The sequence below is a fragment of the Pseudomonas sp. W2-17 genome (assembly GCF_041060445.1).
Classification (GTDB): Bacteria; Pseudomonadota; Gammaproteobacteria; order Pseudomonadales; family Pseudomonadaceae; genus Aquipseudomonas.
This window is the reverse complement of the sequence record NZ_JAUFNS010000020.1, coordinates 57,111-100,916: the sequence shown is the minus strand read 5'-3', so window position 1 is coordinate 100,916 and position 43,806 is coordinate 57,111. Positions and strand designations below refer to the sequence as shown.

The 43,806-nt window shown below is 60.1% G+C and carries 40 protein-coding genes and 1 pseudogene (1 of these 41 cut by a window edge); 11 read left to right on the top strand and 30 right to left on the bottom strand.

Annotation, left to right across the window (positions count from 1 at the left end):
* Window positions 1-245: 245 nt before the first annotated feature.
* The 9 genes from QWI20_RS21975 to glpK form a co-directional block, all read right to left on the bottom strand.
* Window positions 246-1,571 carry a sigma-54-dependent transcriptional regulator gene (locus QWI20_RS21975; RefSeq protein WP_369307205.1) on the bottom strand — a complete coding sequence of 442 codons (1,326 nt, stop codon included), beginning with the start codon at window positions 1,569-1,571 and terminating at the stop codon, window positions 246-248.
* Between the two features lie 115 nt (window positions 1,572-1,686).
* Window positions 1,687-3,585: an ATP-binding protein gene (locus tag QWI20_RS21970; RefSeq protein WP_369307204.1), complete on the bottom strand. Its 1,899-nt coding sequence runs from the start codon at window positions 3,583-3,585 to the stop codon at window positions 1,687-1,689.
* A gap of 88 nt (window positions 3,586-3,673) precedes the next feature.
* Window positions 3,674-4,408, bottom strand: a complete 735-nt coding sequence (locus tag QWI20_RS21965) for an amino acid ABC transporter ATP-binding protein (protein ID WP_037012313.1) — start codon at window positions 4,406-4,408, stop codon at window positions 3,674-3,676.
* A complete protein-coding gene (locus tag QWI20_RS21960) occupies window positions 4,405-5,073 on the bottom strand; it encodes an ABC transporter permease subunit (RefSeq protein WP_237250559.1) in 669 nt (222 codons plus the stop codon). The genes QWI20_RS21965 and QWI20_RS21960 overlap by 4 nt, the downstream gene beginning before the upstream one ends.
* Window positions 5,070-5,816, bottom strand: a complete 747-nt coding sequence (locus QWI20_RS21955) for an amino acid ABC transporter permease (protein WP_065992535.1) — start codon at window positions 5,814-5,816, stop codon at window positions 5,070-5,072. The genes QWI20_RS21960 and QWI20_RS21955 overlap by 4 nt, the downstream gene beginning before the upstream one ends.
* Before the next feature lie 117 nt (window positions 5,817-5,933).
* A complete protein-coding gene (locus QWI20_RS21950; RefSeq protein ID WP_369307203.1) occupies window positions 5,934-6,848 on the bottom strand; it encodes a glutamate/aspartate ABC transporter substrate-binding protein in 915 nt (304 codons plus the stop codon).
* Between the two features lie 397 nt (window positions 6,849-7,245).
* Window positions 7,246-8,817: a glycerol-3-phosphate dehydrogenase gene (gene glpD, locus QWI20_RS21945; RefSeq protein ID WP_369307202.1), complete on the bottom strand. Its 1,572-nt coding sequence runs from the start codon at window positions 8,815-8,817 to the stop codon at window positions 7,246-7,248.
* A gap of 215 nt (window positions 8,818-9,032) precedes the next feature.
* Window positions 9,033-9,788, bottom strand: coding sequence for a DeoR/GlpR family transcriptional regulator (locus QWI20_RS21940; protein WP_074888955.1), 756 nt, complete (start codon window positions 9,786-9,788; stop codon window positions 9,033-9,035).
* A gap of 95 nt (window positions 9,789-9,883) precedes the next feature.
* Window positions 9,884-11,389, bottom strand: a complete 1,506-nt coding sequence (gene glpK, locus QWI20_RS21935) for a glycerol kinase GlpK (RefSeq protein ID WP_192171593.1) — start codon at window positions 11,387-11,389, stop codon at window positions 9,884-9,886.
* Between the two features lie 297 nt (window positions 11,390-11,686).
* On the opposite strand from glpK, the gene ybaK reads away from it, so the two are divergent.
* Together ybaK and QWI20_RS21925 are read left to right on the top strand one after the other, a co-directional pair.
* Complete coding sequence (gene ybaK / locus QWI20_RS21930) at window positions 11,687-12,157, top strand: Cys-tRNA(Pro) deacylase (protein ID WP_369307201.1); 471 nt, start codon at window positions 11,687-11,689, stop codon at window positions 12,155-12,157.
* A 108-nt stretch (window positions 12,158-12,265) separates the two neighbouring features.
* Window positions 12,266-13,054, top strand: coding sequence for a PhzF family phenazine biosynthesis protein (locus tag QWI20_RS21925; RefSeq protein ID WP_369307200.1), 789 nt, complete (start codon window positions 12,266-12,268; stop codon window positions 13,052-13,054).
* A 40-nt stretch (window positions 13,055-13,094) separates the two neighbouring features.
* Here the strand turns inward: QWI20_RS21925 and QWI20_RS21920 are convergent, their stop codons facing one another.
* Window positions 13,095-14,174, bottom strand: coding sequence for an ABC transporter ATP-binding protein (locus QWI20_RS21920; protein WP_369307199.1), 1,080 nt, complete (start codon window positions 14,172-14,174; stop codon window positions 13,095-13,097).
* Window positions 14,171-15,091, bottom strand: a complete 921-nt coding sequence (gene argF / locus QWI20_RS21915) for an ornithine carbamoyltransferase (RefSeq protein ID WP_369307198.1) — start codon at window positions 15,089-15,091, stop codon at window positions 14,171-14,173. Before argF ends, QWI20_RS21920 begins: the two co-directional genes overlap by 4 nt.
* A 450-nt stretch (window positions 15,092-15,541) precedes the next feature.
* On the opposite strand from argF, the gene QWI20_RS21910 reads away from it, so the two are divergent.
* The 3 genes from QWI20_RS21910 to grxD all read left to right on the top strand — a co-directional run bounded on the left by QWI20_RS21910 (window position 15,542) and on the right by grxD (window position 18,537).
* The gene (locus QWI20_RS21910; protein WP_192171588.1) at window positions 15,542-15,844 is read left to right on the top strand and encodes a hypothetical protein; all 303 of its coding nucleotides are present in this window, start codon (window positions 15,542-15,544) and stop codon (window positions 15,842-15,844) included.
* A gap of 147 nt (window positions 15,845-15,991) precedes the next feature.
* Window positions 15,992-18,100, top strand: coding sequence for a molybdopterin oxidoreductase family protein (locus tag QWI20_RS21905; RefSeq protein WP_369307197.1), 2,109 nt, complete (start codon window positions 15,992-15,994; stop codon window positions 18,098-18,100).
* 107 nt (window positions 18,101-18,207) lie between these two features.
* Window positions 18,208-18,537: a Grx4 family monothiol glutaredoxin gene (grxD, locus tag QWI20_RS21900; RefSeq protein ID WP_369307196.1), complete on the top strand. Its 330-nt coding sequence runs from the start codon at window positions 18,208-18,210 to the stop codon at window positions 18,535-18,537.
* A gap of 88 nt (window positions 18,538-18,625) precedes the next feature.
* Here grxD and bfr read toward each other — a convergent pair whose 3' ends face one another.
* The 4 genes from bfr to pyrC form a co-directional block, all read right to left on the bottom strand.
* Window positions 18,626-19,102 (bottom strand): bacterioferritin, encoded by a 477-nt coding sequence (bfr, locus tag QWI20_RS21895; protein ID WP_065992554.1) that lies wholly within the window; start codon window positions 19,100-19,102, stop codon window positions 18,626-18,628.
* Between the two features lie 200 nt (window positions 19,103-19,302).
* Window positions 19,303-19,521, bottom strand: a complete 219-nt coding sequence (locus QWI20_RS21890; protein ID WP_065992556.1) for a bacterioferritin-associated ferredoxin — start codon at window positions 19,519-19,521, stop codon at window positions 19,303-19,305.
* Window positions 19,522-20,235: 714 nt separating this feature from the next.
* Complete coding sequence (gene rnt / locus QWI20_RS21885; RefSeq protein ID WP_122536107.1) at window positions 20,236-20,913, bottom strand: ribonuclease T; 678 nt, start codon at window positions 20,911-20,913, stop codon at window positions 20,236-20,238.
* Window positions 20,910-21,956: a dihydroorotase gene (gene pyrC, locus QWI20_RS21880; RefSeq protein WP_369307195.1), complete on the bottom strand. Its 1,047-nt coding sequence runs from the start codon at window positions 21,954-21,956 to the stop codon at window positions 20,910-20,912. Before pyrC ends, rnt begins: the two co-directional genes overlap by 4 nt.
* Window positions 21,957-22,100: 144 nt before the next feature.
* Here pyrC and QWI20_RS21875 point away from each other — a divergent pair, with 144 nt between their 5' ends.
* Both QWI20_RS21875 and QWI20_RS21870 read left to right on the top strand, forming a co-directional pair.
* The gene (locus QWI20_RS21875) at window positions 22,101-23,087 is read left to right on the top strand and encodes an OmpA family protein (RefSeq protein WP_369307194.1); all 987 of its coding nucleotides are present in this window, start codon (window positions 22,101-22,103) and stop codon (window positions 23,085-23,087) included.
* 130 nt (window positions 23,088-23,217) lie between these two features.
* Window positions 23,218-24,435, top strand: a complete 1,218-nt coding sequence (locus QWI20_RS21870; RefSeq protein WP_007938916.1) for an argininosuccinate synthase — start codon at window positions 23,218-23,220, stop codon at window positions 24,433-24,435.
* 171 nt (window positions 24,436-24,606) lie between these two features.
* Here QWI20_RS21870 and QWI20_RS21865 read toward each other — a convergent pair whose 3' ends face one another.
* Window positions 24,607-25,161 carry a hypothetical protein gene (locus QWI20_RS21865; protein WP_369307193.1) on the bottom strand — a complete coding sequence of 185 codons (555 nt, stop codon included), beginning with the start codon at window positions 25,159-25,161 and terminating at the stop codon, window positions 24,607-24,609.
* Between the two features lie 1,150 nt (window positions 25,162-26,311).
* Between QWI20_RS21865 and QWI20_RS21860 the strand changes: the two genes are divergently transcribed.
* Window positions 26,312-26,938: a response regulator transcription factor gene (locus QWI20_RS21860; RefSeq protein WP_037012286.1), complete on the top strand. Its 627-nt coding sequence runs from the start codon at window positions 26,312-26,314 to the stop codon at window positions 26,936-26,938.
* Window positions 26,939-27,038: 100 nt separating this feature from the next.
* Here QWI20_RS21860 and QWI20_RS21855 read toward each other — a convergent pair whose 3' ends face one another.
* The 4 genes and pseudogenes from QWI20_RS21855 to metG form a co-directional block, all read right to left on the bottom strand.
* Entirely contained in the window at window positions 27,039-27,227 is a 189-nt protein-coding gene (locus tag QWI20_RS21855; protein ID WP_369307192.1) for a PA3496 family putative envelope integrity protein, read from the bottom strand.
* A 105-nt stretch (window positions 27,228-27,332) separates the two neighbouring features.
* Complete coding sequence (gene nth / locus QWI20_RS21850; RefSeq protein WP_108122181.1) at window positions 27,333-27,971, bottom strand: endonuclease III; 639 nt, start codon at window positions 27,969-27,971, stop codon at window positions 27,333-27,335.
* A gap of 41 nt (window positions 27,972-28,012) precedes the next feature.
* Window positions 28,013-28,951 (bottom strand): annotated as a pseudogene (gene rsxB, locus QWI20_RS21845) (electron transport complex subunit RsxB); the annotation flags it as partial.
* Window positions 28,890-30,938: a methionine--tRNA ligase gene (metG, locus tag QWI20_RS21840; protein ID WP_369307191.1), complete on the bottom strand. Its 2,049-nt coding sequence runs from the start codon at window positions 30,936-30,938 to the stop codon at window positions 28,890-28,892. The pseudogene rsxB and the gene metG, both read right to left, overlap by 62 nt.
* A gap of 182 nt (window positions 30,939-31,120) precedes the next feature.
* Between metG and apbC the strand changes: the two genes are divergently transcribed.
* Complete coding sequence (gene apbC, locus QWI20_RS21835) at window positions 31,121-32,215, top strand: iron-sulfur cluster carrier protein ApbC (RefSeq protein WP_369307190.1); 1,095 nt, start codon at window positions 31,121-31,123, stop codon at window positions 32,213-32,215.
* A gap of 164 nt (window positions 32,216-32,379) precedes the next feature.
* Here apbC and QWI20_RS21830 read toward each other — a convergent pair whose 3' ends face one another.
* Window positions 32,380-32,589 (bottom strand): cold-shock protein, encoded by a 210-nt coding sequence (locus QWI20_RS21830; RefSeq protein ID WP_002554837.1) that lies wholly within the window; start codon window positions 32,587-32,589, stop codon window positions 32,380-32,382.
* A gap of 310 nt (window positions 32,590-32,899) precedes the next feature.
* On the opposite strand from QWI20_RS21830, the gene dcd reads away from it, so the two are divergent.
* Window positions 32,900-33,466: a dCTP deaminase gene (gene dcd, locus QWI20_RS21825; RefSeq protein ID WP_002554836.1), complete on the top strand. Its 567-nt coding sequence runs from the start codon at window positions 32,900-32,902 to the stop codon at window positions 33,464-33,466.
* A 109-nt stretch (window positions 33,467-33,575) separates the two neighbouring features.
* Window positions 33,576-33,797 carry a hypothetical protein gene (locus QWI20_RS21820; protein WP_369307189.1) on the top strand — a complete coding sequence of 74 codons (222 nt, stop codon included), beginning with the start codon at window positions 33,576-33,578 and terminating at the stop codon, window positions 33,795-33,797.
* Window positions 33,798-33,917: 120 nt separating this feature from the next.
* Here QWI20_RS21820 and pdeM read toward each other — a convergent pair whose 3' ends face one another.
* From pdeM to QWI20_RS21775, 9 genes are all read right to left on the bottom strand, one after another.
* Window positions 33,918-34,574 carry a ligase-associated DNA damage response endonuclease PdeM gene (gene pdeM, locus QWI20_RS21815; RefSeq protein WP_369307188.1) on the bottom strand — a complete coding sequence of 219 codons (657 nt, stop codon included), beginning with the start codon at window positions 34,572-34,574 and terminating at the stop codon, window positions 33,918-33,920.
* Window positions 34,571-37,063 carry a ligase-associated DNA damage response DEXH box helicase gene (locus QWI20_RS21810; RefSeq protein WP_369307187.1) on the bottom strand — a complete coding sequence of 831 codons (2,493 nt, stop codon included), beginning with the start codon at window positions 37,061-37,063 and terminating at the stop codon, window positions 34,571-34,573. Before QWI20_RS21810 ends, pdeM begins: the two co-directional genes overlap by 4 nt.
* Before the next feature lie 264 nt (window positions 37,064-37,327).
* Window positions 37,328-38,092, bottom strand: coding sequence for an ABC transporter ATP-binding protein (locus QWI20_RS21805; protein ID WP_369307186.1), 765 nt, complete (start codon window positions 38,090-38,092; stop codon window positions 37,328-37,330).
* 12 nt (window positions 38,093-38,104) lie between these two features.
* On the bottom strand, window positions 38,105-39,223 hold the full coding sequence (locus QWI20_RS21800; RefSeq protein ID WP_282366878.1) for a succinylglutamate desuccinylase/aspartoacylase family protein: 1,119 nt from the start codon (window positions 39,221-39,223) through the stop codon (window positions 38,105-38,107).
* A gap of 9 nt (window positions 39,224-39,232) precedes the next feature.
* The gene (locus tag QWI20_RS21795) at window positions 39,233-39,943 is read right to left on the bottom strand and encodes an ABC transporter permease (RefSeq protein WP_108122169.1); all 711 of its coding nucleotides are present in this window, start codon (window positions 39,941-39,943) and stop codon (window positions 39,233-39,235) included.
* Window positions 39,940-40,668 (bottom strand): ABC transporter permease, encoded by a 729-nt coding sequence (locus tag QWI20_RS21790; protein WP_369307185.1) that lies wholly within the window; start codon window positions 40,666-40,668, stop codon window positions 39,940-39,942. Before QWI20_RS21790 ends, QWI20_RS21795 begins: the two co-directional genes overlap by 4 nt.
* Before the next feature lie 79 nt (window positions 40,669-40,747).
* The gene (locus tag QWI20_RS21785) at window positions 40,748-41,530 is read right to left on the bottom strand and encodes a transporter substrate-binding domain-containing protein (protein ID WP_369307184.1); all 783 of its coding nucleotides are present in this window, start codon (window positions 41,528-41,530) and stop codon (window positions 40,748-40,750) included.
* A gap of 380 nt (window positions 41,531-41,910) precedes the next feature.
* On the bottom strand, window positions 41,911-43,626 hold the full coding sequence (locus QWI20_RS21780; RefSeq protein WP_369307183.1) for an ATP-dependent DNA ligase: 1,716 nt from the start codon (window positions 43,624-43,626) through the stop codon (window positions 41,911-41,913).
* Window positions 43,623-43,806 carry the end of a ligase-associated DNA damage response exonuclease gene (locus QWI20_RS21775; protein WP_369307182.1) on the bottom strand. The gene runs 869 nt beyond the window's last position, so only the last 184 of its 1,053 coding nucleotides appear in the window; the start codon falls outside the window, past its right edge; its stop codon occupies window positions 43,623-43,625. Before QWI20_RS21775 ends, QWI20_RS21780 begins: the two co-directional genes overlap by 4 nt.

Here is a 43,806-nt window from a genome sequence, read left to right as displayed (position 1 = left end):
GCTGGACCTGTTGGAGTAAGCGGGGTGGCCCTCCACCTTGCTCAAGAAGGCGGTATTCCAGCCGCTGAAGAATCGGTGAGTGTACGCGGACCTGTGGGAGTGAGCTTGCTCACGAAGAGGCCATTTCAACCGCTGCATATGGAGTGGATGTACCGGCCCCTTCGCGAGCAAGCTCGCTCCCACGGGATGGTGATTCGGCTTGAGACGTCGTCCAGTTTGATGGAGAGACTGGCAAGCCCACGCATTCACCCCAACCCGTATTTCTTCACCTTGTCGAACAACGTGGTCTTGGCCATGCCCAGCTCCTGGCTGGCCTGACTGAGATTCCCGCCGCTGCGCTGCAACGCCTCGCCCAGCAGGTTCTTCTCAAACGCTTCCACCGCTTCGGCGAAATCAAGGCTCTGGGTGGCGACTTCCGTGCCGGCCGTCTTGAACGCCGGCAGGCCCAATGCGTAGCGCTCGGCGACGTTGCGCAGCTCGCGCACGTTGCCCGGCCAGTCGTGAGCCAGCAGCGCCGAGCGGGTCTGTGCATCCAGCTGTGGCGCTTCACGGTCGAAACGCAGCGACGACTGCTGCAGAAAATGTTCGAACAATTGCAGGATGTCTTCGCGCCGCTCGCGCAAGGGCGGCAGTTCGAGGGTCACCACGTTGAGCCGGTAATACAGGTCGCTGCGAAACTGGCCCGCTTTGCTCAGCGCATTCAGCTCAGACTTTGTCGCTGCGATCACCCGGCAATCCACCGCCACGCTCTGGTTCGAACCCAGTCGCTCCAGCGTGCGCTCCTGCAACACCCGCAGCAGCTTGATCTGCAGGTTGATCGGCATGCTTTCCACTTCGTCGAGAAACAGCGTGCCGTTGTGCGCGTGTTCGATCTTGCCGATGCGGCGTTTGCCGGCGCCGGTGAACGCGTTAGCCTCATGACCGAATATCTCGCTCTCGAACAGGCTTTCCGGCAGGCCGCCGCAGTTCAGTGCTACGAACTGATGGTCATGGCGGCGGCTGAAGTCATGCAGGCAGCGAGCGACGAGTTCTTTCCCGGTGCCGGTTTCGCCTTCGATCAGCACATTGGCCGAGGTGTCCGCGACGTTGGCGATCAGCGCGCGCAGGGTCTGCATCGCCTGGGAGCGGCCAATGATCTTGCCTTCCAGGGAGTTACGTTCGGCCAGTTGCCGGCGCAGCGACCAGACTTCCCGAGCCAGCCCGCGCTGCTCCAGGGCGCGGCGGGCGGCGTCGACCAGGCGCTCGGGAGAGAAGGGCTTTTCCATGAAATCGTACGCGCCATCGCGCATCGCACCGACCGCCATCGAGACGTCGCCGTGACCGGTGATCAGCACCACGGGCAGGGTCCGGTCGCGTTCTTTCAGGCGCTTGAGCAGCTCAAGCCCGTCCATGCCCGGCAGGCGAATGTCACTGATGACGATGCCGGCGAAGTTCTCACTGACCAACGCCAGCGCTTCTTCCGCGCTGCCCACGCCCTGGCTGTGAATGTCTTCCAACGCCAGCGCCTGTTGGCAGCCGAGCAGGACATGCGGATCGTCTTCGACGATGAGGACCGTCAGATCAGTGTTCATGGTGTATTCCAGTGCGTGCCCGCGAAGCGGTGTGTCAGGTTTTTGGACAGGGTGACTGCCCCAAAGCTTTCGCGAGCAAACAGGCTCCGAAAATGTCCGGCAATGCGTTGATCTCTCATACATCCGCCGCCCGGGAATCAACCAGAGGCAAGACCAGCACGAACATCGTGCCGCCCTCGGCCGGGTCTTCAGCGTTGAGCGTGCCGCCTGCCGCAGCGGCGAGGCTGGCGGACAGCGTCAGGCCCAACCCCAGGCCCTGTTCACCCGGCTTGGTGGTAAAGAAGGGTTCGAACAAATGCTTGCGCGCTTCGGCGTCGATGCCGTGACCGTTGTCCCGCACGCGCAACCGATAGCGTCCCTCGAACACCTCACCGTCCAGCCACAGAGTCGGCAGCGGCTGCGCCTGCATGGCGTCCAGCGCGTTGCCGATCAGGTTGACCAGGATCTGCTCAAGGCGGGTCTGGTCGATCGCCAACTCCACGTCGTCGATCTGCTGATGCAACTCCAGCGACGCATTGTCCAGACGGGCCGCGAGTAACTGCAGTGCGGCCTCGACTGCCTTGCTCAGCGACGCCTGGCCCTTGTCTTCTCCGCGCCGGGCGAAGGCACGCAGGCTGGCCGTGATGCGGCCCATGCGATCCACCAGATCGTTGATGGTGCGCAGGTTCGCACTCGCGGTGTCCAGCGCGCCCCGTTCGAGAAACCGAACGGTGTTGCCCGACAAGGTGCGCAGCGCGGCCAGTGGCTGATTCAGTTCATGGGCGATGCTGGTGGACATCTGGCCGATGGCCGCGAGTTTGCCGGCCTGGATCAATTCGTCCTGGGCCTGGCGCAGGGTTTCCTCGGCCTGGCGGCGTTCACGAATCTGGCCCTTCAGGCGTTCGTTGCTGGCGCGCAGGTCGGCGGTGCGGTCGGTGATGCGCCGTTCCAGCTCGTTGTTCGCCTGCTCCAGCGCTTCACGGGCGGCGAGGCGGGTGGAAATCACCTTGCGCCGCTCGTTCCAGGCAATCAGCAGAAACGCCACCAGCGCGCAGGCGACGGCGACCAGCATGCCCTGATTGGCGGCTTCCCGGCGCAAGTCTTCCAGCGGCGTCAGCAGGGTCAGGTGCCAGGGCGTGTCAGCCAGTTCGCGGGTCTGCGCCAAATAACTCACCACCGTGTGCTCATGGTCGACGCTGGTGTTCGCAGGAAAGGTCAGCTTCTCGACCCCGTCGGCAATCGATTCACGTTCCAGCGGCACCAGCTCGTTGAGCGGCCACCAGTAATATTGCAGGCTGCGCGCCAGCCGCTCCTTGATCTCGGCGGTCAGCGGGCGGACTGATTTGAGGCGTCGCGCCGGGTCACTGGAGAGAATGATGATGCCGTTCTCGTCGCTGACAAACGCCTCCAGGCGCGCGCGTTGCCAGCGTTCTTCCAGCGCTTCGAGCCGGACCTTGATCACTGCGACGCCGATGATCTTGCCTTTCTCTTCCAGCCCGTGGGCCAGGTAGTAACCCGGTTCGCCGGTGGTGCTGCCGATGCCGTAGAAGCGGCCCGGCAGACCGCGAATCGCGTCCTGATAATAGGCGCGGAAGGACAGGTCTTCACCGAGGTAACTGTCGGCGTCGCGCCAGTTGCTGGTCGCCAGCACCCGGCCGGTGGTGTCCAGCACATAGATGGCCCGACTGCGGCTGCGCCGGTTCAGACCTTCGAGGTAATCGTTGACCTTGGCGCGCAACTCCGCAGACGGATTGTTGAGCAGGTCGGAAACATTGGATTCCAGCTCCAGCACGCTGGGCAGGTAGTTGTACTTGTTGATCTCGCTCTCGACGGTGCGCGCGTGCAGCTCCAGCTGACGCTGACCGTTTTCACCCAGCGCCTTGATGGCGTTCTTCTCGCTGTACAGATACGTGACGTAACCCAGCGCAATCATCAGCAGGATGATCAGCGGCGGCACGAACAGATGGCGGATCAGTCGGGGTTTCACGGCGAGTGATGGCGGCGCGGCGCGGTAGAGAGGGGGGTCGCATTTCATCACAGTCGTCCTGGACCCACCAGCCGCTCGTTCCATCCTGGATGAACGAGCGGTCGGTGGTTTTTACGCCCTCGAAGGGCTAATGCTTTTAGTGCTGCAGGATTTTGTTGAGGAACTGCTGAGCCCGCTCGGAACGCGCGTTGACGTCGCCGAAGAACTCTTCCTTCTCGCAGTCTTCGACGATCTGACCCTTGTCCATGAAGATCACCCGATCCGCCACTTTGCGGGCGAAGCCCATTTCGTGGGTCACGCACATCATGGTCATGCCTTCGTGGGCCAGTTGCACCATCACGTCGAGCACTTCGTTGACCATTTCCGGGTCGAGCGCGGAGGTCGGTTCGTCGAACAGCATCACCACCGGGTCCATCGCCAGCGCGCGGGCAATCGCCACACGCTGTTGCTGGCCGCCCGACAGTTGCCCCGGATGCTTGTGGGCGTGGGCCGACAGGCCGACACGTTCGAGCAGTTGCAGGCCTTTTTTCGTGGCTTCTTCCTTGCTGCGGCCCAGCACCTTGATCTGCGCGATGGTCAGGTTTTCGGTGATGGTCAGGTGCGGAAACAGCTCGAAATGCTGGAACACCATGCCGACGCGCGAACGCAGTTTCGGCAGATTGGTTTTCGGGTCAGCGATCGAGGTGCCATCGACCACGATGTCGCCTTTCTGAAACGGCTCCAGCGCGTTGACGCACTTGATCAGCGTGGACTTGCCCGAGCCCGACGGGCCGCAGACGACGATCACTTCGCCTTTTTTGACCTCAGTGCTGCAATCGGTCAGCACCTGGAAGTCCCCATACCACTTGTTGATATTTTTGATGGAAATCATACGGCTAACCTTTTTTGCATGAACTTGACCAGGCGCGACGCGGCGAAGCTGATCGTGAAGTACACCAGACCGGCGACAATCAGGAACTCGTTGGAGCGCCCGATGATGTCGCCGCTGGAGCGTGCCGAGTTGAGGAAGTCGACCAGACCGACCGTGTAGACCAGCGAGGTGTCCTGAAACAGGATGATGCTCTGCTGCAACAGCAGCGGGGTCATCTTGCGGAACGCCTGGGGCAGGATGATCAGGCGCATCATCTGGCCGTAGGTCATGCCCAATGCTTGAGCTGCGCCCATCTGGCCACGGGAAATCGACTGCACGCCGGCCCGCACGATTTCACAGAAGTAGGCCGCCTCGAACATCATGAACGCCACGACGCAGGAGGTGAACGCGCCGATCGGCGTGTCTTCGCCGGTGATCCAGCGCAGCACGAACGGCACCGCCAGGTAGAACCAGGTGATGACCAGCAGCAGTGGGATAGACCGGAAGTAGTTGACGTAGGCGCCGGCAATACGTGACGCCAGCTTGTTCGACGACAACCGCATCAGCGCGAGAATCGTGCCGATGATGATGCCGCCCACGATGCCCATGACCATCAACTGCAGGGTCATGAGCATGCCGTTCCACATGCCCGGGATGGCGGGGATCACTCCAGAGAAGTCCATTATTTACCTCCCACGGAGATCAGGCCCGGCACCGCGACTTTCTTCTCGACCAGACGCATGAGCAGCATCAGGCTCATGTTCAGGGTGAAGTAGATCAGCGTGGCCAGGGTGAAGGCTTCAAACAGGTTCGCGGAAAACTCGGCGGTCTGTTTGGTCTGCGCGAGCAATTCCATCAGGCCGATCAGCGACGCCACGGACGAGTTCTTGAACACGTTGAGGAATTCGGAGGTAAGCGGCGGAATGATGATCCGGTACGCCTGGGGCAGCAGCACGTTCCAGTAGATCTGCGGCAGCTTGAAACCCATGGCGCGGGCGGCGGATTCCTGCCCCACCGGCAACGCCTGAATACCGGTGCGCACCTGTTCGCAGACACGTGCGGCGGTGAACAGGCCCAGGCACACGACAACACTCAGGAACGCCGAGGTGGTCGGGTTAAGGTCCTGCTTGTACCACTCCTGCAAATTCTCAGGCAGCAGATCCGGCACCAGAAAGTACCAGATGAACAGCTGCACCAGCAGTGGCACGTTACGGAAAATTTCCACGTAAATCGCGGCGATTGAAGAAACGATGCGGTTTGGCACCGTGCGCATGACCCCGAGCACCGAGCCCAGCAGCAACGCAATGATCCAGGCAGCGACGGCAATGGCGATGGTCCAGCCCAGCCCGGTGATGTACCAGTCCAGATAGGTCTCGCTGCCGACGCCCGTGGACTTGAAGAACACGCCCCAGTCCCAGTTGTAATTCATCAGGGTCTCCCCCTTATTGATCGTTATGCACGCACACGCCAGGTCGCGGCTTCCGAAGACGCAGGGCGTCTCCGGAAGTCAGGCTTTTCACGTTTTCAGAATGGCGGAGCGAAGGACTCAGGCCTTCTTGTCCGGCGCCGGCTTGTCGTTCGGGTTGGCGATCAGCGCTTTGAGCTGTTCGCTCATCGGGAACATCAGGTTCAGGCCTTTTGGCGGAATCGGCTGAGTGAACCACTTGTCGTAGATCTTGTTGATCTCGTCCGATTTGTAGGTCGCAACGATGGCGTCGTCGACGGCTTTCTTGAACGCAGGGTCTTCCTTGCGAACCATGCAGCCGTAGATTTCGTAGGACTGAGGAGTGCCGGTAACGGCCCAGTCGGTCGGCTTCTTGGCCTTGGCCATTTCGCCGGCGAGCAGGGCGTCATCCATCATGAAAGCAACGGCGCGGCCCGATTCCAGCATCTGGAACGACTCGCCGTGGTCTTTGGCAGAGATGACATTCATGCCCATCTGCTTGTCGGCGTTCATCGCCTTGAGGATGCGCTCGGACGTGGTGCCCGCCGTGGTCACGACGTTCTTGCCTTTGAGGTCGTCGAAGTCTTTGTAGGACGAGTCAGCCTTGCTCAGCAGACGGGTGCCGATTTCGAAGATGCCGACGGAGAAGTCGACTTGCTGGGCGCGCTCGGCGTTGTTGGTGGTCGAACCGCATTCAACGTCGACGGTGCCGTTCTGCACCAACGGGATACGGGTCTGGGAAGTGACCAGGTTGTACTTGACCTTCAGATCAGGCATGTCCAGGTCTTTCTTGATCGCTTCGACGATCTTCAGCTGGATGTCAGCGGAGTAGCCCACGGGCACGCCGGAAGCGTCAGCGATGTAGGAAAAAGGAATGGAGGAGTCGCGGTGACCGAGGGTGATGGTGCCGGACTCTTTGATTTTCTTCAGAGTGCCCGTCAGTTCGGCGGCGAAAACAGGGGTGGTGATCAAAGCGGCAGCAATGGCTGCGCCCAGGATGTGGGGAACGATGCGCATCGGGTTTACCTCGACATTGTTTTTTTTATTGGGCCGGTGTTGGACGGCCCTATCGTTTCAGAGCGCTTCAACGGCGGCCCAGTCAGGCGACACGCTACATCGAAGCAATCGTGCAAGAGTGTAGAGCATGAGTCATGCCAGAGATGTGACCGAAGCTAAGCGTATGGATTTGCTGATTATTTTTGGCGGGGGATGAGCGAGAAGGGGGGCGGGCTGTCCGGGATTCCGAACTGAACGGGGAAGGGTGTTCGGGAATCCGAATGGTATCGCAGGGAGTTAATAGTGTGTAGCCAATGGTTTTGCTGTGTGATTTCTGACGCTTTCCCGGCTGAAGCCGGTCCTACAAAATCGCGTCATTTCAGTAGGACGGCTTTAGCCGGGAATTCGGTCTGGCAAATTATGCGTGGATCTTTGGTGCCGACACTGACCAGTCAAGCCGGTCAATAGCCCCGTTGGTGCTTGCGACGTTGTCCAGGTACCGCTGGACGTTCTCGTGCTCCTGGGCAGTGGTGAACAAACCGAGCTTGGTCCGGCGCCAAAGAATGTCTTCGGCCTTGGTCGCCCATTCCTCGCTGCACAGGTAATCCACTTCGCGGCTGTACAGACCGCCGCCCAAATGTTCGCCCATGTCGCTCAGTGTCTGAACGCCCTCCACAATGCGCCAGCTGCGTGAACCGTAGGTAATCGACCAACGCTTGGCGATTTCCGCCGGAAGCCAGCTGCAACGCTGTTCCAGTTGCGCCGCCAACAGCTCAGGCGTGGTCATGCTTTCACCGCCTGGGAGGCTGGCTTTTGCGGTCCAGCTTGGCTTCATCTGCGGGAAGAACGGCGCCAATTGCTGCATCGCCGATTCCGCCAGCTTCCGATAAGTCGTCAGCTTGCCGCCGAACACGGAAAGGATCGGCGCTTCTTGAGCACTGCCCGACAGCGACAGGGTGTAGTCGCGGGTGATCGCCGACGGGTTGTCCGACTCGTCATTGCACAGCGGACGCACGCCCGACCACGTGCTCAGAATGTCGGCGCGGCTGAGTTGCTTCTTGAAGTGGTCGTTGACGATTTTCAGCAGGTAATCGGTCTCGCCTTCGGTGATCGCTACTTTCCCCGGATCGCCGGAGTACTCGCGGTCGGTCGTACCGATGATGGTGAAGCGTTCCAGGTACGGAATGGCAAACACGATGCGCTGATCTTCGTTCTGCAGGATGAACGCGTTTTCACCTTCGTACAGTTTCGGCACGATCAAGTGGCTGCCCTGAATCAGACGAATGCCGTACTGCGATTCGAGCTTCAGGTCTTCACGAATGAATTTGGCGACCCATGGACCGGCTGCGTTGACCAGCGCTTTGGCGCGAATGGAAAACAGGCTGCCGTCCGCACGCTCCATGTTCATGTGCCACACGCCGCCACTGCGACGGGCGCCCAGGCAGCGGGTCTGGGTATGAATGTGCGCGCCTTTTTCACGGGCGGCCATGGCGTTGAGAACCACCAGACGTGCGTCGTCAACCCAGCAATCGGAGTACTCGAAGCCCTTGGTGATCGAGCTGTTCAGTGGGCTGTTGGCGCCAAAGCGAATGGTCTTCGACGCTGCCAGCTTCTCGCGTTTGCCAAGGTGGTCATACAAGAACAAGCCGGCACGGATCATCCACGCAGGGCGCAGGTGCGGGCGGTGAGGCAATACGAAACGCATCGGCTTGACGATGTGCGGCGCTTTTTCCAGCAGCACCTCTCGTTCAGCCAGCGCTTCGCGAACCAGACGGAATTCGTAATGTTCCAGGTAACGCAGCCCACCGTGGATCAGCTTGCTGCTGGCTGAAGAGGTGTGGCTGGCGAGGTCATCCTTCTCGCAGAGAAAGACCGAGAGGCCCCGGCCCGATGCGTCTGCCGCGATACCGACACCATTGATGCCACCACCGATCACGGCAACGTCATAGACCTCGGAAAGGGGGGGTGTCGGCAAACTGGACTGGGCCATCGGGGCCTCCTGAGTGTTCGATCACGTTCGAATGCTGCGCGACAAGGCGGGCGAATTCGAACATTTATGTTCATTTCCGAAAATAGTAGCGCAATAAGGCGACCACAGCCACTCAGTTTTCATTGAAAATACTGATGGGAGAGCGAGGAAAGGAACAAAAGCGAACATCGGAGGTGAAGCGGGCGCTGGAGTCGCGCTCGCCCATGGATCGAGGGTTAAACCACTTCCAGCCGAATCTTGTTCTGCGTCAGCAGTTGCGCCAGCGCAGGCACAGGCGTCTGGTCCGTCACCAGGCAATCGATCAGCGTGATCGGCCCTAGGCGAACCATCGCGTTACGGCCGAACTTGCTGGAGTCTGCAGCCAGAATCACCTGACGCGCGTTGGCGATGATCGCCTGGGAAACGCGGACCTCCTGATAATCAAAATCCAGCAGACTGCCGTCTTCATCGATCCCGCTAATGCCCACCAGGGCGAAATCGACCTTGAACTGCGTGATGAAATCCACGCTCGCCTGACCGACCACGCCGCCATCCCGGCGCACATTGCCGCCTGCCAGCAGCACTTCGAAGTCGTCCTTGCCGCTGAGAATCGACGCCACGTGCAGGTTGTTGGTGATGATCTTCAGGTGGTTGTGGTTGAGCAGCGCGCGGGCAATGGATTCGGTGGTGGTGCCGATGTTGATGAACAGCGACGCGTGATCCGGAATCTGCGCGGCGATGGCCTCGGCGATGCGTTGCTTCTCATCACGCATCTGATCGGCACGCATGGCGTAGGCAGTGTTTTCGATGCTGGAGTCGTAGGCCGCGCCGCCGTGGTAGCGACGCAGGAGGTTCATTTCCGCGAGCTGATTGATGTCGCGGCGGATGGTTTGCGGGGTCACGACGAACAGCTGCGCCATTTCCTCGATGCTGACGTAGCCGCGCTCGCGGACCAGCTCGAGGATCTGCTGTTGACGGGGTGGCAGATTCATTTTTTATCCTTCGGGCACGGGCGCCCATGATGCCGCAGGCAGCCATTGCCTGTCAGCCGGAAAAAATGTCTCTGCCGCTCCGTTCAGGATCGTGCTTATTCAGCTTCTTCGTGGGGTTCCCAGTCGCGCGTACGGTCCACCGCCTTGCGCCAGCCGGCGTACAGTTTTTCCTTCTCGGCGTCATCGCATTGCGGCTCGAACTTGCGCTCGATGACCGCCTTGCCCTTCAGCTCGTCCAGCCCGCTCCAGAAACCGATCGCGAGGCCGGCCAGATACGCCGCGCCCAGTGCAGTGGTTTCGCGCATTTTCGGGCGCTCCACCGGCGTGCCAAGAATGTCGGCCTGGAACTGCATGAGGAAGTTGTTTGCCACTGCGCCGCCGTCAACGCGAAGGGCCTTGAGGGGCTCGCCGGCGTCCTGTTGCATGGCGTCGAGCACGTCGCGGGTCTGGTAGGCGATGGACTCCAGCGCGGCACGAATGATGTGATCGACCTTCACGCCACGGGTCAGGCCGAACAAGGCGCCGCGTGCATACGGGTCCCAGTAGGGCGCACCCAGACCGGTGAAAGCTGGCACCAGGTAGACGCCATTGCTGTTCTTCACTTTGGTGGCGAAGTATTCGGTGTCCATGGAGTCGTTGACGATTTTCAACTCGTCGCGCAGCCATTGCACGGTGGAGCCGCCGTTGAATACAGCGCCTTCCAGCGCATACGCCACTTCACCGCGCGGACCGCAGCCGATGGTGGTCAACAGGCCGTGATTGGATTTCACGGCTTTCTTGCCCGTGTTCATCAGCAGGAAGCAGCCGGTGCCGTAGGTGTTCTTCGCCTGACCCGGCTCGACGCACATCTGGCCGAACAACGCTGATTGCTGATCGCCGGCAATCCCGGCGATGGGAATGCCGCTTTTGCTGTGGCCGTAGACTTCGGACGACGACTTGACCTCCGGCAACATCTCCCGGGGCACGTCGAGCACGTCGAGCATGCGCTGATCCCACTCCAGCGTATGGATGTTGAACATCATCGTGCGAGAAGCGTTGGTGTAGTCGGTGACGTGCACTTTGCCGCCGGTGAATTTCCAGATCAGCCAGCTATCGACAGTACCGAACAGCAGCTCGCCGCGGCGGGCGCGCTCGCGGCTGCCCTCAACGTGATCAAGAATCCACTTCAGTTTGCTGCCGGAAAAGTACGGGTCGATGACCAGACCGGTGGTATCGCGGATGTAGTCTTCGAGACCGTCGCGCTTGAGCTGCTGGCAGATCTCGGTGCTGCGGCGGCATTGCCAGACGACTGCGTTGTAGATCGGCCGGCCGGTGTCTTTCTCCCAGACCACCGTGGTTTCGCGCTGGTTGGTAATACCGATCGCGGCGATCTGGTTGTGGTGCAGGTTGGCCTGGGCCAGCACCTTGGTCATGCACGCAGTCTGGGTCGCGAAGATTTCCATCGGATCGTGCTCGACCCAACCAGGCTGGGGATAATGCTGAACGAACTCGCTCTGGGCGCTGCTCACCACGTTGGCATCACGGTCAAAAATGATGGCGCGGGAACTGGTGGTGCCTTGATCCAGAGCGATGATGTAATTCTTATTTTCGGTGTCGGTCATGGTGAATGCCTGTGATGAAACGAGATTCCGGAAACTGCCGTCCGTTTTGTTGCCTGTGCCAAGTGCCTTTGGGCACTGAATACCGGGATGGCGTCAAGGAAGCAAGCGGGATATTCGTATTCGAAAAAATATAGACGTAAACGAACCTTGTCAAAGGTCGAAAGCGAACCTTATCGATGAAAGTTTCGAGTCGCCGATATTAGTGGATAAGTCCTGCGCAAACGCAGGCATTTCGATAACCGATGGCCTAAAGTATCGGCAGCAAACAAGAAAGTGTCTGGCTGTCTGGAGCACTGCATGACCCCTGCATTGGATTTACTGAAAAAGGTTCGCGCCGAACATCGCGTGCACAGTTACGAGCACGATCCCAAAGCCGCGTCCTATGGCCTGGAAGCGGCAGAAAAGCTCGATCTGGCCCCCGCTCAGGTGTTCAAGACCCTGCTGGCCAGCACCGAAAAAGGCGAGCTGCTGGTCGCGGTGGTCCCCGTCGTGGGCTCGCTGGACCTGAAAGCGCTGGCCCATGCCGCAGGCGCAAAAAAAGCAGAGATGGCTGACCCGGCCGCCGCCCAACGTGCCACCGGTTATCTCTTGGGCGGGATCAGCCCGCTGGGGCAGAAGAGAAGGCTGCGCACCTTCATCGATGAGTCCGCTCAACCTTTCGCGACGATTTTTGTCAGCGCTGGTCGACGCGGGCTTGAAGTCGAGCTGCCCGCCGCCGTACTTGCACAACACACCGGTGCCTCCTTTGCCCGGATTGGGCGGGAATGATTCGCCAGGTTCGTCAGAAATGCCTGACCCTTTCATGCGGTGATGCTGGCCGCAGATCCGCAGCGCCCGAACCGGGTCGCCGCATGTCTTTACACGGGGATGCCTTCCATGCAGCTTGAATTCCATCAGGTCGATGCCTTCACCGACCGCCCGTTCTCAGGCAACCCGGCAATGGTCTACCGCCTGGACGCCTGGCTTTCCGATCAATTGATGCAGCAGATTGCGTCAGAGCACAATTTGTCGGAGACCGCCTTTCTGGTCCGTGAAGCCCCGGCCTGGCACATCCGCTGGTTCACCCCGACCCATGAAGTGCCGCTCTGCGGGCATGCGACCCTCGCCAGCGCCTTCGTGCTGTTCGAGAAGTATGGCGAGAAGGCTGAAGTCATTCACTTCACCGGTAAATCCGGGCCGCTGAGCGTGAGCCGCGAAAGTCATCGGCTGGTTTTGGACTTTCCGTCGATGCCGCCCGCCGAGCAGGGTGTGACGGTAGAAATCGAGCGTGCTCTCGGCACCGCCGTCGTCGACGTGCTGAGTGCTGCGGAATTGCTCGTGGTGCTGGAGTCCGAGCAGGCGGTTCGAGATTGCAAGCCCGACTTTGCCGCCCTCGCGCGATTGCCGTGGCCGGGTGTGATCGTGACCGCCAAGGGTGACGGCGAACGCTACGACTTTGTCTCGCGCTACTTCGCGCCGGGCATCGGCATCAATGAAGACCCGGTCACTGGCTCGACACACTGCAGCCTGATTCCTTACTGGTCGGCGCGCCTGAACAAATTCAGCCTGACGGGTTATCAGGCGTCGGCGCGGGGAGGGGAGCTGTTCTGCCGGCTGGAGGGTGACCGAGTGAAGATTGGCGGGCACGCGACGCTGGTGGCCAGCGGCGCGTTGATACTCGGATAGTTGATGCGGGTGAAGGTGCCTGATCGAGAGTGACAGGCCTTCAGATCGCGACGTCCCGATGCACCGGCACGCTGCCCGAGGTTGGAAACAGCACCAGATGCTCGGCTGAGACGTCGAACCCGACCTGATCTCCGGCGCGCAGATCCACGTGGCTGGGGAACAACGCCTCCAGCTGCGTGCCGGTCGGCAACTGCAGGCGATACAAGGTGGCCGCGCCCTGGAAGGTCAGGCTCGCGACGCGGGCCTTGATCGGGCTGTCGGGCGCATAAATAAGGTCGTCAGGACGCAGCAGCACATCCATCGGGGTGCCGCGCGCGCCGGCGTAGGCACGATTGCCCCGCAGCACGCCCAATTCGGTCTGCACCGACTCGGCATCAATCATGTGCCCGCGAATGAAATAACCCTGTCCGACGAAACTGGCGACATAAGGCGTCGCCGGCTCGTGATAGAGGTTGTAGGGCGTGTCCCACTGCTCCAGCCGACCATCCCTGAACACGCCGACGTGATCGCTAACGGCAAAGGCTTCTTCCTGGTCGTGGGTCACCAGAATCGCGCTGGTGCCACGGGCCTTGAGAATGTCGCGCACCTCATGGCTCAAGCGCCGACGCAACTCGCCATCCAGGTTTGAAAACGGCTCATCCAGCAGCAGCAACTGCGGCTCCGGCGCGAGTGCGCGGGCCAGCGCCACACGTTGCTGCTGTCCACCGGAAAGCTCGTGGGGATGACGCATGCCAAGCGCGCCGAGATTGACCAGCTCCAGCATCTCCTGGACCACCTGCTTCTGGCGCGGATGATTGCGGATGCCGAAGGCGATGTTGTCCGCGACGGTGAGATGCGGAAACAGGGCGTAGTCCTGAAACACCATGCCGATCCGGCGCTTCTCCGGGGCCAGGGTAAACCCGGCCCGGGAAATGACGTCGCCCGCCAGCGTGATCTCGCCTTCATGTACCGGCTCGAAACCGGCGATGGCGCGCAGGGTGGTGGTCTTGCCGCAGCCGGACGAACCCAGCAGGCAGCCGATGTCGCCGGCATTCAGGTGCAGATTGAGGTTCTGCACCACCCGTTGGTCCTGATAACCGCAGGCGAGGTTATGCAGGGTCAGCAGCAGGGGCTGGCTCATGGGGCAGTAAAGGCCGGCGCCACGAGGAATTCGAGCAGGGCTTTCTGCGCATGCAGCCGGTTCTCCGCCTGATCCCACGCCACCGAACGCGGGTCATCCAGCAAGTCTTCGCTGATCTCTTCGCCACGGTGCGCTGGCAGGCAGTGCATGAAAATCACATCGTCAGCAGCGCGGTCGAGCATTTCGCGGGTGACCTGAAAAGGCTTGAACAAGGCCAGACGCTTGGCGGCTTCTTCCTCCTGTCCCATGGACGTCCAGACATCGGTGGAGACCAGATGCGTACCTCGCACCGCTTCGTGGGGGTCACGGGTCAGGGTCACGCGATCGCCCGCCAGGGCCAGAAAATGCGCGCTGGGTTCGTAGCCTTCCGGGCAGGCGACCCGCAACTGAAAGTCGAACTGAATCGCTGCTTCTATATAGCTGTTGCACATGTTGTTGCCGTCGCCGATCCACGCCACGGTCTTGCCCTGAATGGAGCCGCGGTGTTCGAGGAACGTTTGCATGTCCGCCAGCAACTGGCAGGGATGAAGGTCGTCAGACAGGCCGTTGATTACCGGCACGCGGGAATGGGCGGCGAATTCGGTGAGGTTGCTGTGGGCGAAGGTCCGGATCATCACGGCATCGACCATCCGCGACATGACCCGGGCGCCATCGGCAATCGGCTCGCCACGACCCAGCTGGGTGTCCCGAGGGGAGAGGAAGATGGCCTGGCCGCCGAGCTGGATCATTCCGGCTTCGAACGAGACACGGGTCCGGGTCGAGGACTTTTCGAAGATCATCGCCAGGATGCGGCCCTTCAATGGTTCGAAGAGTACGCCTCGATTTCGCAGGGCCTTCAGCTCAACGCCGCGACGAATCACCCCGACCAGCTCAGCGGGGGTGTAGTCCATCATCGAGAGAAAGTGCCTTGCGCTCATCATTAACTACCTTGTCTGCAACAGACCGCAGATCCTCAAAGCCGGGTTTTTTCGGAAAAACGGGCGAGACCTGCGGCGAAAGCCGCACGGGGCGACGAATAGGGAAGGCGCGAGGGTATAAGAAAATGTCGCCTGATGCCAAGGCCCGCCGTGACGGAAAATTGCCGTCGGACGTTCGGTAGCCTGAAAGCGGCGTTCGCAGGACGCTTTTCATGTAACGAAGTGCTACAGTCATGTTTCTGCGCAGGCCTTTCGCCATCGCATTAGTCCTGATCAGATCGCTCGCTCGTGACACCCTTTGGCGTCGCTGCGATTACTGCCTGATCCGTAACAGTCGCAAACCACTGTGCAGCCTTATGCGACATGCTTCACGCCGCGGAAACCCGGACGTTTCCTAAACCATCGGCGTGGGTTATAAAGGCCGCTTATGTCCTCCAAAAGAGGTGGGGAATGGATTCAAAAGAGCAACAACTGACGGAACTGCTCGGGCTCACGGCTCGAACCCTTACGCACCTCACGGCGTCCATGACGTCGATGTCGTTCGAACTGATGCGCAGCGAAGACGAGGTCACACGTTCTGCGGGGCGTCGGATGATCGATCGCATGGCAACCATCAGCGCCGGCCTCGACGAGCACTGGCGGCTGATCGGCGAACTCACCGGCATCCAGGTGTCTCAGGAGCAGATCGAAACGGTTCATGAGGTGCAGATGCAGCGCAAGGTGGTCACGCCCATCGGTGGCGCTGCTTCCTGAGTGACGTTTCCTTCATCGGGTGAGCTATCGGCTCGCCTGATGGAGCCCGATTCACGGCACTGACGTTTCTGGCGCATCGCCCGGACAGGTCCCATAGTTTTGTATCCGCGATCGGCTTGATCGCCCTATAAAAACTCGAGACTGGCGATGACCAAGACTCTCCACCACCGTGCCTGTCACCTGTGCGAGGCGATTTGCGGCCTCACCCTCGAAACCACCCTGCAGGACGACGCTACCACCCTGATCACCTCGATCAAAGGCGATGCGCAGGACTCGTTCAGTCGCGGCCATATCTGCCCCAAAGCCGTCGCGCTGCAAGACATCCAGAATGACCCCGATCGCCTCCGGCAGCCCATGCAGCGCATTGGCAACGACTGGCAGCCGATCGATTGGCAGGCCGCGTTTGATCTGATCGCCGAGCGCCTGGCCGACATTCAGGCGCGCCATGGGCAGAACGCGGTGGCGGTGTATCAGGGCAACCCCAGCGTGCACAATTATGGGCTGATGACCCACAGCAATTATTTTCTCGGCCTGCTGAAAACCCGTAACCGCTACTCCGCAACCTCTGTGGACCAGCTGCCTCATCACCTGACCAGTCATTTGATGTACGGCCACGGCCTGCTGCTGCCCATCGCCGACATCGACCACACCGATTTCATGCTCATCCTCGGCGGCAATCCGCTGGCGTCCAACGGCAGCATCATGACCGTGCCCGACGTTGAGAAGCGCCTGAAGGCGATTCAGGCCCGTGGCGGCAAAGTTGTCGTGGTCGATCCGCGCCGCAGCGAAACGGCCGCCATTGCCGATCAGCACCTGTTCATCCGTCCGGGCGGCGACGCAGCGTTTCTGTTCGGTTTGCTGCACACCCTGTTCGCCGAAGGCCTGACCCGTGAAAGCCACCTTGCCGTTGATGGACTGGAGGAAGTCCGCGCGGCAGTCAGCGGGATGAATGCCGACGCCATGAGTCCTCGATGCGGCGTGCCTGCCGAGCAGATCAGGCAGCTCGCGCGGGACTTCGCCGCTGCCGAAAGTGCGGTGTGTTATGGGCGTATGGGCATTTCCACCCAGGCGTTCGGCACGCTGTGCCACTGGCTGGTGCAACTGATCAACCTGGTCACCGGCAATCTCGATCGTGCAGGCGGTGCGCTGTGCACGGAGCCGGCGCTGGATCTGGTGGCATCGACCTCCGGCGGCAGCTTCAACCGCTGGCAGAGCCGCGTCTCGCAGCTGCCCGAGTATGGCGGCGAGCTACCGGTTTCAGCGCTGGCCGAGGAAATGCTGACGCCGGGGGAAGGGCAGATCAAGGCGCTGATTACGGTCGCGGGCAACCCGGTGTTGTCGACGCCCAACGGCCGTCAGCTCGACACCGCGCTTGAAGGGCTGGAGTTCATGGTCAGCGTCGATTTGTACATCAACGAAACCACCCGGCACTCAAACCTCATCCTGCCATCGACGTCCGCGCTTGAAAACGACCACTACGACACCACGTTCAACATGTTCGCCGTGCGCAACGTCACCCGCTTTAACCGCGCGATCCTCGCCAAGCCCGAAGGCGCGCTGCACGACTGGGAAGTCTTCGTCGGCCTCGCCCAGGCGTTCGCACTGAAAACCGGTCGCGAGCTCAAACCGACGATGCCCCCTGCGCAGATGGTGGATCGCGGTTTGCGTGCCGGGCTGTATGGTGATGCCTCGCCGTTTAAGTTGTCGCTGGAGACGCTGGCGCAGTATCCCCACGGCCTGGACCTCGGGCCGCTCAAGCCCAACCTCGCTACGCGTCTCAAAACGGTCAATCAGCGCGTGCAGGCCGCGCCGTCGGTGATCCTTGCCGATCTCGCTCGCTTCGCCGCGCAACCGGCTCCGCACGTCGACGGCCTAATGCTCATCGGTCGGCGTCATGTGCGCAGCAATAATTCATGGATGCACAATTACCATCGTCTGGTGAAAGGCAAGCCGCGGCATCAGTTGTTGATGCACCCCGATGATTTGCTCAGCCGAGGGTTGGTGGACGGACAGCGGGTCAGGGTCAGCTCGCGGGTCGGCGTGATCGAGGTCGAGGTCACGGGCAGCGCCGACATGATGCCCGGGGTCGTCAGCCTGCCCCATGGCTGGGGTCACCGTCGTCCGGGCGTGAAAATGGACATCGCGGCGGCACAGCCAGGTGAAAGCGCAAATGACTTGACTGACGAGAGGGCGCTGGACGGGGTTTCCGGGAACGCTGTGCTGAACGGGGTGCCGGTCACGGTTGCGGCGGCATGACAGTCATCGGGGCGATCAAGGCCAAGACCGAGCGTTATGCTCGGGAATCGTTTAGAATGCGCCACCGTGTCGACACATACAGTCGTAAAGTTTAGCCGAGGTGCTCCATGGATATTATCGAAACGATCAAAGATCAGATTGCCAGCAACACCGTTCTGCTTTACATGAAAGGCGCTCCGAATGCCCCGCAGTGCGGCTTTTCGGCCAAGGCTTCTCAGGCACTGATGGCGTGTGGCGAAAAGTTCGCGTACGTCGATATCCTGCAGAACCCTGAAATCCGTGCCAATCTGCCGAAGTACGCCAACTGGCCAACTTTCCCGCAGCTGTGGGTCGGTGGTGAGCTGGTCGGCGGTAGCGACATCATCACTGAAATGCAAGCCGACGGTTCGCTGCAGGAACTGGTGAAAACCGCTGTTGCGAAGAACGCCACTGCCTGATTTCGGCAGTCGTAAAAAAGCCCCGCTCTCTGCCGAGACGCGGGGCTTTTTATTGGGCGATGCTTTGAGACGATGTTCGGGACTGGAATCAGTCCTCTTCGCCCATCTGCGACTGCAAGTAGTTCTCGATGCCGACCTTGTCGATCAGGCCCAGCTGGGTTTCCAGCCAGTCGATGTGCTCTTCTTCCGATTCCAGAATGTCTTCCAGCATTTCGCGGCTGCCGAAGTCGCCAACGGTTTCGCAGTGAGCGATGGCTGCTTTCAAGTCGGCGTGGCCCTTGCGCTCGATGCGCAGGTCACACTCAAGCATCTCCTTGGTGTGTTCGCCGATCAGGATCTTGCCGAGGTCCTGCAGGTTTGGCAGGCCTTCCAGGAACAGGATGCGCTTGATCAGCTTGTCAGCGTGTTTCATCTCGTCGATGGATTCGTGGTACTCGTGTTTGCCCAGCTTGTTCAGGCCCCAGTCTTCGTACATGCGTGCATGCAGGAAGTACTGATTGATCGCGACCAGCTCGTTACCGAGGATCTTGTTGAGATGCTGGATGACTGTGATGTCGCCTTTCATGATCGGGTCCTGTCGAAGGTATAGGTAATACAGGCGGCAAGTCTGAGCCCCCTCTATAACTCTGTCAAACCTAAGTTATTGAATAATAAGTGAAAATAAATAGGAATAAGAATGTTTGTGTTCCGCATCTTGTTGCTAAGCGATTGAATTAAAGGCATAAAAAAACCGGACAGTGTCCGGTTTTGTTTGAAATCGGTAATTCAGGCAGCTGAAAATTCTGCGGGGTAGGCGAGGGCGGCATGGCTGGTTTGCAGTTCGGTCAGTGTTTCACGCACCACTTCCTTCGCCAGGCAGGCACATTTCCCGCATTTGCTGGCAACACCCAGGGTCTCGCGGACGTCACGATAGCTGCAGCATCCTTCCATGATTGCTTCACGGATTTGTCCGTCGGTAACACCTTGGCAGAGGCAGACATACATATAAGAAACCGTCGCTGAGTGATTGGCTCAATGCGAGGGATACTAATGTTAATGAGAATGCTTGTCAAAACTACTCAGGCTTCTTCGCGTGGCTACCGATGAGTGGTCAGGTGGGGTGTCAGGCATGGGGTTTGTGTGTATATCCGTTTTCTGCGGTGGTGCTGATTAGGGTTCCGCCCTTACGGCGGGTCACTTTTGGCAAAAGCGCCCGGATTGCCGGCCCAGCCAAAAGTAACCAAAAACGCTTTGCTCCTGGTTGGGCCCGACTTCGTCAGGTTCCTTCACTCCGGTCTCGCTCCGTGGGCCCTGCGTTCAGCCTGCACCCAAGTCGCGTTTGGTGGTGTCTGAGCATTTGTGTATGACGATCAAAAGCGCGTTTGCGCAGATCAAGAGCTTCCCGGCTAACGCCGGTCCCACGGGTTGTACGCGATGTGCTTTTTAGTGGGACCGGCTTTAGCCGGGAAGGGGCCAGTCGGGACGCTGAACGTCGTTTGATCGTTCTCGCGCTCTGCGTGGGCATGCACTCCGTGACGCTCCGCGTCACCTGACCCCGGTCCCACTGACTGCACGCGTTGCTTTTCGTAGGAACGGCTTTAGCCGGGAAGAGGCCAGTCGGGGCGCTGACGGAGTTTGAGCCGATCACTGCCTATCGATCCCCACCCATATAAAAACCGGCCACTTGGGCCGGTTCTTCAATCGCGCAGCAGCATCGACTCAATCGTTGAAGTCGTGCCAGCCGCCCATTTCTTTCCAGCGGTTGACGATGCCGCAGAACAGCTCCGCAGTCTTTTCGGTGTCGTAACGGGCCGAATGGGCTTCGCGGCCGTCGAAATCGATGTCCGCCGACTGGCAGGCTTTCGCCAGGACAGTCTGCCCGTACGCCAGACCCGCCAGGGTCGCAGTATCAAAGCTCGAGAACGGGTGAAACGGATTGCGCTTCATGTCGAGCCGCGCAACCGCTGCGTTGAGAAAGCCCAGGTCGAAGCTGGCATTGTGGCCCACCAGAATCGCGCGCTTGCAGCCATTGGCCTTTAGCGCTTTGCGGATCCCACGGAAGATGTCCGTCAGCGCGGTTTCTTCGCTCACGGCCATGCGCAGCGGGTGATCCAGTTTGATGCCGGTGAACTCCAGCGCCGCGGCTTCAACGTTGGCGCCTTCGAAGGGTTCCACGCGGAAGAAATAGGTGTGGTCCGGGAAGACAAAGCCTTTCTCGTCCATGCCAATCGTCGTGGCCGCGATTTCCAGCAATGCATCGGTGGCGCAATTGAAACCGCCCGTTTCTACGTCAACGACAACGGGCAGGTAACCGCGAAAACGGGCAGCCATCGGGTGCCGGGACCCTGTGCCGCCACCGGAGCCTTCTTGCTCGTCTTCGTAATGTTCTTCACTCACGCGTGTTCCTCCAGCAGGCGCCAGCGCAGTTTTTCACCGGCGCGCAGCGGGATAACAGAAAGCTCGCCAAACGGCAGGCTGGCGGGGGCCGTCCACTCGTCACGAACCAGTGTAATGGTGTCGGTGTTGGCCGGAAGGCCATAAAAGGCCGGACCGTGCAGACTGGCGAAACCTTCCAGCTTGTCCAGCGCATTGCGTGACTCGAACGCCTCGGCGTACAGCTCGATGGCGGCGAACGCGGTGTAGCAGCCAGCGCAACCGCAGGCGGCTTCTTTCGCGTGTTGGGCGTGGGGCGCGGAGTCCGTTCCGAGGAAGAACTTGCTGCTGCCGCTGGTGGCGGCATCGAGCAGGGCGACCTGGTGGGTGTTGCGCTTGAGGATCGGCAGGCAATAGAAGTGGGGACGGATGCCGCCCACCAGCATGTGATTGCGGTTGTACAGCAAATGGTGCGCAGTGATGGTCGCGCCGACATTGGCTGATGCTTCATTGACGAACTGCACGGCGTCGGCGGTGGTGATGTGTTCGAACACCACTTTCAAGGTCGGAAAACGCTCGACCACACGGCGCATGTGTTCATCGATGAAAATCTTCTCGCGGTCAAACACGTCGATGTCGCCGCGGGTCACTTCGCCGTGGATCAACAGCGGCAGTCCCACTTCGGCCATCGCCTCGAGCACCGGGAAGATCTTGTCGACGCTGGTCACGCCCGAATCGGAGTTGGTAGTAGCGCCTGCCGGGTACAACTTGGCGGCGTAGACGAAACCACTGGCCTTCGCGGCGCGAATCTCTTCGGGCTGCGTCAGGTCGGTCAGGTAAAGCACCATCAGCGGCTCGAAGCGACTGCCTTGCGGGCGCGCAGCGAGGATGCGCTGACGATAAGCGTCCGCTTGCTCGGCGTTGCGTACCGGCGGCACGAGGTTCGGCATGATGATCGCGCGGCCAAAAGTGCGCGCTACGTCGGCGACGGTGTGGGGCAAAACAGCGCCATCTCGAAGATGGATGTGCCAGTCGTCGGGGCGCAGGAGGGTCAGGCGTTCGGACATTGGGGATTCCAGGCGGGTCAAACTCGCTGGGAATGCTACCGGAAAAGACTCCTCCAGGCACTCGCTATCAAGTTTTGCGGGAAGTTACCGATAGCCACGTGTAAGTCATAAATCCTGTTACACGTAAATTCAGTGGAGCCTCCCGTGCGCCAGCGATACCTAGCTCTGCTCAGCGCGTTTGCCAGCCTGCCGGCCATGGCGCTCACCTTCCAGACCCGTCTGGAGAATATTGAGTGGAAGGTGGAAGGCGATCAGTTCGAGTGCAGGCTGACGCAGCCAATTACCGATTTCGGTGCCGGAGAGTTCGTGCGTCGCGCGGGTGAGCAGCCGACGTTTCGCTTGAAAGCCAATGGCTACAGTCTGGCGTCCGGTTCGGCCATGTTGATTGCCGCAGCGGCGCCGTGGCAGCCAGGTCGCAGTGATCTCAATCTTGGCGCGGTGAGAGTCAGCGGCGGCGAGATTCCTTTTAATACCAATCAGGCCCAGGCCACACGCCTGATCGCGGGCCTGATGGAAGGGCGCAGCCCGGTGTTTCGTCATTCTCTGCGTGATGGCGGCGGCGCGATGGAAGTCCGTCTGTTGCCGGTCAAATTCAGCAAGGCCTACGGTGACTTTCAAGTGTGTACGGCGAAGCTGTTGCCGATGAATTTCGAGCAAGTGCGTCAGTCCGAGATTGGCTTCCCTGGCGGCGGCATCGAGCTGGACGCCAAGGCCAAACGCCAGCTGGACACCGTGCTGGCTTATATGAAGGCTGATCCGACGGTCAATCACGTCGAACTCGATGGTCACTCCGACAACAGCGGCAACCGGTTGACCAACCGAGATCTGTCGCGGCGTCGGGCGCTGTCGGTGATGGACTACCTCAAGGCTCAGGGCATCCCGGAAGAACAGATCACCCTGCGCTTCCACGGCGAGCAGTACCCGCTGGCGCCCAACACCAACAACGCCAACCGCGCGCGCAACCGCCGGGTGAATATTCACCTGGAGCGTGTGGCGCAGCAGACCCCCGCCGTGCCGCCATCCGCTGCACCTGCTCCGACGCCGGCTCCATTGCCCGGGCCTGCCGCAATGCCAGCCCCGGGCGCGGCGCCTGTTACAGCGGCAGGTGCGACACCCGCCAAGGCATCATGATGATGATCAGGCAGGTCGTCTGACTGACAGAATCTGTCGCTTTGTCGTCAGAAGCTGTCGCGACACTGTAAATTCCTGCGCGTGATCGGTAAACTCGTCGGTTTTCCGTACAACGCGTTGGAGTGATGGCATGGCGGACGTTAACAAGGTAGTTCTCGCGTATTCCGGTGGCCTGGATACTTCGGTAATCCTCAAGTGGCTGCAAGATACGTACAACTGCGAAGTGGTGACCTTCACCGCTGACCTGGGTCAGGGCGAAGAAGTCGAGCCGGCACGCGCCAAGGCACAAGCCATGGGCGTCAAAGAAATCTACATCGACGACCTGCGCGAAGAATTCGTGCGTGATTTCGTGTTCCCGATGTTCCGCGCCAACACCGTCTACGAAGGCGAGTACCTGCTGGGTACTTCCATCGCGCGCCCCCTGATCGCCAAGCGCCTCATCGAAATCGCCAACGAAACCGGCGCCGACGCCATTTCCCATGGTGCTACCGGTAAAGGCAACGACCAGGTCCGCTTTGAACTGGGCGCCTATGCGCTCAAGCCTGGTGTAAAAGTCATTGCGCCATGGCGCGAGTGGGACCTGCTGTCCCGCGAGAAACTCATGGATTACGCCGAGAAGCACGCGATCCCGATCGAGCGCCACGGCAAGAAAAAATCCCCGTACTCGATGGACGCCAACCTGCTGCACATCTCCTATGAAGGCGGCGTGCTGGAAGACACCTGGACCGAGCACGAAGAAGACATGTGGCGGTGGACAGTCTCGCCGGAAAACGCGCCGGACAAGCCGCAGTACCTGGAGCTGACCTACCGCAACGGCGACATCGTGGCACTGGACGGCGTTGAAATGACTCCGGCCACCGTCCTTGCCACCTTGAACCGCATTGGTGGCGAGCACGGTATCGGTCGTCTGGACATCGTCGAGAACCGCTACGTCGGCATGAAATCCCGCGGCTGCTACGAGACCCCGGGTGGCACCATCATGCTGCGCGCTCACCGTGCGATCGAGTCGATCACCCTGGACCGCGAAGTCGCTCACCTTAAAGACGAGCTGATGCCGAAATACGCCAGCCTGATCTACACCGGCTACTGGTGGAGCCCTGAGCGTCTTATGCTGCAGCAGATGATCGATGCGTCGCAGGCCCACGTGAACGGTGTCGTGCGCCTGAAGCTTTATAAAGGCAACGTAATCGTGACCGGTCGCAAGTCCGACGAGTCGCTGTTCGATGCCAACATCGCGACGTTCGAAGAAGACGGCGGCGCCTACAACCAGGCGGACGCTGCGGGCTTTATCAAGCTCAATGCATTGCGCATGCGGATTGCAGCGAACAAAGGCCGCAAGTTGTTCTGATCGCTGCCGTGATTGATGTGCAGCCCTTGTTCAGGGCTGCACTCATTACACCTGTTCTCCGCATGCCGCTGCGGCTTCACCTGCAACCTTTACTGATTCGACACCGGCCAGGTTGTTGCCGTCGTTCAAGAACAGTAATAGACGCTCTTGCGCTGTGTGTTATCTCCTGCCTCAGTTTGTCAAATCTGTCTCCCCGCCAGCGGCTTTCTCAGCCGTACCCCCCTGCGAAGTTGTACGAAACTCAAAACGATAGGCTTTGCCGATGTCCCAGATATCGCGTACGCCGACGCCCAGTAGTTGAGCGATCTCTGGAACGGTGTAACCCAGCGCCGAGTAATGCATGGCATGCCCGGCAGTGGCGTCGTCCAGGGTAACCGGCTCTCGTTGCCGGGGCGCGCGTGACCGGCGGACAGGCTGGCAGTAGCGGATCTTCAGGCCGTTCTCGCTGGCCAGACGCTTGATGTCCTTTTGGTTCATGCGCAGCGAGTATTGCAGCGCGGCGACACCAGCTCCCTTGGCCACAAGGCCCTTGAGCAGGTCGACCTTGGTGCACAACTCCGCTTCCGGATCCGCCTCCCGGGTTTGCCTCGACGCTTCCGTCTCCCGCGACTCTCCTTCTGCAATGACGTTAATGACGCCGCCCTGGGAAACATAGCGCTCTACCGCCTCCGCCAGTTTGATAGGGTCACTGCTTGCGCCAATGGAGTATTTTATTTTCTTGGTCATGGTAGGTTCCTTTGAACATATCAACTAAACAGCCTTCACTGCCGGGACGTTCACGCTTAAGAGCGTTTAAACACTGAATGGCTTATTCAAGCCGAAGAGCGGCCTGCGCACGGATTACTGTCATAAAGAAGCGCCAGTATTTATGTGTGCAATAATCTTATATTGTGATAAGCGCCACTAACTATTAGTGGGCTGAACCATTCGCTCATCAAAAAGTAACGACTGGTAATAGGTTTGGCAAGTAAAAAGCCAAAAAATAGGGGGTTTGTTTTTTAATTCCTTTGGGTGAAGTTCTTCGCGGTAATAATAATCCGTTAGTTATGTAGTATTTTTCTGGAATGGCCTGAAGGTGCTGGATGTTATCGCCTGAATGGTATTACGTGAGAGGCGGGCCAGCCCCCCGTTTTAATAGGGGGTGATGTGAGTCGGTCGTTATAAGTTGGGTAACCCGGTACGAGGGAGAGGAAATGAGGTAACTATCTGTGCCCCTCCCGGCACACCGTACCAAGGCGCGACCAGTTGAAAGTTAATCCGAACTGTTCAGAAATTTCTGAACACGCTGTAGGTCCTTTCGAGTATTTAAGATGTAATCAAACTCTTCGAGTTCGCCTGTGTCATTTAACCAAGTGTGTGCGGTCGCATACGCTTCCCATGGCCTGCAATATTTTATGATTTTTGTTTGCTGGCAGCCCGGCAAGATAGGCATATGCTGAAGCCATGACGCCCAGAGTGAACGGGTTGAAACCCATCGGCCTGAGCCACTGCTCATAGAGATAACCATTTTTCCCGAGCGTTCAGAAAAGCCCTGAATTTCCGCGCGTTCAAACCCGTCGGCGGATCAAGCGGGTCGCCGACCTGCCTTAGGACAAATCGCGCTATCAACCCGCATTCATATAGTGAGAAATGCTCAGCGTATTCAGGATTCAAAAATTACCACTTGCGGTCTCAGACATTATGCGGTCACGTACTGAGACGGGATTGAACATCGTAAAAATAGAGCGGATAGGGCAGGTTTTGTAGGATTTTTCTGTTGGTTGAGTGAGAAAGGTCTTTGCCTGCTGATCTGCAGGGAGGAGCGCCATGCAAAGCACTAAACGACTAAGCTATTGTGCGGGCTCTGAAAATTCGAACAGCGAAGAATGGACTGCTCATGAATAAAGTGTTGATCGTGGATGATCACCCTGTCATCAGGCTCGCCGTACGCATGTTGATGGAACGCCATGGCTACGAAGTCATTGCCGAGACGGATAACGGCGTGGATGCGTTACAACTGGCGCGCGAGCACTTGCCGGACATTGTCATTCTGGACATCGGTATCCCCAAGCTCGATGGCCTGGAGGTCATCGCCCGATTGTCGGCGATGACGCTGGCCTTCAAGGTGCTGATCCTGACTTCCCAGGCACCGGGGCATTTTTCAATGCGCTGCATGCAGGCGGGTGCTGCAGGTTATGTCTGCAAGCAACAGGATCTGACCGAGTTGCTCAGCGCCATCAAGGCGGTGTTGTCCGGCTACAGTTATTTCCCCAACCAGGCGTTGCACACAGTGCGTTCCAGTCTCGGCAATGCCAGTGAGGCGGAGATGGTGGATCGTCTGTCGGGAAGAGAAATGATGGTGTTGCAGCAGTTGGCCCGTGGCAAGACCAACAAGGAAATCGCCGACGGCATGTTCCTGAGCAACAAGACCGTCAGCACGTACAAGACGCGCCTGTTGCTCAAGCTCAATGCGCATTCGCTGGTCGACTTGATCGAGCTCGCGCAACGAAACGGGCTGGTCTGATGGCCGTGGGACGACGGTACCTGAGGGCGGCGTCATCAGTTGATGCCGCAAAGCCTCTCTGTCGGGAGAGGCCTGCTGCTCGAGTGCCGTCCAGGCCGGCTCAGAAATCGAAGTCGTAATCCGCAAGCTGACGTTGCAGGCGACGCTCTTCCAGAAGGTTATCGATCGTGCGGCGCTTGCTGAGGTTGGTCTTGGCGGTTTCTACCGGCGCGGGCGGGACTTCGTCCGGTTCCTCGATCACGAAGTCGTCGTCGACTTCGACTTCGATGGTGTCTTTTTCATCGCTCATGATTCAGCCTCAGGCGTGAACGGTCGTTGGCGCTCCTTATAACGACAAACCCTGCGCGGGTAAAAAAGATTTTTTTAATCGATCAACGCCTTCAGACGCTATCGTTCAATCGTCAGAGGTCTTGGCCTTGTACTCGCACAGGTCTTCGATCCGACAACTGCCACATCGGGGCTTGCGCGCAATACACACGTAACGGCCGTGAAGGATCAGCCAATGGTGCGCATCCATGAGGTAATCCCTGGGCACGAATTTCATCAGCTTGTTTTCAACTTCCACCACGTTCTTCCCTGGCGCGATGCCGGTACGGTTGCTGACGCGGAAGATGTGCGTATCGACTGCCATCGCCAACTGGCGGAACGCGGTGTTCAGGACCACATTCGCGGTCTTGCGGCCCACGCCGGGGAGGGCTTCGAGGGCCTCTCGGGTCTGCGGCACTTCGCCGCCGTGCAACTCAATCAGCAGGCGGCACGTTTCGATCACGTTTCGCGCCTTGCTGTTATACAGGCCAATGGTCCTTATATAGGCAGACAAACCCTCGACACCCAACGCGTAAATCGCCTCAGGCGTATTGGCGACCGGGTAGAGACGCGCCGTGGCCTTGTTGACGCTGACATCGGTGGCCTGTGCCGAGAGAATCACGGCGATCAGCAGCTCGAACGGCGTGGTGTAAGCCAGTTCGGTTTTGGGATCGGGATTGTCTTCGTGCAAGCGACGAAAGATCTCAAGGCGTTTGGCGGCGTTCATGGGGTGGGCTTTTCCTGAAAAGACGGTGCTGCGGGCGCCGGGTTCTGCAATTGGGCCAGCGCGTGCTCCGCCTCGTCGAGGCCACGCTGCAGCTGCACGAGTTGCGCGGCTTGTTCGGCAATTGGCGGGTGACCAAAGGCTCTCAGCGACTTCAGCAGTTGAGCTCTGCTCATGGCGACCTGGGCGCGTGCCTGTTTCAACGCCGCGTCACTGCCTGTCGACGGTTTTGAGCGAATCCGCGCCAGGGCGGCTTGCGCCGGATCTGGCTGGAGAACGGCCGGCGTGACGGTCCGTAACGGGCGAGCCTGGCGTTCGGCCTGGCGTCGCTGCTCATCGCGCTGCAGGCGGGCCGAGCGCGCATCAAAGCGTTGCCGCGCACGACTGCGTTTGACGGCTCTGACGGATAGCTGCGCCTCATCCATCGCGCAATCACCAATGAACGGCACGGAGGTCACTGGCAACGGCAGCATGTCGATGCAGTCGACCGGGCAGGGCGCAACGCACAGATCACAGCCGGTGCATTCCTGAATGATGACGGTGTGCATCAGCTTGGCAGCGCCGACGATGGCGTCCACCGGGCAGGCCTGAATGCATTTTGTGCAACCGATGCACTCGGCCTCGCGAATGAACGCGACTTGCGCCGGCGCAGTGCCTCGTTCGATGTCCAGTTGCAGGACCGGCACTTTCAGCAGTCGAGCCAGTGCTGCGATGGTCTCGTCGCCGCCGGGTGGACACTTGTTGATGGCTTCGCCGCTCGCAATGCCTTCGGCGTAGGGCTGGCAGCCTGGATGGCCGCACTTCCCACACTGGGTTTGCGGCAGCAAGGCGTCGATGCGCTGAATCAGGCTCATGCTTGGACCAGATCGACGACCCGAGCGGGCCGTCGATAACGTGCAGAATGTTACGGTTCGGGTCGGGTTACTTGATGCGCTGACCGGGCTTGGCGCCGCTGTCAGGGCTGAGCAGGTAAATCTCTTCACCGCCAGGACCCGCTGCCATCACCATTCCTTCCGAGATACCAAAGCGCATTTTCCGCGGCTTCAGGTTGGCGATCATCATGGTCAACCGACCCTCCAGCTCCGCCGGGTTAGGGTAGGCGCTCTTGATGCCGGAAAAGACGTTGCGCTTCTCGTCGCCGATATCCAGCGTCAAGCGCAGCAGCTTGTCGGCGCCTTCGACATGCTCGGCTTTCTCGATAAGCGCGACACGCAGGTCAATCGCCGCAAAGGCGTCGAAGTCTATCTCGGGGGAGAGCGGGTCTTGGGTCAGCTCACCATTGCCCTGCGGTGCCGCACCTGTGTCGGTGGCGCTGGCGGCCAGGTCTTCTTTCGAGGCGTCGGTCATGGCTTGCACTTTTACGGGGTCGATGCGGGTCATCAGCGGCTGGAACGGGTTGAGCTGATGATTGCTCAGCAGCGTCTGGTGGTCATTCCAGGTCAGTGGCGCGACGTTGAGGAACTGCTCCGCGTCTGCAGCCAGATTCGGCAGCACAGGCTTGAGGAAGATCACCAACTGACGGAACAGATTGATGCCCAGGGCGCAGATCGCCTGAACCTCGTCCTGTTTGCCTTCCTGCTTGGCCAGCGACCACGGCGCCTTGTCGGCGATCCAGGCGTTGGCGCGGTCAGCCAGCGCCATGATTTCGCGCATCGCGCGGGCAAAGTCACGTGCCTCGTAGGCGTCGGCAATGCTCGGCGCTGCGGTGCGGAAAGCGTCAGTCAGCTCAGGCTCGGCATTGCCGGCGACCAGCAGACCTGCGTTGCCTTTCTGAATGAATCCCGCGCAACGGCTGGCGATGTTCACCACCTTGCCGATCAGGTCAGAGTTGACCTTCTGCACGAAGTCTTCAAGGTTCAGGTCGAGATCGTCGACGCCACGGCCCAGCTTGGCCGCGTAGTAATAACGCAGGTATTCCGGCGACAGGTGCTCAAGGTAGGTGCGTGCCTTGATGAAGGTACCGCGGGATTTCGACATCTTCTGGCCATTGACTGTCAGGTAGCCGTGGACGTTGATGCCGGTAGGCTTGCGGAATCCCGAACCCTCGAGCATTGCGGGCCAGAACAGCGCGTGGAAGTTGACGATGTCTTTGCCGATGAAGTGGTAAAGCTCGGTGGTCGAATCCTTGCGCCAGAACGCGTCGAAATCCAGCTCCGGACGGCGTGCGCACAGATTCTTGAAGCTCGCCATGTAGCCGATCGGCGCATCCAGCCACACGTAAAAATATTTGCCCGGCTCGTCGGGGATCTCGAAGCCGAAATACGGCGCATCGCGGGAGATGTCCCACTGCTGCAGGCCGGAATCCAGCCACTCGGCGATCTTGTTCGCCACGGCGTCCTGCAGTGTGCCACTTCGCGTCCAGCTCTTGAGCATGGCATCGAACGCAGGCAGGTCGAAGAAGAAATGCTTGGAATCACGAAGTACCGGGGTTGCACCGGAAATCGCCGACTTCGGATCTTTCAGGTCGGTCGGGGCGTAGGTGGCACCGCACTTCTCGCAGTTGTCACCGTACTGGTCTTCAGTGCCGCATTTCGGGCAGGTGCCTTTGATGAAGCGGTCGGCCAGGAACATTTTCTTTTCCGGGTCGAAATACTGCGTCACGGAGCGCGTGGCAATGTGGCCGGCGTCGCGAAGACGTTTGTAGATCTCGCTCGACAGCTCGCGGTTTTCTTCGGCGTGAGTCGAGTGGAAGTTGTCGAAATCCACCAGGAAGTCAGCGAAGTCGGCGCTGTGCTCGGCCTGCACGTTGGCGATCAATTGCTCTGGCGTGATGCCTTCTTTTTCGGCGCGCAGCATGATGGCCGAACCATGGGCGTCGTCCGCGCACACATAAATGCACTGGTTGCCGCGGTGCTTTTGAAAGCGCACCCACATGTCGGTCTGGATGTACTCGAGCATGTGGCCAAGGTGAATGGAACCATTGGCATAGGGCAGGGCGCTGGTGACGAGAATCTTGCGTGGCTCGGACATTGGGCTCGGCTACTTGAAGTGAAACGGAGGTCGGCCACTATAAAGGCCTGAGCGTTTTTTTTCATCCCGCGCTGCATGTCGGAATCTGCCGATGTGCTTGAAAGAAAGACGTCGCTGCGTTCTTTATCGGGCATACAAGGTAGGATGGCCGCCTGTTTTACTCAGTCTTTAAGGAGTCACCCATGAGCGCTGTCAATCGCGCAACGGTGGAAGCCGTCCTTCGCCAGTACATCGATCCGTACCTGAATCAAGACCCGGTCAGCGCCGGGTGCGTCCGCGCCATCGAGATCGACGGGAGTCGCGTGAGCGTCCAGCTGGAGTTGGGGTACGCGGCCGCGCTGTTCAAGAACGGCTGGGCGCAGATGCTGCAGATGGCGATTGAGGGGCTGGATGGCGTCACATCGGCGAGCGTCCAGATCACGTCGGTGATTCACCCTCACAAAGCCCTCGGTCAGATCCCCGGCCTGGCCAACGTAAAGAACATCGTGGCCGTTGCATCGGGCAAGGGCGGCGTCGGTAAATCCACGACGGCGGCCAACCTGGCGTTGGCGCTGTCCCGTGAAGGTGCGCGTGTGGGCATTCTTGATGCCGATATCTATGGCCCGAGCCAGGGCGTCATGTTTGGCATTGCCGAAGGCACCCGTCCGAAGATCAAGGATCAGAAGTGGTTCGTGCCGATCGAGGCCCATGGGATTGAAGTGATGTCGATGGCGTTTTTAACCGATGACAACACGCCGATGGTCTGGAGAGGGCCGATGGTTTCGGGGGCGCTGCTGCAGCTGGTGACCCAGACCGCCTGGAATGACCTGGATTATCTGGTCATCGACATGCCGCCTGGCACCGGTGATATCCAGTTGACCCTGGCGCAGAAAGTGCCGGTCGCTGGCGCCGTCATCGTCACGACCCCGCAGGACCTCGCATTACTGGACGCGAAGAAAGGCGTGGAGATGTTCCGCAAGGTCAACATCCCGGTGCTGGGTGTGGTTGAAAACATGGCCGTGCACATCTGTTCGAACTGCGGCCATGCCGAGCATCTGTTCGGCGAAGGCGGAGGGGAGAAGCTGGCGACCCAGTATGGCGTCGAGCTGTTGGCCTCGCTGCCACTGTCCATGTTGATTCGTGAGCAGGCCGATGGCGGCAAGCCTACGGCGATTGCCGAGCCTGAGAGTCAGATCGCAATGGTGTATCAGGAGCTGGCGCGTCATGTGGGCGCGCGGATCGTGCTGCAGGAAGCTGCCGCGGCGGAGATGCCGAGCATTTCTGTCAGCGACGATTGAGGCATTAAGCCGGAAGGCGAGATACGCGATGTGCCGGATGCTCGGCATGTCGCGGTAATGAGATTTGACGCGGCGGTTGCTGGTGCGCTGTACAGGCATGCTTTTTCAATAGGCATAAAAAACCCCGCTTTTGAGGGCGGGGTTTTTAAGCGAATCAGTACAAGTTAGATAACTTGAACTTCTTCAGCTTGCATGCCTTTCTGACCGCGGGTAGCGATGAAAGAGACCTGTTGGCCTTCTTTCAGGCTTTTGAAGCCGTCAGATTGGATAGCTTTGAAGTGAACGAACAGGTCGTCACCGGATTGTGGAGTGATGAAGCCGAAGCCTTTTTCATCGTTGAACCACTTAACGGTACCAGTTTGGCGATTAGACATGGTGTATCTCCTTGGACAAAGTTAACTGCGACTCAGGAAGTGCCCTGGCCGAGACTGAGTGCAAAGAGCAGGAAAAATTCTTGGAGATGGTTGGATCGAAATTCAACATCGTGTAGATATTCTCAGTGACACAAGCAACACAGTGGGGCCACCTTACCCCACTTTTTCAGATGTGCAAAGGGGCTGTCTTCGATTTTTTCTTGAGGTGGCTCAACGCCCTTAATGCACACGGTGCGCAATCTTTGAACCCGGAGCGTTCGACCGGTAAGATGCCGGACATCTTTTTCACCTCGCTATTCAGGACACCGCCATGAGCATCAAATCGGACAAGTGGATTCGCCGCATGGCGCAGGAACACGGCATGATCGAGCCGTTTGTGGAGCGTCAGGTGCGCGGCGAAGGCGCTGATCGAGTGATTTCTTTCGGTGTCTCCAGCTACGGCTACGACGTGCGTTGCGCCGACGAATTCAAGGTGTTCACCAACATCAATTCGGCGACGGTGGACCCGAAAAATTTCGATGAAAAAAGTTTTGTCGATATTAAAAGCGATGTCTGCATCATCCCGCCGAACTCGTTTGCACTGGCGCGCACCGTCGAATATTTCCGCATTCCGCGTAACGTGCTGACCATCTGTTTGGGGAAAAGCACCTACGCGCGCTGCGGCATCATCGTCAACGTGACCCCCCTTGAGCCTGAATGGGAAGGCCACGTGACGCTGGAGTTCTCCAACACCACCACACTGCCGGCGAAGATTTACGCCAATGAAGGCGTCGCACAGATGCTTTTCCTGGAATCCGACGAAGAGTGTGAAGTGTCCTACAAGGACCGTGGCGGCAAGTACCAAGGCCAGCGTGGTGTGACGCTGCCGCGTACCTGATAGCGCCATTTGTCAGCCAGTCACTGAATTTGTCTCGGAATTCGCACTCTATTGACTGAACTGTTCCCATCCGCACCATGCGAATGGGGCCAACGCTCAGGAGTGCCCTATGAAGAGACACATCAACACCAGCAGCAAGGAACCCGACCCGAGTGCCAATCAGGTTGGTTTGCTGGCTTGGTCGCTGTTAGCGCATCCACATCTTAACAACATGGTCGCCGGGGGCATTCCCGGGCAGCCAGACCCGGACAGTCCAAACGAGTACCCCCAGCCTGACGAAGGCGGCGTGCCGACAATCCCGGACGATCCGCCACCCGCGCCGGTTGCCTGATTCATGTCCCGTCGGTGCTGTGGCATCGGCGGGCATTCTCTGTCTCCGCCTTGGTCATCAATGGAGAGCCAGCGGCGCTTGGGCGGCCATTGACTCGCGCCCGCGAGCTGTCTACTTTTTTCAAACCGCCTCCCACACCGCCCCATCTCCCACGACATAAATCTTGCTGTTCTCAGCCCGATCAATATTCATTCCCCCCGTGAACGCGCCGAATGCTGGCAGCAGGCTCACCCGTGGCAGCACGTAGAAGCACGGCAGCCGCAAACGCTGGCGTCCCCGTCCATATAGCCTGTACGCCGGATGTACATGCCCCGCCAGTACGTGAAAGTCAGGGTGTGGGTCAGGTTCATGCTGTAGCGCGTATGGTCCCAGAAACATCGGCTCCTCGACGACGTCCATGCGCAACGCCGGTGGCGGGTCCCCTGCACGCTTGTCATGGTTCCCCCGAATCAGGGTGATCGCAAGATCGTGGTGTTTGTCGCGCCAAGCCTGAATGGCCGACAGTGTGCCGGCTGCGTGGGATTCCGGGGCGTGCAGAAAATCCCCCAGGAAGATCAACCGACCGCATTCATAGCTCGCCAGCAGTGCATCCAGGCGCTGAAGGTTGTCGTCGGTGGTGCCATGGGGCACTGGCTGGCCCAGCCGTCGGTAGGCAGCGGCCTTGCCAAAGTGGGCGTCGGCGATCAACAGCGCCCGCTCCGCCGGGTAATAAATGGCTTTGTCCGCCAGTAACCACAACTCCGCACCTGCCAGCTGAATCGAAAGATACGGCCTCACGTCATGACCTCAGGGCCGGCGGCTTTTTCCAGATCGCTGACCATGCGTGCGATGCGGTCGGAGAGTTTTTCGGTGCTGAGGCTTTCGCGCATGCGTTCGACCAGCAGCGGGAAGGCCATCGGGGTGGGGCGTTTGATCACGTGCAAATCCAGGGTCCGTTTATTGATGCGGCTGAGGGTTTGTTCGAGACGGGCGACATCGAGTTCCTGTCGCAGTACTTCCTCCTGCGCCTGAGTCAGCAGCAGGTTGCTGGCGTCGTACTGTTTGAAGACTTCGAAAAACAAGCCGCTGGAGGCCTGCAGTTGTCGGTTGCTTTTGGGCGCGCCGGGGTAGCCGGAGAACACCAGCCCGGCGATGCGGGCAATCTCGCGGAAGCGGCGTAGTGCAAGTTCGCCGGCGTTCAGGCTGGCAATGATATCGGCGAGCAGCTCGTCTTCGGAAAACAGCTGAGTCGTCAGACGCTCATTCCAGTCGATCGGGGTGGCGCTGAGCAGCTCGAAGCCGTAGTCGTTTACGGCGATCGAGAAGGTCAGTGGCGTGTCCCGACTCAGTCGCCAGGCCAGCAGGCTCGCCAGTCCCAGGTGAACATGCCGTCCGGCGAAGGGATACAGAAACAAATGCCAGCCTTCCCGGGACTTCAATACTTCCGCGAGCAGCGTGTCCTTACGCGGCAACGCTGACCATTGCCGTTGCACTTCGAGCAAAGGGCTGACGATGTGCATCTCGGGACTGCTGAAATCGCCGCGGGCAGCCGCATCGAATTTCTCGACAACGGCATCGGCTAACTCGTTTGAGAGCGGCATCCGTCCGCCATTCCAGCGTGGGACGGCGGCTTTTTTGCTCGTCGCCTTTTTCACGTACGCGGTCATGTTCTCAACGCGCACCAGCTCCAGTAGGCGACCGCTGAACAAAAAGCCGTCGCCCGGTTTCAATCGGGCGATGAAACCTTCTTCAACGCTGCCGAGGGATCCGCCCCCGCCGCCCTTGCTCCAATACTTCACATTGATGCTGGCGTCGCTGACGATGGTGCCCACGCTCATGCGGTGGCGGCGGGCGAGGCGCGCATCGGGGACGCGCCAGATGCCGTCTTCGTCCGGCTCGACGCGTCGATAATCAGGGTAGGCCGTCAGCGACAAGCCGCCGTAGCGCACGAACGCCAGCGCCCATTCCCATTCTTCGTCGGTCAGGTCCCGGTAGGCCCATGCGGTGCGAACTTCGGCGAGTAACGCGTCGGGGGTAAAGCCGCCACCGAGGGCCATGCTCACTAAATGTTGTACGAGGACATCCAGCGGTTTGTGGGGTGATTCGCGAGGTTCGATCAGACGCGCGTTGACGGCGTCGCGGGCAGCGGCGGCCTCGACCAGTTCCAGACTGTGGGTCGGCACCAGCGTGACCCGTGACGGGCGGCCTGGCGCGTGGCCCGAGCGTCCCGCACGTTGCATCAACCGCGCGACGCCCTTGGCCGAGCCGATCTGCAGCACCCGCTCGACCGGCAGAAAATCCACGCCCAAATCGAGGCTGGAGGTGCAGACCACGGCTTTCAGGTGGCCTTCTTTCAGCGCCCGTTCAACCCAGTCACGGACCTCGCGGGACAGCGAGCCGTGGTGCAGCGCGATCAACCCGGCCCAATCCGGGCGGGCCTCCAGCAGCGCCTGATACCAGACTTCCGACTGCGCCCGGGTATTGGTGAACAGCAGGCAACTGGAACTGCTGTCCACTTCGGCCAGCACCTGCGGGAGCATGCGCAAGCCCATATGCCCGGCCCAGGGGAAGCGCTCGATAGAGGGCGGCAAGAGCGTGTCGACGATCAGTTCCTTGACCACTTTGCCGTGAACGGTGGTGCCGTGGTCGCCCACCAGCACCTGTTGCGCATGATCTTGATTGCCGAGGGTCGCGGAAAGGCCCCAGATGACCAGCTCGGGATTCCATTGGCGCAAGCGTGCCAGCGCCAGTTGCAGCTGAATGCCGCGCTTGTTGCCGATCAGCTCGTGCCATTCATCGACGACGACCATCTTCAGCGTCGACATCGTCGCTTGGGCATCGGCGCGGGTCAGCAGCAGTGTCAGGCTCTCTGGCGTAGTGATCAGCGCGGAGGGCAGGCGCCGGCCCTGTTTGGCGCGTTCGCTGCTGCTGGTGTCGCCGGTGCGCAGGCCGACGCTCCAGGGAATCTGCAAATCCTGCAACGGACCTTCCAGCGCGCGCGCAGTGTCGGCAGCGAGGGCGCGCATGGGCGTAATCCACAGCACGCTGAGGGGCGCGGCAACGGGCTTGCGCTTGCGCGGCTTCTGCTCCGTGGGCTCGGGCGCGGGTCGCGCGAACTGGTTGAGGGCGGCGAACCACACTGAGTAGGTCTTGCCCGCGCCGGTGCTGGCGTGCAGCAGGCCCGACTCGCCCCGAGCCACGGCAGCCCAGACTTCTTTCTGGAAGGGGAAGGGTTTCCAGCCACGCTCGGCAAACCAGCGCTTGGCGAAATTGACGGCTTTTGGCATGCGCAGGCTCTGGGAGGGGTTAAGTCAGAGACCGCTGGGAGGGTGGAATAGTTTGATGGGATGTCCGTTTGGATTGGTCTTGCCGGGCAGAGATGTACCGGCCCTATCGGGCATTGTGGGAGCGAGCTTGCTCGCGAATGCAGTGAGTCAGCAACAAATAGGCTGACTGACAGAATGCCTTCGCGAGCAAGGTGGAACGCCACCCCGGTCGCTCCCACAGGTTATGCATGCGCGCCTTACAACGGTGAGGCGTCAGGCCCGCAATTACTTCAAATTCCCGCTCAGAAACTGCTGCAAACGCTCGCTCTTCGGGCTGCCCAACACGTCGTCCGGGTGGCCCATTTCTTCGATCTGGCCCTGGTGCAGGAACACCACCTGATTGGCGACCTTGCGGGCGAAGCCCATTTCGTGGGTCACCAGAATCATGGTCCGGCCTTCTTCTGCCAGGCCTTGAATCACTTTCAACACTTCGCCGACCAGCTCAGGGTCGAGCGCTGAAGTGGGTTCGTCGAACAGCATGATTTCCGGCTCCATCGCCAGCGCCCGGGCGATGGCCACGCGCTGCTGCTGGCCGCCCGACAGAAACGCCGGGTATTGATCGGCAACGCGCGCTGGCAGCCCGACCTTGTCCAGGTATTTATGCGCGCGGGCCTCGGCCTCGGCTTTTGACACGCCCAGCACCCGGCGCGGGGCCATGGTGATGTTTTCCAGCACCGTCATGTGGCTCCACAGGTTGAAATGCTGGAACACCATCGCCAGCCGCGTGCGAATCCGCTGCAGCTCGGCCGGATCGGCAACGCGCATACCGCCGGCGTCGCTGACCATGCGCACGGTCTGGCCGTCCAGGCTCATGGCGCCGTCATTGGGTTGTTCGAGAAAATTGATGCAGCGCAGGAAGGTGCTCTTGCCCGAGCCGCTGGCGCCGATCAGGCAAATCACGTCGCCGACGCTGGCCTTGAGCGACACCCCTTTGAGCACCTCGTGGTCACCGTAGCTTTTGTGCAGGCCATCGATGGTCAGTTTGTACATGAAGGGCAGTCCTCAAGGAGAAAGTAAGTAGCCGCTGCGGTAGGCTTCGGTGCCGGCGACATGGGCGATGACCATGCCGGCGGTCGCCATGCGTCGCAATGAGCGGGCATACATAAGGCCAGCGTTGGCCGTGTGGATCGGGGTCACCGTGTCGCTGATCGGGTCGATGACCTCAGCGATCAATTGCCCCGCCTCGACGTATTCGCCGGGCAGTGTGCAGAACACCAGCAGACCGCCGACCGGCGTGGCAACGGGTTCGACGCCCGCCAGCGGAGTCGCCGGGTAAATCAGTTCAGGGGGCGCAACCGGCTCGCCGGCAATGGCGCCATGGTGCATCAGGTAGCTGATGATCGCCTGGCAATCGCGGCTGGCGAGGGCGTGATTGACATCGCCCTGGCCGCGCAACTCCAGGGTCACGGAAAAACTGCCCAGCGGGATCGGGAAGCGCTTGGCAAACCGCTGCTGCAGTTGCCACCAGACCAGCGTGAAACATTCGTCGAATGACTGCCCGCCAGAGTCGGTCGCCAGCAGGCTTGCCTGGGCACCGAGATAACGCGACAGCGCTTCGACCTGCGGCCAGGCCTCGGGCGTGGTGTACAGGTGCTCGACGGATTCGAAATCACAATGAAGGTCCAGCACCACATCGGCGTCACAGGCCAGCCGTTGCAACGTCAGGCGCTGGGACTCCAGCTGGGTGCTGCCGACGCAGTTATTCAGTGCGGCCAGCAGGGTTTTGCGAATCAGAGTGACGTTGCCCTTGGGGTCATCGGTCAGCAGCGCTTCGACTTCATCCCCCACTTGCTGGCCGAGGTCGACGAAACGGCGGTTGAAATTCTGTCCACTTTCAAGCTCGTAACGGCCCAGCGGCATGTCCATCAGGACCTGTTCCAGGCCGACCGGGTTGGCCACCGGAACGACCACCACTTCGCCGAGCAACTGGCCGGCGTTTTCAAGCTCGGCCAGCCGCTGCTTCAAGTACCAGGACACCAGCATGCCCGGCAGCTCGTCGGCGTGCAGGGATGACTGGATGTAAACCTTGCAGGCGCCGTTTTCCGGGCCGTAGTGAAAGCTGTGGATCTGCCGCGCGGTGCCGGGCACCGGGGCCAGCAGATCATGGGTCTGGTGTCGCATGCAGGGTTCCTAGTGAGTCGGGCCGAGGAAGGCCAGCCAGCGGCGTTCAGCCAGTCGGAACAGGCCCACCAGAATGAACGTGACCGTCAGGTAGATCAGCGCCGCGATGCCGAACGACTGGAACGTCAGGAAGGTGGCCGAGTTGGCGTCACGTGCGACCTTGAGGATGTCCGGCACGGTGGCGGTGAAGGCCACGGTGGTCGAGTGCAGCATCAGGATCACTTCGTTGCTGTAATAAGGCAGCGAACGGCGCAGCGCCGACGGCATGATCACGTAGGCGTACAAGCGCCAGCCGGTCAGGCCGTAAGCCTTGGCCGCCTCGACTTCGCCGTGGTTCATGCTGCGAATGGCACCGGCGAAGATTTCGGTGGTGTAGGCGCAGGTGTTCAGCGCGAAGGCGAGGATGGTGCAGTTCATGGCGTCGCGGAAGAACGCGCCGAGCATTGGCTGCTCACGTACGGCGGCGATGCTGTAGATGCCGGTGTAGCAAATCAGCAACTGGATATACAGCGGCGTTCCGCGGAACAGGTAGGTGTAGAACTGCACCGGCCAGCGCACCAGCGGATTGCGCGACACGCGGGCGATGGACAGCGGAATCGAAACGATAAAGCCGATGGCGATGGAGGCACTGAGCAGCCACATCGTCATGGCCAGGCCGGTGATGTTCTGGCCGTCCGTATAAAGGAAGGCGCGCCAGTACTCTTGCAGCAACTCGATCATCGTTGAGCCTCCCGGCTGCCGGCGGCATAACGCCGTTCGGCCCAGCGCAGGGCAAAGTTGGACACGCTGGTGATGACCAGATAGATCAGCGCGGCGAGTACCAGGAAGTAAAACAGCTGATACGTGCTTTTACCCGCGTCCTGCGCGGCCTTGACCAGATCGGCCAGACCGATGATCGACACCAGCGCCGTGGCCTTGAGCACCACTTGCCAGTTGTTGCCGATGCCGGGCAGGGCGAAGCGCATCATCTGCGGGAACACCACCATGCGAAACCGTTGCGAACGGCTGAGCCCGTAGGCCGTGGCGGCTTCGACCTGACCGCGCGGTACGGCAAGGATCGCGCCCCGGAAGGTCTCGGTGAAATACGCGCCATAGATGAAGCCCAACGTGATGACGCCGGCAGAGAAAGGGTCGATCTCGATGTAATCCCATTCCATCGCTTCGGTGAGCGTGGTCAGCCAGGTTTGCAGGCTGTAGAAGATCAGCAGCATCAGCACCAGGTCCGGTATACCCCGGATCAGCGTGGTGTAGATCTGCGCGGGCACACGCAGCATGGCGGCTTTCGACAGTTTGGCACTGGCGCCCAGCAGGCCGAGCGCGATGGCCAGCAGCAGCGACATTACCGATAATTTGACGGTCATCCAGGTGCCTTGCAGCAACAGCGGGCCGAAGCCTTTCAGGCTGAATGCTGACAGTCCCAGGTTTTGCAGAAGAGTTTCGAACATGTGCAACCTATACAGTCAATAAAAACGCCCGTGAACTTCAGCGGCGGATTCTGGCTGAAATCAACGGGCGTCTGTTTGCTTATTTACCGCTGTACAGATTCAGATCGCCGAAGTGCTTCTTCTGGATCTCGGCGTACTTGCCGTCATCGTGTAACGCTTTGATACCTTTGTCCAAAAGCGCTTTCAGGTCCTTGTTACCTTTCGAGATGCCGACGGCCGTTTTGGCTGGCAGCAGGGGATCGTCGATTGGCTTGCTGACTTCGTAATCAGCGCCTTGTGGCGACTTCAGGAAGCCCAGCTCGGCTTGCAGCATGTCTTGAACCGAGGCGTCCAGACGACCCGAAACGAGGTCGGCATAGACTTGATCCTGGTTGGCATAGGCCTGGGTTTTCACGCCCGCCTTGTCCAGAACGGCCTTGGCGTAGGCTTCCTGGATGGTGCCTTGCTCGTAGCCCACGGTTTTGCCTTTAAGCGACGCAGTGTCAGCGCTCAGGCCGAAGCCTTTTTTGTAGACCAGCGAGGTAGGGCCGGAGAACAGTTCGTTCGAGAAGTCGATGACCTTCTCGCGGGCCGGGGTCACGGTCATGGAGGAGATGACGCCGTCGAACTTGTTGGCTTTCAGGCCCGGGATCATGCCGTCGAAATCGCTTTCGACCCACTTGCACTTGACTTTCAGTTCAGCACAGATCGCGTTGCCCAAATCGATATCGAAGCCCACCAAACTGCCATCGGCGGCTTTGGATTCGAATGGCGCGTAGGAAGGATCGACGCCGAAACGCAGCTCCTTGTATTCCTTGGCCATTGCGTTACCGGCGGCCAGACAGATGGCGAGTGCGGAAAGGGTCAGCCATGCTTTTTTCATCGTTCAGTCCTTAAAACCAAATTGAGCGTTGGGAACACGCGAAGGCTTGCTACCGGCAAAAGCCAGACCGCAAATAGACAGCAATTTCCGAACCAAACAAACGAACGCGCGTTTTAAATGTACGGAGTTGTCGCAATGATGACTTAGAGCCATCTTTTGTCTTTTTTTGAGGCCCCGCAGGCACCGGCAGAGTAGCCGCATCCCGTTGAGAGTGGGCGAAAAAGTTGCAGCCTTTGGGGTCTGCAGCGGTGCCTTTTACAGCGGAGGGGAGATTCGAAACGCCTTGTGGGGCGTGCCGTTGAGCGACTGGGGCTTGTAGTGCGCCCCATTTCAGCGCATTCGACGCGGGCGCAGGCCAGCCCCGCGCACCGCGACGGTGCTCAGGCCAGCAGGTCCTGAAGCGTCGCCAAGCTGTCGGCTTCGGCAACGGGTTTATCGAGGCGCCACCGCAACATTCTCGGAAACCTGACGGCGATGCCGCTCTTGTGCCGTTTTGATAGCGCAATGCCCTCGAAGCCCAACTCGAATACCAGGGTCGGGGTAACACTTCGCACCGGGCCGAACTTGTCGACGGTGGTCTTGCGGATAATCGCATCGACTTTGCGCATCTCGTCGTCGGTCAGGCCTGAATACGCTTTGGCGAAGGGCACCAATGTCCGTTCGCTGGATTCCGGCGGGCCGTCCCAGACCGCGAACGTGTAGTCGCTATACAGACTGGCGCGGCGGCCGTGACCGCGCTGGGCGTAGATCAACACCGCATCGACGCTGAACGGGTCCATTTTCCACTTCCACCACACGCCCATGTCCTTGGTGCGCCCGACGCCGTACAGCGAGTCCCGCGCCTTGAGCATCATGCCTTCCACGCCGAGACTTCGTGACGCCTCGCGCTGGCGGCCGAGGTCGAGCCAGTCAGTGCCGGTCAGCACCGGAGAGGGCATCAGCACCGGGCTCTGGGCGTTGGCGATGACCTTTTCCAGCTGCGTGCGCCGCTCATGTTGCGGGCGGCTGCGCCAATCGTGGCCTTCCCATTCCAGCAGGTCGTACGCCAGCACGACGACCGGCACGTCTTCCAGGATCTTTTTGCCGAGGGTTTTGCGGCCGATCCGCTGTTGCAGCAGAGCGAAGGGCTGCACCGACGGCGTCGCTTCGCCGGGCGTGCCTGGGGCTGGGGTGTCCAGCGCGAATTCGCCTTCCTCGGCATTCTCCGTGGCCGCGGCTTTCCAGACCACGATCTCGCCGTCGATCACCGTGCCGTCGGGCAGGCATTGGGTCAGGCTGTGCAGTTCCGGGAAACGATCCGTGACCAGTTCTTCGCCTCGCGACCAGATCCACAGGCGACCTTCGCGTTTGACTACTTGGGCGCGGATCCCGTCCCACTTCCATTCCACCTGCCAGTTTTCGGCGGCGCCCAGCAGGTTCTCGAACTGGTCGACCGGCTGCTGCAGCGCATGGGCGAGGAAGAAGGGGTAGGGCTGGCCACCCCGTTGCGCGTGTTCGTCGGCCGACTCTTCGGCGATCAGCTTCAGATAGCCTTCGGCGCTGGGACGGTGGGAAAGATCGGTGTACCCGACGAGTCGCTGGGCAACGCGCTTGCTGTCGATATCGGCCAGCGCGGCGAGGGCGCGGGTCACCAGCAGTTTCGAGACACCCACCCGGAAGCTGCCAGTGATCAGCTTCAGGCAGACCATCAGGCTTTGCGGGTCCAGTTGCGACCAGAACGTCGGCAGACGCTCGAGCAATTCTTCCGGGGGCAGACCACGCAGGGGCAGCAGATGGTTTTCCATCCAGCTGGCCAGGCCTTCTTCGGAGCTGTGCTCGGCTTTAGGGAGCAACAGCGACAGGGTTTCTGCCAGATCGCCGACCGCTTGGTAACTCTCCTCGAACAGCCATTCCGGCAAGCCGGACAGCAGCAGCGCCTGCTCACGCAACATGCGCGTCGGCACCAGTTGCCGTGGGCGTCCGCCGGACAGGAAGTACACCGCCCACGCGGCGTCTTCGGGTGCCGCCTTGCTGAAATAGGCCTGCATGGCCGCGAGCTTGGCGTTGCTGGAGGTGGTGGCGTCGAGGTCCGAATACAGCTCGGCGAAGGCCTTCATGACGAGGCCTCGCCTGTCGATGCAGGTGCGGGTTCGGGTTCGGTCTTGGCCGCTGCGTCGTCTTCTTCGTCGCCGTATTCAGTGCTGAAGCCCTGGGCGTCGAGGCCCAGTTCGCGCAGGTAGCGCACCAGCACGGCCACCGAGCCGTGGGTGACCATCACTCGCTCAGCGCCGGTGTTT

What these genes read in the sequence shown, in the direction of transcription:
- QWI20_RS21975 (WP_369307205.1), bottom strand. Translation starts at nt 1,571, where the DNA reads ATGAACACTGATCTGACGGTCCTCATCGTCGAAGACGATCCGCATGTC.
- QWI20_RS21970 (WP_369307204.1), bottom strand. Translation starts at nt 3,585, where the DNA reads ATGAAATGCGACCCCCCTCTCTACCGCGCCGCGCCGCCATCACTCGCC.
- QWI20_RS21965 (WP_037012313.1), bottom strand. Translation starts at nt 4,408, where the DNA reads ATGATTTCCATCAAAAATATCAACAAGTGGTATGGGGACTTCCAGGTG.
- QWI20_RS21955 (WP_065992535.1), bottom strand. Translation starts at nt 5,816, where the DNA reads ATGAATTACAACTGGGACTGGGGCGTGTTCTTCAAGTCCACGGGCGTC.
- QWI20_RS21950 (WP_369307203.1), bottom strand. Translation starts at nt 6,848, where the DNA reads ATGCGCATCGTTCCCCACATCCTGGGCGCAGCCATTGCTGCCGCTTTG.
- glpD (WP_369307202.1), bottom strand. Translation starts at nt 8,817, where the DNA reads ATGGCCCAGTCCAGTTTGCCGACACCCCCCCTTTCCGAGGTCTATGAC.
- QWI20_RS21940 (WP_074888955.1), bottom strand. Translation starts at nt 9,788, where the DNA reads ATGAATCTGCCACCCCGTCAACAGCAGATCCTCGAGCTGGTCCGCGAG.
- glpK (WP_192171593.1), bottom strand. Translation starts at nt 11,389, where the DNA reads ATGACCGACACCGAAAATAAGAATTACATCATCGCTCTGGATCAAGGC.
- ybaK (WP_369307201.1), top strand. Translation starts at nt 11,687, where the DNA reads ATGACCCCTGCATTGGATTTACTGAAAAAGGTTCGCGCCGAACATCGC.
- QWI20_RS21925 (WP_369307200.1), top strand. Translation starts at nt 12,266, where the DNA reads ATGCAGCTTGAATTCCATCAGGTCGATGCCTTCACCGACCGCCCGTTC.
- QWI20_RS21920 (WP_369307199.1), bottom strand. Translation starts at nt 14,174, where the DNA reads ATGAGCCAGCCCCTGCTGCTGACCCTGCATAACCTCGCCTGCGGTTAT.
- argF (WP_369307198.1), bottom strand. Translation starts at nt 15,091, where the DNA reads ATGAGCGCAAGGCACTTTCTCTCGATGATGGACTACACCCCCGCTGAG.
- QWI20_RS21910 (WP_192171588.1), top strand. Translation starts at nt 15,542, where the DNA reads ATGGATTCAAAAGAGCAACAACTGACGGAACTGCTCGGGCTCACGGCT.
- QWI20_RS21905 (WP_369307197.1), top strand. Translation starts at nt 15,992, where the DNA reads ATGACCAAGACTCTCCACCACCGTGCCTGTCACCTGTGCGAGGCGATT.
- grxD (WP_369307196.1), top strand. Translation starts at nt 18,208, where the DNA reads ATGGATATTATCGAAACGATCAAAGATCAGATTGCCAGCAACACCGTT.
- bfr (WP_065992554.1), bottom strand. Translation starts at nt 19,102, where the DNA reads ATGAAAGGCGACATCACAGTCATCCAGCATCTCAACAAGATCCTCGGT.
- QWI20_RS21890 (WP_065992556.1), bottom strand. Translation starts at nt 19,521, where the DNA reads ATGTATGTCTGCCTCTGCCAAGGTGTTACCGACGGACAAATCCGTGAA.
- pyrC (WP_369307195.1), bottom strand. Translation starts at nt 21,956, where the DNA reads ATGTCCGAACGCCTGACCCTCCTGCGCCCCGACGACTGGCACATCCAT.
- QWI20_RS21870 (WP_007938916.1), top strand. Translation starts at nt 23,218, where the DNA reads ATGGCGGACGTTAACAAGGTAGTTCTCGCGTATTCCGGTGGCCTGGAT.
- QWI20_RS21865 (WP_369307193.1), bottom strand. Translation starts at nt 25,161, where the DNA reads ATGACCAAGAAAATAAAATACTCCATTGGCGCAAGCAGTGACCCTATC.
- QWI20_RS21860 (WP_037012286.1), top strand. Translation starts at nt 26,312, where the DNA reads ATGAATAAAGTGTTGATCGTGGATGATCACCCTGTCATCAGGCTCGCC.
- QWI20_RS21855 (WP_369307192.1), bottom strand. Translation starts at nt 27,227, where the DNA reads ATGAGCGATGAAAAAGACACCATCGAAGTCGAAGTCGACGACGACTTC.
- nth (WP_108122181.1), bottom strand. Translation starts at nt 27,971, where the DNA reads ATGAACGCCGCCAAACGCCTTGAGATCTTTCGTCGCTTGCACGAAGAC.
- metG (WP_369307191.1), bottom strand. Translation starts at nt 30,938, where the DNA reads ATGTCCGAGCCACGCAAGATTCTCGTCACCAGCGCCCTGCCCTATGCC.
- apbC (WP_369307190.1), top strand. Translation starts at nt 31,121, where the DNA reads ATGAGCGCTGTCAATCGCGCAACGGTGGAAGCCGTCCTTCGCCAGTAC.
- QWI20_RS21830 (WP_002554837.1), bottom strand. Translation starts at nt 32,589, where the DNA reads ATGTCTAATCGCCAAACTGGTACCGTTAAGTGGTTCAACGATGAAAAA.
- dcd (WP_002554836.1), top strand. Translation starts at nt 32,900, where the DNA reads ATGAGCATCAAATCGGACAAGTGGATTCGCCGCATGGCGCAGGAACAC.
- QWI20_RS21820 (WP_369307189.1), top strand. Translation starts at nt 33,576, where the DNA reads ATGAAGAGACACATCAACACCAGCAGCAAGGAACCCGACCCGAGTGCC.
- QWI20_RS21810 (WP_369307187.1), bottom strand. Translation starts at nt 37,063, where the DNA reads ATGCCAAAAGCCGTCAATTTCGCCAAGCGCTGGTTTGCCGAGCGTGGC.
- QWI20_RS21805 (WP_369307186.1), bottom strand. Translation starts at nt 38,092, where the DNA reads ATGTACAAACTGACCATCGATGGCCTGCACAAAAGCTACGGTGACCAC.
- QWI20_RS21800 (WP_282366878.1), bottom strand. Translation starts at nt 39,223, where the DNA reads ATGCGACACCAGACCCATGATCTGCTGGCCCCGGTGCCCGGCACCGCG.
- QWI20_RS21795 (WP_108122169.1), bottom strand. Translation starts at nt 39,943, where the DNA reads ATGATCGAGTTGCTGCAAGAGTACTGGCGCGCCTTCCTTTATACGGAC.
- QWI20_RS21790 (WP_369307185.1), bottom strand. Translation starts at nt 40,668, where the DNA reads ATGTTCGAAACTCTTCTGCAAAACCTGGGACTGTCAGCATTCAGCCTG.
- QWI20_RS21785 (WP_369307184.1), bottom strand. Translation starts at nt 41,530, where the DNA reads ATGAAAAAAGCATGGCTGACCCTTTCCGCACTCGCCATCTGTCTGGCC.
- QWI20_RS21780 (WP_369307183.1), bottom strand. Translation starts at nt 43,626, where the DNA reads ATGAAGGCCTTCGCCGAGCTGTATTCGGACCTCGACGCCACCACCTCC.